The sequence below is a fragment of the Streptomyces sp. NPDC002734 genome (assembly GCF_040295685.1).
GTDB lineage: Bacteria > Actinomycetota > Actinomycetes > Streptomycetales > Streptomycetaceae > Streptomyces.
The window spans coordinates 1-56,428 of sequence record NZ_JBEOVU010000038.1; the positions used below are offsets into that span (position 1 = coordinate 1).

A 56,428-nucleotide genomic window follows, 5' to 3' on the forward strand; every position below is an offset into this window, starting at 1 on the left:
GGTGCCGTCGGCGTCGCGACGCCGACGGCACCCACCCCCCGCTTCACTTCACCTGGTCGGCGGGGCCTGCCTCCAGCCAGGTGTAGCGGTCGGCGGGCGCCTGCTTGCCGGGGGACCCGTGCGTCGCTTCCAGCAGGAACCCCGTGTCCGGGTCGACGATGTAGCGGTCCCTCATCACGCTCCTGCTCCGGGGGGCGGTCGTGCCGGCCGCGTACCGGTTCGGTGCCGTGATCTCGACCGCGACGCCTTCCCGTCCTCGGCTGTCCCGCACCTCGCCGACGAGCTTCGTTCCGGGCGTGGAGGCCAGGATCCGGAACAGCGCGGAGCGCAGTTCGGGGCTGGCGGGGGATTCCTCCAGCAGGGACGCCACCTGGCGGAACCGGGTGACGGCGTCGTCCGCGAAGAGAGGCTCGAGCGCCGTGCGGTCGGCGGGCAGCGCGTCCAGCTGGGACCACGTCAGCCAGGTGTCGCCGACGCGCCACTTCCGCGTCTTGCCCTCCGCCCGGTCGACGCCGCCGTCCGGCGCCACCGTCCAGATGTTGCCGTCACGGTCGAAGTACGTGGTGCTCAGCGCCTTGCCGTCGTCCTGGTTCACCGTCGTGTAGCGGATCTTCCAGTACGGGGAGTCCTCGGCGGCAGGGGCTTCGGCCGCGACCACCGACATCTCGGTGAGAAAGTCCGTCGCCGCCGCGGTGGCGGCCGGCCTGCTGTCCCCGACGCCGATCACGGGGTAGACCACCGCTCCCGCGGCGATGGCGGCCACCGCGGCAGCGGCCACGAGCAGACGCCGTGAGCGGGCAGGGCGACGAGCTGCCATGACGGGCGACATCCCCCCGCGCGGTGCGGCCGATGCCACGGCCGATGCGACGGCCTGCTGTGCCGCCCGTACGGTGCCGGCCGAGGGCGGTGCCACCCGGCCGGCCGCCACCAGCTGCTCCGCGCCGGGGAAGTCCAGTACGTCGGTTCTCTCGTTGGTGCCGTTCATGCCGGTTCTCCTGTCAGTTCTGTCCGTGCGCGCAGGTGGTCCCTCAGTCGCGTGCGAGCGCGATGAAGACGGGAGCGGGCAGTGCCCGCCGGAACTCCGACGGCGGCTGCGGCCTCCGTCGGGGAAAGCTGCTCCCAGGCCACGAGCAGCAGCAGCTCCCGCTCGTCGGCCGGAAGATCGGCCAGGCGCCGTCGCAGCTCGGGCGCGAGAGCCGCCGCGTCCAGGCGTGCGTCCACCGCCTCCCAGCAATCGCCGCCCGCTCCGTCGCCGGGCGACCCGACGCTCCGGTGCACCGCGCGGCGCCAGTGCGTGGACAGCACGTTCCTGGCCACTCCGAAGAGCCATGCCCGGGCCGATCCACGTCCGGCGTCGAAGCCGCGCCGGGTCGTGTAGGCCTGAAGCCAGCACTCGGACAGCAGATCGTCCGCCGCTTCCGGTGCTCGGCGCGCGAAGTAGCCGTGCAGAGCGGTCGAGTGGCGTCGCACCAGCGTCTCGAAGGCCGAGCCGTCCCGCGCGGCGCGGGTGAGCAGCGCCTCGTCCGCCTCGCCGTCGTCGGGCGGACCGCCGGGTTCTTCCCGTCTGTCAGGTGTCACCGACTTCTCCTCTCCGACCGCCGCAGGGCGGTCCCACCCAGTACTTGGCATCGGCGACCCACAGCGTTCGCGGGGCAGGGAGAGGGAGGAGCAGCGAGCCCCGGTGGTGCGCACCGGAGCCTCGGTGGCGGCCGCCGGGCCGCGGCAGGGCCGTGCGGGCACGGAGAGGTCCGGGGAACGGCGCAGGGCGCCCGGCGGGGGTGCCGGGCGCCCTGTGGCGTTCGTGGGTGGGTGCGGTGCGGGTGGGGGTCAGCGGCCCTTGCTGCCGCGGGGGAGCTTCATGCCCTTGGGCATCGGGCCCTTGGGAAGCGGCATGTTCTTCATCAGGTCGCCCATCGCCCGCAGTCGGTCGTTGGTGGTGGTGACCTGCGGCCCCGTGAGCACCCGCGGCAGCTTCATCATCGTGACGCGGAGCTTCTTCAGCGGGACCTGGCCCTCGCCGTTGCCGACCAGGATGTCGTGGACCGGCACGTCGGCGACGATGCGGCTCATCTTCCGCTTCTCGGCCGCGAGCAGGGACTTCACCCGGTTCGGGTTGCCCTCCGCGACCAGCACGATGCCGGCCTTGCCGACCGCGCGGTGCACCACGTCCTGGCTGCGGTTCATCGCGACCGCCGGTGTCGTCGACCAGCCCCGGCCGATGTTCTCCAGCACCGCCGCGGCGGCACCCGGCTGGCCCTCCATCTGCCCGAAGGCGGCACGCTCGGCCCGTCGCCCGAACACGATCGCGGTCACCAGGAAGGCGACCAGCAGACCGAGGATGCCCAGGTAGATCGGGTGACCGATCAAGAAGCCGATCGCGAGGAAGACACCGAGGGTGACAATTCCGACCGCCGCGAGCACAAGACCGATCTTCTTGTCGGCCTTGCGGGTCATCTTGTACGTCAGGGCGATCTGCTTGAGTCGCCCGGCATTCGCAGACTCCGCTGCGGTTTCCTTCCTCGCCATGTCTCGAAGTCTACGTGCACCGGCCCGCCCCCACGAAGGCGGTGCCCGCTCCGTGGCCGGGCGGTCACCAGGGCGTGACCGGTCAGGAGCGCAGCGCGGGTGCCGCGGGCACGGCGTCGAGGACCCGCTGGACCTCGATCCGGTCACGGGCGCGGCGCCGGTCCTCAAGGACGGAGGTCCAGGCGTTGCGGCGCGCGGTGCGCTGGCCGCCGCCCAGCAGCAGCGACTCGACCGCCAGCAGCGCGCCGCTCAGCGAAGGCAGCGAGGGCGACGACGGCGGCGCGGGCAGGGGCTCGAGCTCGCCGCCTCGCACGCGCGCCGCCGGCTCGACGGTCGTCTCGATGGTCTCCGTGGTCACGGTCCCCCCTGGGAGTCGTGGGTTGCGCATCGGGTCCAAGAGTCCCCCACCGGTGTTACCGGAGGGTGACGCATCGGTCAAAGCCGGATGAAAGGCGGGGTGGAAAACCGGCCGGGAAGCGTGCCCGCGGCCGTCCGCCCGGGGACCGACGCGGGCACAGGGCCTGCACGGTGGCACGGGCGCGGGGAGCAGGGGACGAGTCCCGCTGGAGAGCGGGACCCGCCCCGCCGTGCTCGAGGGGTGAGGGCCGTCAGACCGCGGCCGGGGCCGCGTCCGCGGCCTCGGAGGCGCGCTGCTCGATCGCCATGCCGTAGAGCCGCCCGGCGCGGTACGAGGAGCGGACCAGCGGGCCGGACATGACGCCGGCGAAGCCGATCTCCTCGGCCTCCTTCTGGAGCTCGACGAACTCCTGCGGCTTGACCCAGCGCTCCACCGGGTGGTGGCGCACGGAGGGCCGCAGGTACTGCGTGATGGTGATCAGCTCGCAGCCGGCGCCGTGCAGGTCGCGCAGGGCCTCGCTGATCTCCTCGCGGGTCTCGCCCATGCCCAGGATCAGGTTGGACTTGGTGACCAGACCGAACTCGCGGGCCGCGGTGATCACCTCGAGGGAGCGCTCGTAGCGGAAGCCCGGGCGGATCCGGCGGAAGATCCGCGGGACCGTCTCGACGTTGTGCGCGAAGACCTCGGGCCGGGACTCGAAGACCTGCTGGAGCAGCTCGGGCACCGCGTTGAAGTCGGGGGCGAGGAGTTCGACCTTGGTCCGGCCCTCGGCGCGTTCGGCGGTCTGCTGGTGGATCTGGCGGACGGTCTCCGCGTAGAGCCAGGCGCCGCCGTCCTCGAGGTCGTCGCGGGCGACGCCGGTGATGGTGGCGTAGTTCAGGTCCATGGTGACCACGGACTCGCCGACGCGTCGCGGCTCGTCACGGTCGAGCGCCTCGGGCCTGCCCGTGTCGATCTGGCAGAAGTCGCAGCGCCGGGTGCACTGGTCGCCGCCGATGAGGAAGGTGGCCTCGCGGTCCTCCCAGCACTCGTAGATGTTGGGGCAGCCTGCTTCCTGGCACACCGTGTGCAGGCCCTCGCTCTTCACGAGGTTCTGCATCTTGGTGTACTCGGGACCCATCTTCGCCCGGGTCTTGATCCACTCGGGCTTGCGCTCGATGGGGGTCTGGCTGTTCCGGACCTCCAGGCGCAACATCTTGCGTCCGTCGGGTGCGACTGCGGACACATCGGCTCCCTGTGACTTCGGTTCGTAGGCGTAACCAGCGTACGCCGCCTCATTCGGGTGCCCGTCCGGAGGCCGGGCTTTCGGACGTGGGGTGCGTCTCACTCCCGGCGCGCTCGCCGCGCACGCTCCCCGCACGTCCCGCGGGACTCAGGCGCTCGCCGCGAACTCCCGTTCCAGCGCGTGGAGTAGAGCGGTGTTGTACGCGAAGGCGCGGCGGCACTCGTCGACCACGCGGCGCTTCTCGAGGTCGTCCACGGGGAGGGCGTCGAGCCGCGCGCGGTACTCGCGCTTGAAGGCGGCCGGGTTCGGGATCGCGTCGAAGACGTAGAACCGGACGCCGTCGCCCTTGCGGTCGAAGCCCCAGGTCCGCTCGGCGGCGTCGCGGATGATCTGGCCGCCGGAGAGGTCGCCGAGGTAGCGGGTGTAGTGGTGGGCCACGTATCCGGCCGGCCAGTCGCGGGCGCACTCGGCGACGCGGGCCGCGTACTCCTCGGTGGCGGGCAGCGGGGCGCCCTCCGCCTGGCGGCCGGGGCCGCGCAGGTGGGCCAGGTCGCGGTCCAGGGCGGACAGGCGCAGCAGCTCGGGCCGCACGAACGGTCCGGCGACCGGGTCCTCGCGCAGGAGGCCGGCCCGCTCCTCCAGGGCGCGGTACACGAACCGGAGCTGCTCGGTGTAGCGGGCGTACGCCTCGACGCCGTGCCCGCCGCCGAGCATGGCCCCCAGGAAGCCGCTGCTCTCGGCCTCCTCGTGCTGCGCACGGGAGGCCGTGCGTATGAGCTGCGAGAACGGCTGCGCGGTGTCCATGTCCCCAGTGTGCCTGCTCGTGGCGACGCGTCCAGCGGGCCGGGGGCCGCGACCGGACGTGAGGGGTGGGCCGCGACCGGACGTGGGGGATGACCCCTGGGCCCGAGAGGTGGCCGCCCCGTGCCGGGTCAGGCGGAGGCGGCGGCCTCGGTCTCGCGGGGGCGGAGGTCGGCGCCCTCCAGGACCTCGCGGAGGTGCTTCTCGATCACCGGGAGCACGTCCGCGACGGGCACGTCGCGCCCCAGCTCCGCGGCGAGCGAGGTGACGCCGGCGTCCCGGATGCCGCAGGGGATGATCCGGTCGAACCAGGTGGTGTCCGGGTTGATGTTCATCGCGAACCCGTGCATGGTCACGCCCTTGGAGACCCGCACGCCGATCTGGGCGAGCTTGCGGTCCTCCCGGCGCTGACCGGCGTTGGACGGCGCGTACTCGGGACCGTTGAGCCGGGGGTCGAACTCGTCGTCCGTCATCCGCGGGTCGAGGTCCAGGGAGAGCCCGCCGAGCGAGGGCCGCTGCTCCACCGGGTCGCCGAGGACCCAGACGCCGCTGCGTCCCTCGATCCGGGTGGTCTCCAGGCCGAACTCCGCGCAGGTGCGGATCATGGCCTCCTCCAGGCGCCGGACGTGGGCCACCACGTCGACGGGGCGGGGGAGCTTCTGGATGGGGTAGCCGACCAGCTGGCCCGGGCCGTGCCAGGTGATCTTGCCGCCGCGGTCGACGTCGATCACCGGCGTCCCGTCCAGCGGGCGCTCGCTGTCCGCGGTGCGGCGGCCGGCCGTGTAGACCGGCGGGTGCTCCAGCAGCAGCACGGTGTCGGGGATCTCGTCGGCGAACCGCGCCGCGTGCACCTGGCGCTGCTCCTCCCACGCCTGCAGGTACTCGACGGCCTCGGCGCCGAACCCCATGCGTACGAACCGCACCTCACCCACGGAAACCTCCAGGCGTATCCGGACCGGGCCGCGGCGGGCGGCCCCCGGCCACTGTAGGTGGTCCGCGGCGAAGGCACGCCACGCGCCCGACGGCACCCGGCTTGTCCTGGCATGGACACACTCGACACCGGTCGTTCCCAGTCGGCCGAAGTCGTCCCGAGTGGGCCCGAAGCGTCACTTCCGGATAGGAAACTCACCCGATCCAGTGAACGGAAGGTGAAGTGTGCGATGAGCTGCCTACTCTCCGCTACATTCACGCCGTTCACTGGCCATAACGGCTGCTCATAGGCAATCCGGGCGCCCGAGGGGGCTCGCCACGGAAGGCAGGAGACCGCACCGCAGATGACGGAACGACCCGCGCAGCGCACTCCCAACCGCCAGCTCGCCGCGCTCATCGCAGAGGCGGGATTCTCCAACGCGGGACTGGCCCGGCGCGTGGACCAGCTGGGACTCGAGCACGGACTCGACCTGCGGTACGACAAGACGTCCGTCACCCGCTGGCTGCGGGGCCAGCAGCCCCGGGGGACCACGCCGGCGCTGATCGCCGAGGTGTTCACCCGCCGCCTCGGCCGACGGCTGACCGCCCAGGACCTCGGCCTCGACGCCTGCGCCCCGGTGTACGCCGGGCTGGAGTTCGCGGCGACCCCGGAGGAGGCCGTGGACATCGTCAGCGGCCTCTGGCGCAAGGACTCGGGCAGCCACGCCGAGCTCCGCAAGATCGCGTTCACCCCGGCCGGGCTGGTGGTCCCCAGCCGCGACTGGTTGATCGGCCGCCCCGACGAGCGGGTCGGCCGGGGCGAGCCGCCCGCGGGCGCGCTACGGGTGCCGGCGCAGGGCCGGCCCGTCCGTGAGCCCGGGCAGGCGCTCGCCTCGGTGCCCCGGCAGCGCGGCGGCCGTGGCGGCGCCGAACGGACCGCCGAGCGCGGCCCGGGGCAGCGGGTCACCGGCGGGGACGTCGCCGCGCTGCGGTCGGTGGGCGAGCTGTTCCGCTCCCTCGACCACGCCTACGGCGGCGGGCACGCCCGGCAGGCGCTGGTCCGCTACCTCGAGCACGAGGCGGAGCCGATGCTCCGCGGCGTGTACGGCGAGAAGCTGGGCCGCCGCCTGTTCGGCGCGGTGGCCGACCTGACCCGGCTGGCCGGCTGGACCTCGTACGACATCGGGGCGCACGGGCTGGCCCAGCGGTACTTCGTGCAGGCGCTGCGGCTGAGCCAGGCGGCGAGCGACCGGATGTACGGGGCGTACGTGCTGGTCTCGATGAGCCGGCAGGCCGTGTACCTGGGCCACGGGCGGGAGGCGGTGCAGCTCGCCCGGGTCGCCCAGCAGGGCGCCGGCGGCTCCGCTCCCCCGGTGGTGCAGGCCCTGCTGCACGCGGTGGAGGCCCGGGCGCACGGCGTGCTGGGCGAGGTGCGGGCGTCCACGGCGGCGCTGGTGCGGGCGGAGCGGGCGCTGGAGGCGGCGCGGCCGGGGGACGAGGTCCCGCCGTGGGCGCGCTTCTTCGACGAGGCCCAGCTGGCGGACGAGTTCGGCCACTGCCACCGCGACCTCCAGCAGTACCGCGCGGCCGCCCAGTACGCGGAGCGCTCGCTTCAGCTGCGGGCCCCCGCGTACGCGCGCAGCCGGCTCTTCTGCCGCCTGGTGCTGGCGTCGGCGCGGCTGGGCCTGGGCGAGCTCGACCAGGCCTGCCAGCTGGGCGCGGAGGCCGCGGGCCAGGCGGCGGAGATGCGGTCGCTGCGGGCGGTGGAATACGTGCGGGACTTCGAGCGGCGGCTCGAGCCGTACAAGGACGCGGCGCCGGTCCGCACGTACCGGGACCGGGTGGCGGCGCTCCTCTAGACGCCCGGACGCCGCCCGCGCCTGAGCGCCTCCCGCGCCCGGACCGGCTCCGAGCGGACGGGGTCTCCCGCGGGCGGCGCCTCCGCCGGGCGGACACCCCGGGCCACGTGTGCCGGACGGTCCCTTCAACGGACCGTCCGGCACACGTGCGCGTGGGCCCGCCCGTGCCTCCCCGGGGCCGGGACCATGGCCGGATCCCGTCACCGCTCAGCCGTGCCTTACGCTGCCCCCACCCAGATGGTTGGCTTATGAACACAAGAGGGGGCGGGGGCACCGCATGGACCGGACGAACGACACCCCGGCGTTCTTCACCGCGGACGGGGACGCCCTGGTCCCCGGGGAGCACGCCACGAGCTGGTGGACGCCCGGCGCCCTGCACGGCCGGCTCCTCGGCGGGCTGCTCGCCCGCTCCCTGGAGCGCGAGCAGCACGACGAGGGGCTGCACTTCGCCCGCCTCACCGTCGACCTGTTCCGCGCCTGCCCGTTCGCCCCGGTCCGGGTGACCACCGAGCGGATCCGCGACGGCCGCCGCATCCGGGTGGCCGACGCCGTGCTGCACGGCGCGAACGGTGTGGCCGCCCGGGCCAGCGCCGTGCTGCTGCGCCGGGGGGAGCAGCCCCCGGGCCCGGTCCCGGCCACCCCGGACTGGGACGCACCGCCGCCCGAGGAGATCGCGCCCGCACGGCACGACATGCCGTGGAACTTCTGGCAGTTCGACGGCGACAACCGCCCCGTGAGCAGCTGGCGGGACGCCGCGGTGCGCCGGGCCTGGCTGCGCGACGAGGCCGACCTGGTCGCGGGCGAGGCGCTCTCCCCGTTCGTCCGGGTCGCCCTGGCCGCGGACACCTCCAGCCCGATGTCCCACCGCTCCGACGAGGAGCTGGAGTTCATCAACGCGGACTACACGCTCTCGCTCTCTCGTCTCCCGCTCAGCGACGCCATAGGGTTCCAGGCCACGGCGCACAGCAGCGAGGACGGCGTCGCGGTCGGTCACTGCACCGTGTACGACACGGCCGGCCCGATCGGTTACTCGACGACCAGCGCCCTCGCCAACGTCCGCCGCGGCTGAGGCTCCGGTCCCCGCCGCACCCCGCTCGTCCGCACCCCGCTCGTCCGCACCCCGCTCGTCCGCACCCTTCGTCCGCTCCCTCGTCGTCCAAGGAGACCCCGGTGCCCAACCACGGTGACTGGCAGCTCGGCATCTACTTCGACGGGCTGGTCGGCAAGGTGCCCGAACTCCCCATGTCGTACGCCGAACTGGAGCGCCGCGCGGAGCAGGTGATGCCGCCCGAGCTGTGGTCGTACGTGGCCGGCGGGGCGGGCGACGAACGCACCCAGAGCGCCAACGTGTCGGCCTTCGAGCGGTGGGGCCTGATGCCGCGGATGCTCGCCGGAGCCGCCGAACGCGACCTGTCCACCGAGCTGTTCGGCCGCCGGCTGCCGACGCCGCTGATGCTGGCCCCGGTCGGCGTGATCGGCCTGTGCGACCTGGCCGAGGGCCGGGGCGACCTGGTCACCGCCCGCGCGGCCGCCGCGACCGGCGTCCCGATGATCGCCTCCACGCTCTCCCAGGACCCGATGGAGGACGTGGCGCGCGAACTCGGCGACACCCCGGGCTGGTTCCAGCTGTACCCGCCCAACGACCCGGAGCTGACCGAGTCCCTGGTGCGCCGCGCGGAGGCGGCCGGCTACTCCGCGATCGTGGTCACGCTGGACACCCTCACCCTCGGCTGGCGTCCCCGCGACCTGTCCCTCGCGAGCTTCCCGCAGCTCAAGGGGCAGTGCCTGGCCAACTACTTCAGCGACCCGGTGTTCCGCTCCCGGCTGGCCGTCCCGCCGGAGGAGGACCCGGAGGCCGCCACCGGCCACTGGGCGATGATCTTCGGCAACCAGCGCCTGACCTGGGACGACCTGGCGTGGCTGCGCTCCCTGACCTCCCTGCCCGTGCTGCTCAAGGGCATCTGCTCCCCCGAGGACGCCCGCCGGGCCGTGGACAGCGGTGTCGACGGCCTCTACTGCTCCAACCACGGCGGTCGCCAGGCCAACGGCGGTCTGCCCGCCCTGGACTGCCTGCCCGAGGTGGTCGACGCGGCGGGCGAGGTGCCGGTGATCTTCGACTCCGGTGTCCGCAGCGCCCCCGACGTGGTGAAGGCCCTCGCCCTCGGCGCCCGCGCCGTGGCCGTCGGCCGGCCCTACAGCTACGGCCTCGCCGTGGGCGGCCAGGCCGGCGTCGAGCACGTCCTGCGCTGCCTGCTCGCCGAACTGGACCTCACCCTCGCCATCGACGGCTACGCCTCCACCGCCGCCCTCACCCGCGGCGACCTGCGCCCGGTGCGGTGACGGCGTGATCCGGTCCTGGTACGGCGTGACCGGGGACGAGTACGGCGTGATGGGGGCGGGAACGGCGTGACCGGGGACGAGTACGGCGGGACGGCGGACGAGTACGGCGGCGCGCTGCGGCTGGCGGCGGGCGAGAGCGTCGAACGGGTGGTGGGCGGCCTGGACGCCGACCCCGAGGCGTGGCTCGCGCTGGACGCCGGGTTCCGTGAGGCCTTCCGCGACTCCAGTTGGCGGCCCGGCGCCGAGCGGTGGCGCTTCCTGCGGAACCTGGGACTGCGACGCGAGCAGGTGTACTCGCCGTCGGCCCTCGTACTCGCCCTCTGCCACGGGGACGGCCGGATCCGCGAGAAGGCGCTGCGACAGGCCGAGGCCCACCCCCAGGCACTGCCGCTGGTGGTCGTCCGCTGCGCCGACTGGGCGGGGCCGGTGCGGCTGCCGGCCCGTGACGTGCTGGCGCGGATGCTGACCGTCGAGCGCGCGGTGGCGCTCACTCCGCTGGTGCTGCGTGTGGGCCGCCGGGACCGGGGCGACGTCGCGGTGGGTCTGGTGCGTGACGTCCTGCGGCAGGCCTCCGCCGCGGAGCTTCGCCCCCTGCTGGACCACCCGGACCGCCGTCCACGTCGTTTCGGCGTCGAACTCGCGCTGCTCGGCGGGCTGTTCACCCCCGTCGAACTCGCCCGCACGGCCGCCGCCGACCCGGACGTGGTCGTCCAGGACCTGTGCGCGGACGCGGCCCTGGCCGCACTGCCCGAAAAGGGCGCGGCACGCGAGGCGGTGCTGGAGCCGCTGCTCACCGCGCGCAACTCCCGCGCCCGCTCCACCGGTGTCACCGCGCTGCGCCGGGCCGGCCGCCCGGACCTGGCCGAGGCGTACCTGTCCGACCGCTCCACGGTGGTGCGGGCCTGCGCACGGTGGGTGCTGCGGGAGCACGGCGTCGACCCGCTGCCCCGCTACCGGGCGCTGTGCGCGGACCCCGCCGACTCGGCGGTCCCGCCCGGCGCCGTGCTGGGCCTCGCCGAGTGCGGCACCCGGCAGGACACCGCGCTGCTGCGTCCGCTGCTGGCCCACCCGGTGGCCGCCGTCCGGGCCAGGGCGGTGGCCGCGCTGCGGATGCTCGACGCCGTGGACCGCGCCGAACTCACGCCGCTGCTGGACGACCCGGCGCCCGCCGTGGTCCGGGAGACCGCGAAGGCGCTGCTGCCGGACGCCCGGAGCCTGGACACCGCTGCGCTGGTCGGGATGCTGGCCTCCGGCGGCCCCGCGCATCGTCGCCGATGGGGGCTCACGCTGCTCGCCGCGCAGGGCGGTCTCCCCGCGCTCCGCGCGACGGCGGACCTGCTGGACGACGAGGACGAGAAGATGCGCGTCCAGGCGTCGCTGCGCCTGCGGACCTGGGAGCCCGGCGACCGGACGAAGGGCGACCCGGAGGTGGCGGCCCTCCTCGAGCACACCCGCGACCACATTCCCCGCTCGCGGCTCCACTTCCTCACCTGGGCCACCGGCGCCACCCTCGCCCCGCGCCGGGACGCGTGACGCCCCGGCCGGAGGACCGGCCGGGGCGCGATGGCGCGCGTGCGGTGGGCGGCGTCAGTACGCCTGGAGCAGCGCCCTGACCATCCGGCAGGTCGCCGGGGACGGCGGGTGGACGCCGATCAGCTGGGCCGCCATGTGGACGACCTCGTCGGGGGCCTGCCGCGCGGTGTGGAAGCCCAGGTCGAGCAGGGTGATCGCCAGCCGCATCGCCTTCAGGCGGCGGTTGTGGTCGACGTACCACTCGCGCGGCCGGCCCGCGGGCAGCGGACGCTTCTGGACGGGGACGTAGGGACGGTCGAGCGGGACGGGACGCTTGCTGGTGGACTGGGTGGGACGGGCCTTGGGCCGGGTCGTGGAAGCGGCGGGCACAGGCATCCTCCTGTCGCGGACGGGTCGCCCGAGGGACCGGCGGAGGACCCCCGCCGCATCCCTTCGAACATACATTCATTCTACCGCCCGGCACCGACAAAGTCCCTGGCCAGAACGGGTGTTGGGACTCCGGTGGCGGATGAGGGCAACGAGTTCCGGGCGGGGCCGGCCGCGTATCGTGGGCCCATGGAGATCTGGATCAACCCGGCCTGTTCGAAGTGCCGCAGCGCCCTGACGCTGCTCGACGCGGAGGGCGCCGACTACACCGTGCGCCGCTACCTGGAGGACGTTCCCGGCGAGGACGAGATCCGCGCCGTGCTGGAGCGGCTGGACCTGGAGCCGTGGGAGATCACCCGCACCCAGGAGGCCGCCGCCAAGGAACTGGGGCTGAAGGACTGGCCCAGGGACGCCGCCTCCCGCGACCGGTGGATCGCCGCGCTGGCCGCCCACCCCAAGCTGATCCAGCGTCCGATCATCACCGCCGACGACGGCACGGCCCTGGTGGCCCGCTCCGACGACGCGGTGCGCGAGGCCATGGCGCGCGACGCCACGTCCTGACGGCCCCCGCACCGGCCTCGACCGGCCGCCCGCCGACCACGGCCACCGCCGCCGCGCAGGGCGCCGCACGCCCCTGGAGGCCCCGGCCGGGCCGCTGCTAGCGTCCGCGGGCGTGAAGAGCGACGACCACGACAGACCCTCGGGCCCGGGTTCCTTCACCGGACCGCTGCCCGAGTACCACTCCCCCGCGCAGGACGCCTGGGTCGCCGAGCAGCGGCGGGTGCGCGCCGGGGAGCGCGGGCGACGCCTGAGGCGCGGTACCGGCGTCGGGGCCGTGGTGGTGGCCGGGGCGGCGGTGCTCGGCGTCGCCCTGTGGCCGGCGGAGGGCGACGACGCCGAGGCGGTGCCTCCCGGCCCCGCGCACTCCCGCTCCGCCTCGGCCGCGCCCGCTCCCCACTCCGCCCCGCCCGACCCGAACCGCACGGTCGCGGTGCCCCCGCTGCACGTGGCGACACCCGACGAGACGCCGCCCGCCCTCGCCGAGGCGCTGCGGCGGCCGCTCGTCGACATGGAGCACTCCTTCCCCGAGAAGCTGGTGCGGACCGAACACGCGACGTACCGCAGAGTCGACTGGCAGGTCTACGACGCCGGGACCCCGCTGCAGCGCTCCGTCCTGATGACACCGGAGCTGTCCGCCGTGGTCGCGCAGGGCGGACCGTGCGACCACCAGTCGGACGCGCTCTACATCGACACCGCCGGCCGGACGCAGATCCAGGTCAGCGTGCTCACCTTCGAACGCCCCGAGGACGCCGTCCGGGTGAGGGAGGCGGCCGCGGCGGACCCGCTGACCTACTGGGCCCTCCCCATGCCCAGCGGCAGGATGCTCGACGTCCCCGATCCCCGGGAGGGCGCTCACGAGCAGGTGACGACCGTGCGCTCGGTGATCCTCGCCAAGGGGCAGTGGACCGACGGCTCGCGCGCGGACGCCGCGCTCGCCGCCCGCACCCGGGCCGTGCTCGCGCACGTCGAGGACGCGGTCACGGCCTTCGAGGATCCCTCCGGCCGGCTGTGACGGCGCCGCGCAGGCGGGGCCCGGCCGGAGCCCGCCGGGCGGGCCCTACCCCCTCGTCAAGGGGGTCAAGCCCATCGCATACGAGCCGCCGTCCCTGCGCGCCGGCCCCGTGGACGGGCGCGCCGGATCGCCCCGTGCGCGGTGGCCGGGTCGCCTCACACGCCCGTACGGGGGACCCGGAAGGCCGGTAACACGGGGTTCACACGAGGGCAACGGTCGGGAAATCGCCCCTTGGCAGTCTGCGGGACATACCGGCGCACCGATGCCGCAGCGCCTCGCCCCGCGACGACCGTCCCGCACGGTCGAGACCACCGAAGGATGTGGCCCGTGACCTTCAAGGCTGAGTACATCTGGATCGACGGCACCGAGCCGACGGCCAAGCTCCGTTCCAAGACGAAGATCCTCTCCGACGACGCCAAGGGTGCCGAGCTGCCGATCTGGGGCTTCGACGGCTCCAGCACCAACCAGGCCGAGGGCCACGCCTCCGACTGCGTGCTCAAGCCGGTCTTCTCCTGCCCGGACCCGGTCCGCGGCGGCGAGGACATCCTGGTCCTGTGCGAGGTGCTGAACATCGACCTCACCCCGCACCCGAGCAACACGCGGGCCGCGCTGGTCGAGGTCGCCGGCCGCTACGGCTCCCAGGAGCCGATCTTCGGCATCGAGCAGGAGTACACGTTCTTCAAGGACAACTACCCGCTCGGCTTCCCGCGCGGCGGCTTCCCGGCCCCGCAGGGCGGCTACTACTGCGGCGTCGGCGCGGACGAGATCTTCGGCCGCGACATCGTCGAGGCGCACCTGGACAACTGCCTCAAGGCGGGTCTGGGCATCTCCGGCATCAACGCCGAGGTCATGCCGGGCCAGTGGGAGTTCCAGGTCGGCCCGCTCGCCCCGCTCGAGGTCTCGGACCAGCTGTGGATCGCCCGCTGGCTGCTGTACCGCACCGCCGAGGACTTCGGCGTGGCCGCCACCCTCGACCCCAAGCCGGTCAAGGGCGACTGGAACGGCGCCGGCGCGCACACCAACTTCTCCACCAAGGCGATGCGTGAGGGCTACGACGCCATCATCACCGCCTGCGAGTCCCTCGGCGAGGGCTCCAAGCCGCTGGACCACGTGAAGAACTACGGCGCCGGCATCGACGACCGCCTGACCGGTCTGCACGAGACCGCCCCGTGGGACAAGTACTCCTACGGCGTCTCCAACCGCGGCGCCTCGGTCCGCATCCCGTGGCAGGTCGAGAAGGACGGCAAGGGCTACATCGAGGACCGCCGCCCGAACGCCAACGTCGACCCGTACGTGGTGACCCGCCTGATCGTGGACACCTGCTGCGAGGCGCTGGAGAAGGCCGGCCAGGTCTGATCCGGCCGCGGGCCCGGCCCGCGCCAGGGTCCCGGAGCAGGGGGCGTCCGCCAACTGGTGGACGCCCCCTTCCACTTGGCCGCGACTCTGGTCTAATGGGAGCACAGCAACGGCATGGGGAGGTGTGGCATGACAGGTCGCTTCGACCTCGAGCCCTTCTGGCCGTCCCGTCAGCACCACGACTTCGACCGTGTGTGTCGTCGCGCGATCTGCGCGCCGGCCCGCTGACACCTTCTCCTCGCAGCCTCGCCGCCGCGCGCGAACCACGTCCCTTCCGACGACCTTCCGCGCGAAAGAAGCTGATTCCCATGGCGACCACGCACGCCTCGCACGCCTCCGACCTGCACTCCCCCACGCCGCACCCCTCCGCCCCGCGCACCGGCGAGGCCGCCGCGCGCCGCCGTCTGCGGGCGGTGGGCTCCCCGGCCGCGGCGGCTCCCGCCGCCGTCGAGCAGCTGCTGCCGCCGGGCGCCACCTGGCTGCCCGTTCCGCCGCAGTCGGTGCCCTCGCTGCCGGGTCAGCCGCCGATGGTCGGCTACCTGGTGCTGGTGCCCGCCGACCGGCAGCCGCCGTTCCTGCGGGAGGCCGCCGCGCCCGCCGCCCCGGCCCTCGCCTCCGCCCTCGCCCCGCACGCCTTCAAGGACGCCCGGACCGACGCCGGGACCGACGCCGCGACGGGCGGGAACGCCGAGGACGTCCCTGACGCCCGGGACGTCCAGGACGCCGGGCACCCCGCGAACGCGGAGCTGATCCGTGTCGACGTGGTGCGCCGCACCGCCGAGGTCGACGGGCAGCCGCTGGACCTCACCTACCTGGAGTTCGAACTCCTCGCCCACCTGGTCGCCCACCCCCACCGGGTCCACACCCGCGACCAGCTGGTGGCGACCGTCTGGGGCTACGGCCACATCGGCGACGGCCGCACCGTCGACGTCCACGTCGCCCGGCTGCGCCGCAAGCTGGGCGGGCACCGCCAGGCGATCGCCACCGTGCGCAGGGTCGGCTACAAGTACACGCCTCCGCTGGCCGATTGACCGTCGACGCCGTCGCCCGCCTGTGACAGGGTGACCGCCATGGAACCGATCATGGTGGAGCGGGACTGGGAAGAGCGGGTCACGGCCGCCTGGGCGACCCTGGACGACTTCCCGCAGGACGAGCAGGGCGCGGAGGCCTTCCGCGCCCGGATCGGCGCGCTGGCGGACGAGCTCCCGGACGGTCATCCGTTCGCCCTGTTCGAGCGGGCGTGCGCCTGGGACTCGACCGGGCGTTCCGATCGGGCGGAGCCGCTCTACCGGCGGGCGCTGGAGGGCGGGCTGGACGGCTACAAGGGCCGCCGGGCCCGCATCCAGCTCGCCAGCTCGCTGCGCAACATCGGCCGGGCCGAGGAGGCCGTCGCCCTGCTCGAGCCCGAACTGACGGCTCCGTCGGACGAGTTGGACGACGCGGTGCGCTGCGTCCTGGCGCTGTGCCTGTCCTCGCTCGGGCGCGACCGGGAGGGCCTGTCCCTGGTGGTCGAGGCGCTGGCCGCCCATCTGCCGCGCTACCAGCGGTCGATGGCGAACTACGCGCGGCTGCTGCGTGACCCGTCCGGGGGGAACCCTCCCACCAACGGGTGACCAACGCTCGATTCGCTCGTTCTGCTGAACGTGCAGCCACAGCATGTCGCCTCCCCTCCGCCCGCCCGCAGGTCCCGCCCCCACCGTCCCGGCGAGGGGCTCGACGTGGAGCAGGCCGAGGCCGCGCTCGTCGAGCACTACCCGCGGCTGGTCCGGCTCGCGTACCTGCTTCTGCCGTCCGGCCAGGACCGCGGCAGGCGGGTGCTCACCGCGCACGCCGTCACCCAGCGGGCCCTGCCCAAGGGGAGAACGCCGTCCTCGGTGATCCCCGCCCAGGCGCAGGGCCTGGACGGCGACCCGGGGTACGCGGTCGTGCGGATGCGGATCGTGCGGGCCGCCCTGGACGCGGGCGGCGGGCGGCTGGCCCGCTTCTCGCGGCTGCCCCCGCTGCTCCCCCAGGTGTGGGGCATCCGGCTGTTCCCGCGCTCCGGAGGCGCGGGGGAACTGGCGCTGGAACAGCGCCTGTCCGCCCTCTCCCCGGCCGGGCGGGCGGCGTACGTGCTGCGCGGCCTCGAGCGGCTGCCGGACGACGAGGTCCGTGAGGTCCTGGAGTCGGCGGGTGTGGAGAACCCGTACACGGCGGTCCGCGAGGCGGACAAGGTGCCGGTCCAGTACACCCTGCTGGACTCCCCCGAGTTCGACCCGTGCGCCCTTCAGGCCCGGCCGACGGACCTGATGCGCCGCCGTCAGCACACCAAGGCGGCCCTGGCCGCGGCGGCTGCCGCGGTGGTCTGCGCGGCGCTGGTGCTGGCGCCGGGCGACGGCTGGGGGCCGGACGGCGCCGCGGCCCCGCCGTACGCCAGCAACCCCGCGATGCGCGCCGCGCTGGACCCGGCCGAGCTCGTCCGGGCCGATCCCGACGCCTGGCGGACCTCGGCCCGCCTGGACTTCTCCGTCTGGCCCGCCCGCGGCACGCTGGCCGGCGACGAGCGGCTGCTGCGGCGCGCGCTGGCCGTCTGGGCGCGCCCCGGCCGCACCGTGCAGGTCTCCGCGACCACCGGCACGCCCTCCGGCGGCCCGGCGGGCCCGCCCCGGCTGCTGTACGCGGGCGAGGTCGACGGCGCCCGGGTGGTGCTGCTGCACGACGGGCTGCGGATCGTCCGGTACGCGGAGCCCGCCACCGGCGCGGCCGGAGCCGCGCTGGACTTCGCCCGCGCCGACGGCGCCGCGGACGTCACCGCGAGCGCCGTGGTGGTGGGCCGCGCCGACGGCAACGTCCGCTACCTGCTGGCGCCCTGGGTGAAGGAGGCGGCCGGCCGGGACCTGCTGGGCGGCGGCAGGAGCGGTTCCCGCCGCGAGCTGCTGGACATCGGCCCGGACGGGGTGACCTCCCCGCTGGCCGGGCCGGTCCAGCAGCAGCCCGGCGCCTGTACGTCGTGGAACGCCCTGGAGCTCACCGGGGACGACGGGCGGCGCATGGTCACCGACCTGGGCGAGCTCACCCCGGCCGCGCTCACGGTCGGCGAGCCGGGCGCCGGCCCCGCCGACTTCGGCCCCCGCTCCCGGCAGGCGTGGAAGCCGCTGGCCTGCACGCTGGCGACGATGCGCGGGCAGGGCGTGCGGTCGGTGAACGCCTGGCGGTTCGCCGAGCAGCCGCTGCCGGACGGCACGGGCTCCGCGGCCTGGGTGTGCACCCGCTCCGAGACCTGGCGCGGCGAGGGCGCGCAGGTGCTGGCCCAGTTCCGTCCGCCGGGCGTGGAGGCGGCGGCGGTCACCGCCAAGGGCACCGACGTCACGGCCTGCGGGGCGCGGGACCCGCAGGCGGTCGCGGGCGTCCTGTGGAAGGCGGGCAGCGGCGCCTGGTACCTGCTGGCGGCGGGCGGCCCGCACACGGCGTCGATCACCGCCTCCGGCGGGGTGCGCGCCGAGGCGGACGGGCGGTTCCTCAGCGCCCCGGCCGAACAGGGCGCGCGGGCCGACCTGAGGGCGACGCTGACCGACGGGAGCAAGGTCACCGGCCTCGGCTGAGGCCGGGCGGGGCCGGGTCCCGCGTCGGCCGCGAGGGCTCGCGGGCCGCGCCGGATCCGCCCCGCGGGAGGCCGCGGGCCGTGCCGACCACGGGCGGACACCCGCCGCTAAGGTGTTCGTATGACTACCGGGGTACGCCGCAGGATGGGGGTCGAGGAGCGGCGGCAGCAGTTGATCGACGTCGCACTCGACCTGTTCAGCCACCGCTCGCCCGACGAGGTCTCCATCGACGAGATCGCCGCGGCCGCCGGCATCTCGCGCCCCTTGGTGTACCACTACTTCCCGGGCAAGCTCAGCCTGTACGAGGCGGCGCTGAAGCTGGCCTCGCAGGACCTCGCGGGGCGGTTCACCGAGCCGCGGGAGGGCCCGCTGGGCGCCCGGCTGCTGCGGGTGACGCGCCGTTTCTTCGACTTCGTCGACGATCACGGCCCCGGGTTCTCGGCGCTGATGCGCGGCGGCCCGGCGGTGGGTTCGTCGACCACCAACGCGCTGGTCGACGGGGTCCGGCAGGTGGCCTTCGAGCAGATGCTGAAGCACATGGCGCTGGACGGGCCGGTCTCCCCGCGGCTGGAGCTGCTGCTGCGCTCGTGGATCTCGCACGCCGAGTCGACGGCACTGCTCTGGCTGTCCGGGCGGGTGATCCCGCGCGAGGAGCTGGAGGTGCAGCTGGTGCACGACTTCGCCGCGCTCGCCGCCGTCGCCGCCACCTCCGACCCGCTGCTGGCCGGCCTGCTGCGCCGGGTGCTGGCCGAGGAGCCGCAGGACAGTCCCTTCGTCGAACTGATCGGCAGGCTCGCGGCACTGGCCGCCTGAGAGTTTCGGCCGGGGCCGCCTGAGGACCGGCTCGAGGGCCGCGCGACGGCCGTCCGCGCGACGGCCGCCACGGCGGTCGACAGGAATCCGGCAACGCTCCCGGGGAACACGGCTGTTCGTATCCAGTCGGCCCCTCCCCAGAGATGAGTGTGACGTGATGTCCTCCTACGACCGGCCGCAGCCGAGGAACGGCCTCGCCGTACCCGCCCTGGTGCTCGGCATCCTGGCGGTGGTCTTCTTCTGGACCGTGGTCGGCGGCATCCTGCTCGGGGTCCTCGCGCTGGTCTTCGGCATCCTCGGCATACGCCGGGCCCGCCGCGACGGGGCGCCGCACCGCAAGCTGTCGGTGACCGGCGCGGTGCTGGGCGCGCTGGCGCTGGCCGGCTCCCTGCTGCTGGTCGTGGTGGGCGCGTCGCTGCTGGGCACCGACGAGGTGAAGGACCTGCGGGAGTGCGTGAAGCAGGCGGACACCCAGGCCGAGATGGACGCCTGCGAGCGGGACTACGGCGACCAGGTCAACGACTGACCGCGCGGCCGCGGCGAGCGGCCTGCGTACCCGCGTACCCCGCTCCGGAACGGCGAACGGCGTCCCCCACAGGCTGTGGGGGACGCCGTTCGGTGTTTCTCGGGACCGGGTCAGGAGGCGGTGAACACCGCCACCGTCCGGCCCGGCACGCTGAACGTGCCGTCCTCGTAGGAGGCCGACCTCACCACCGGGTCGGAGCCGGAGGCCTGCGCCGGGTGGAGACGCCACCCGCCGTCACCGAGCCCGCCCACGTGCTGCTCCGCGGCCGCGGGGGTGGCGTTGAAGACCACCACCAGGTCGTCGAGGCGCATGGTGATGACACCGGGCGTCTCCTTCTCGCCGGAGAGCGGGAAGGACAGCTTCTGCTGCACCTTCGCCGTGCTGTCCAGGGAGAACGCCTTCTCCGTGGAGCGGATCCGCAGCAGGTCACGGTAGGCGGCGGAGGCGCCCTGGATCTCCTCGCAGCCCACCGACACCTTGGTCAGCAGCGGCTTGGCGTAGCCCCACTTGGGCTCGTTGTCAGCCGCAGGGGGAAGCCCGCGGCCGAAGCCGTTGCCCGCCTCGCAGTTCCAGTGGATGGCGTTGAACCAGTCGCCGCTGTCGTAGGAGTTGCGGTCCAGCGACTTCGAGCGCAGCAGGTCGGTGCCCGCCTGGGAGAGCGCCGGACCCTGCGAGAGGGCGGCGGTCGCCATGGCGAGGACCTGCATCCGGGCCCGGTCGCCGGCCGGGGTGCCGGCCGGCAGCTTGAAGGCGAGGGCGTCGAACAGCGACTCGTTGTCGTGCGCGTCGGCGTAGGCGAGGGCGTCGCCCGGGGCCTCGGCGTAGCCGGCGGGCGAGCCGTTGTAGTCGACCTGCGCGCCGGTCACCTCCTTGCCGGAGGTGTCGGTGAAGCGGTAGCCGGCCAGGTTGCCGGTCAGACCGACCTTGATCAGGTCGTGGTAGTGCAGCAGGCGCGCCTTCTGCTCGGCCTCGCTGCCGTTGGCGTTCGACGTGTTGGGGTCGGTGTAGAGACCGGAGGCGAAGCCCTGGACGCCCGGGTCCTCGTCGAAGGGGCCGCCGCCGCGGACGGCGTCACGGGCCCGGTCGGAGAAGGTGGCGATGCCGGTGCCGGCCATGTGCTTCTGGGTGGCCTGCGTGAAGCGGGCGTCGTCGGCGATCTCGCCGAAGTTCCAGCCCTCGCCGTACAGCAGGATGTTCTTGCCGTCGACGCCGTCCTTCTCGAGGGTGAGGGCGTCCAGCGCCTTGCGGACGGCGACCATGTTGGCCTTGGGGTGGTGGCCCATCAGGTCGAAGCGGAAGCCGTCGACCTTGTACTCCTTGGCCCAGGTGACCACGGAGTCGACGACCAGCTTGCCCATCATGGCGTTCTCGGGGGCGGTGTTGGCGCAGCAGGTGGAGGTGGCCACCTTTCCGTCCGCGAGGAGCCGGTGGTAGTAGCCGGGCACGATCCGGTCGAGGACCGAGGTCTTGGCCTGGCCGCTGGCGGCGGTGTGGTTGTAGACCACGTCCATCACGACGCGCAGGCCGTCGTCGTTGAGCGACTTGACCATCTGCCGGAACTCGGTGGTGCGCTTCGTGCCGTCCGGGTCGGAGGCGTAGGAGCCCTCCGGCACGGTGTAGTGGTACGGGTCGTAGCCCCAGTTGTAGGCGTCCTTGGCCGCGGTGGCGGTGACGCACTCCTGCTGGGCGGGCGAGTCCGCGGGCAGCGACGCGAGGTCGCAGTCCGGGGTGGCCTGGTCCGCCGTGCGCTCGCCGATGGTGGCGATGTCGAACACGGGCAGCAGGTGCACGTGCGAGGTGCCCGCCTCGGCGAGCTCCTTCAGGTGCTTGGAGCCGTCGCTGCCGGTGTCGGCGAAGGCGCGGTAGGTGCCGCGGTCGCCGGCCGGGACGGTCGGGTCGGCCACGGAGAAGTCCCGCACGTGCAGTTCCTGGATCTGCGCGTCGCGCAGCGGAACGGCCTCGGGCTTGGTGAGCTTCGCCCAGCCCTCGGGGGCGAGGGAGCGGTCGTCGAGGTCGACGGCCAGGCTGTGCGTGGAGTCGGCGGTCAGGGCGACCGAGTAGGGGTCGGTGACCTTGTTGACGACGACCTTCTGCTCGGTGGGCGCGAAGACCTTCACCGCGTAGCGGTAGGGCTTGTTCTTCCAGGAGGCGGGGCCGGTGACCGACCAGACGCCGGTGGTGGCGTCCCGCTTCATGTCCGCGGTGACGGAGCCGATCTGGAGGTCGACGTCCTGCGCGGTGGGGGCCCACACGGAGAGGGTGGGGCGCCCGTGGGAGAAGACCGGGCCGAGGTCGGCCTGGGCGGCCTTCGGGTACAGGTCGTCGAGGACGCCCGCGGTCTGCACGCCGGTGGCGGCGAGGACCGCCCCGTTGGCGGCGTGCTGGGCGGCGACGACCTGGCCGCGCAGGGCGGTGCGGACGCGGTCGGCGTCGCGCGGGTCGACGGTCCAGGCGGTGCCCTTGGCCAGGTGCGGGAAGCGGGCCTTCTGCTCGTCGGTGAGCTTGCCCGCCGTCAGCCGCAACCAGGTGGCGTCGCCGGTGAGCGCGCCGTCCTTCACCGCGAGGGAGCCGTCGCCGGAGGCGAGCAACTGGGTGGAGGCGGCGGCCGGGGAGCCGTCCCAGACGACGGTGGTGCGGTCGATCCAGACGGCCTTGGAGCTCGTCAGGTCGAGGGCGCCGGAGCTGCCCGCGGGCTGCGGGAGCAGGTACTTCTCCTGGCCGGCCAGCAGCCAGACCTCGTTGCCGTTGGCCTTGAGGTCGAGGGCCTGGTCGGTGGGCAGGTCCTTCTGGTCGCCCTTGTGGAGGATGTAGCTGAGGCTGGTCGCGCCGTCGGCGAGGGGCACCTCGTAGACCGCGCCGAAGGAGTCGACCTTGCTGGGCTGCACGGGGCGGGCCCAGTCGGTCGGGTTCGCGGCGCCGGACCAGACGTGCAGGCCCCAGCCGTCGTAGTCGCCGTCCGCGCGGTGGTAGTGCAGGACGGCCTTGGAGCGGTCGGGCTCGGGGTACTCGGCGGCCGGCTTCTCGGTGACGACGGCCTCCTTGCCCTGCTCGATCCAGACCTCGCCGGTGCGGGTGACGTCGACGGTGCGGTCGGCGGCGACGTCCTTGTTCCCGTCCTTGTCGATGACCAGGAAGCCGACGTCGGAGGCGCCGGGCTTGAGCTTGACCCAGGCGAAGGCGCCGTAGGCGTCGCGTCCGACGAAGGGGTGGCTCTTGGGCCACTCGGTGGCCTCGCCCTCGGCGATGTCGCCCCAGGCGTACAGGCCCCAGTCGTCGTAGTCGCCGTCGGTGCGCTTGTAGTGGACGAGCACGTGGTCGCGGGAGACGGCGGTCGGCACCTCGGGCGCCGGCGGGGTGCCGGTCGTGCTCTGCGCGAGGTCGCTCGCGGTGCGGCCGGCGCGGTCGACGACCACGGCCTTGTAGCGCAGGGCGGTGCCGGCGGGGACGTCCTCACCGATGGTCTGGGTGACCCGGTAGGGGGCGTGGTCGGCGGAGCCGAGCACCTTCCACGGGCCGTTGCCGACCTGGGCGGCGAAGACGACGCGGTTGAGCTGACCCCCGTCCACATCGGCGTTCACGGTGACGGTGCCGGTGGCGCCGGCGTCCGGGGCGGTGAGGGTGACGGAGGGCGCGGCGGCCGGCTTGGGCAGCGGGGCCTTGGCCTGGAACACGACGGCGGAGCCGGCCGGGACGGTGACCGTCACCTTGCGGTCGGCGTCGCTGCGCACGGTGGCGTCGGTGCCGTGGATGCCGCGGAAGGAGGCGTCGGCGGAGCCGGTGGCGAAGGTGGCCGACTTCTCCTCACCCGCGTTGTTGAACGCGACCAGGTACTCGACGCCCGACTTCACGTCGGTGCGGGAGAAGGCGTAGACGCCCGCCCCGTCGGCCGCGTAGCGCTCGGTCTGGACACCGTCGGCGAGGGCCGGGTGGGCCTTGCGCAGCTTGGCGAGGGCGCTGATCTGCTCGTAGAGCGGCGCCTTGGTGTCGAAGGCGTCCTCGGCGTGGGTGCGGTCGGTGCCGAGCTGGTCGTCGTCGAGGTAGTCGGCGGTCTTCGAGGCGAACATGGTCTGGCGGGCGTCCTTGTCACCGCCGTTGCCGGTGAAGCCCTGCTCGTCGCCGTAGTAGATCACCGGGTTGCCGCGGCCCAGGAACATCAGCTCGTTGGCGAGCTTCGCCCGGCGCAGCAGCGCGGCGTCCGAGGCGCCGGAGCCGTCGGCCTTCAGGAAGTGGCCGATGCGCCCCATGTCGTGGTTGCCGAGGAAGGTGACCTGCTCGTAGGCGTTCGCCTTGTCGGTGGCGTACTTGTAGTCGTCGCCGAAGACCGAGGAGAGCTTCTTCGCGCTGCCGCCCTGGGAGGCGTACTGGCGCGCGGCCTCCTGGAAGGGGAAGTCGAGCGTCGAGTCGAGGCGGCCCTCGGTGACGTACGGGGCGGTGACGGAGGTGTCGCTGGAGTACACCTCGCCGAACATGAAGAAGTCGTCCCGGCCCCGCTTCGCGGCGTACGCGTCGAGGGCGGTGGCCCACTGGCTCCAGAACTCCATGTTGACGTGCTTCACGGTGTCGATCCGGAAGCCGTCGATGCCGAAGTCCCTGACCCAGCGCTGGTAGATCTTCTCCATGCCGGAGACGACCTCGGGACGCTCGGTCCACAGGTCGTCCAGGCCGGAGAAGTCGCCGTAGGTGGTGGACTCGCCGGCGTAGGTGGAGTCGCCGCGGTTGTGGTACATCGCCGGGTCGTTGAGCCAGGCGGGGACCTTGACGTCCTTCTTCGCCTCCGGCACCACGGGGGTGCGCGGGAAGGAGGAGGAGTCCACGGCGGGGAAGCGGTCGCGGCCCTCGGCGTGGTCGGCGTCGTCGAAGGGCTCGCCGTCCTTCGTCAGGTACGGGAAGGCGCCCTTGGAGAGGTAGGAGTAGGACTTCTCCTGGTAGTCGACGACGTCGGCGGTGTGGTTGGTGATGACGTCGAAGAAGACCTTCATGCCCTTGGCGTGGGCGGCGTCGATCAGCTTCTCCAGGTCGGCGTTGGTGCCGAAGTGCGGGTCGACCTGGGTGAAGTCGGTGATCCAGTAGCCGTGGTAGCCGGCCGACGCCTGGTCGCCGGTCCCCTGGACGGGCTGGTTCTTGAAGATGGGCGCCATCCAGATGGCGGTGGTGCCCAGGCCCTTGATGTAGTCGAGCTTCTTCGTGAGGCCCTTGAGGTCGCCGCCCTGGTAGAAGCCCTTGTCGGCGGGGTCGAAGCCGGTGACCGTGCGGGAGCCGGTGAGGCCGCCGCGGTCGTTGGAGGTGTCGCCGTTGGCGAAACGATCCGGCAGGACGAAGTAGAACTGGTCGCGCGTCAGGTCGTGGCGGGCCGGCTGGGCGGCGAGCTTCGCGTCCGACGGGGGCGCCGGGGGCTCGGCGGCCTGGGCGGCGAGCGGCGGCAGCAGGGTGGCCGCGAGGGCGGCGGCGACGGCGGTGGCGGCGATCCGCGCCCCGCCCGCGAGGCCTCGGCGCGGCGTGACGCCGGCCGGGCCGGGGAGCGGCGATGCCGCTCCGGTTCTCCTGGTACTCACCACGAAGGTCCTCCTTGACGTCCGGTGAGCTGCGATGGGCCTACGGCCGGCGGAGCGTGGGGGATGGCCGCGGCGGGGGGTGAGTTCACCCGTGGCCTGCCGCGGAAGAGCGGCAGGCCACGGGGAGACGTGCGGTGGTGCGGGGGTCGTCCGGTCCTGGAAGGACCGTGGGTCCTGGAGGGACCGTGGGTCCGGGAAGGACCGTGAGGAGCCGGTGGGTCACGGGGCGGTCGAGCGGGCGGAACGCCGCCCCGTGACCCACCGGTCGTCTGTGCCGGCCGTGGGTCAGGCCGTGGTGAACCAGGCCGTCGTGTCGGCCGGGACGAGGGCCTTGCCGTCGGTGACGGTGACCTCGCCGCTGGCCGTCAGCAGGCGGCCGGGCGCGGCGAACGGCACGGCCTCGCCGGTGGTGTTGGCGACGCAGACGAACGCGCCGCGGCGGAAGGCCAGCACGCCCTCGGGGGCGGGCAGCCACTCCACCGCCTCGCCGGCGCCCAGGTCGGGCGCCTCGCGGCGGACGGCGAGAGCGGTGCGGTACATCTCCAGCGTGGAGCCGGACACCCCCTGCTGCGCCTCGACGCTCAGCTCGCCCCAGCCCGCGGGCTGCGGGAGCCAGCTGCCGCCGTCGCCGAAGCCGTGACTGGAGCCCTCACGGGTCCACGGGATCGGCACCCGGCAGCCGTCGCGGAAGCCGTCCTGGCCCGCGCCGCGGAAGTACGCCGGGTCCTGGCGCGCCTCGTCGGGCAGGTCGACGACGTCCGGCAGGCCGAGCTCCTCGCCCTGGTACAGGTACGCGGAGCCGGGCAGCGCCAGCATCAGCAGGGTGGCGGCACGGGCGCGGCGCAGGCCGAGCTCGCGGTCGCCGGCCTCACGGATCTGGGTGCCCAGGCCCGCCGGGTTGGCGAAGCGGGTGGCGTGCCGGGTCACGTCGTGGTTGGAGAGCACCCAGGTGGCGGGCGCGCCCACCGGGCGCATCGCCTCCAGGGTGCGGTCGATGACCTCGCGCAGCTCGGCGGCGTCCCAGTGGGTGCTCAGGTACTGGAAGTTGAACGCCTGGTGCAGCTCGTCGGGGCGCACGTAGTGGGCGGTGCGCTCGACGGTCGGGGTCCAGGCCTCGGCGACGAAGACGCGGTCGCCGCTGTACTCGTCGAGGATCAGGCGCCACTGGCGGTAGATCTCGTGGACGCCGTCCTGGTCGAAGAACGGGACGACGCCGTCGCCGAGCAGCTTGACCTGCTCGTTGCCGCCGATGTCGGGCAGACCGGGCGCCTTGACCATGCCGTGGGCGACGTCGATCCGGAAGCCGTCGACGCCCATGTCCAGCCAGAAGCGCAGGATGGAGCGGAACTCGTCGTTGACCGCCGGGTGGTCCCAGTTGAAGTCGGGCTGCTCGGGGGCGAACAGGTGCAGGTACCACTCGCCCGGCGTGCCGTCGGGCTCGGTGACCCGGGTCCAGGCCGGGCCGCCGAAGATGGACTCCCAGTCGTTGGGCGGGAGTTCGCCGTTCGCGCCCTTGCCGGGGCGGAAGTGGTAGCGGTCGCGCAGCGGCGAGCCGGGGCCCTCGGCGAGGGCCCGCTTGAACCACTCGTGCTGGTCGGAGGAGTGGTTGGGCACCAGGTCGACGATGATCCGCAGGCCCAGGTCGTGGGCGTCGCGGATCAGGCCGTCGGCGTCCAGCAGGTTGCCGAACATCGGGTCGACGGCGCGGTAGTCGGCGACGTCGTAGCCGGCGTCGGCCTGCGGGGAGGCGTAGAAGGGGCTCAGCCACACCGCGTCCACGCCCAGGTCGCGCAGGTAGGGCAGCCGGGTGCGGATGCCCGGCAGGTCGCCCATGCCGTCGCCGTCGCTGTCGGCGAAGCTGCGCGGGTACACCTGGTAGATGACCGCGTCCCGCCACCAGTCGCGGCGGTCGGCGACGGCGTGGCCGGCGGTGCGGGGTGCCGTGCGGTGCGTGGGAGAAACCGGTTCGGCGGTCTGGTGACTCATGACGTCCTTGCTGTGTGCCGAGGGTCGCTGTCGGTGGGGGGAGGTGCGGGGCGCGGTCAGCCCTTGGTGCCGCCGGCGGTGAGGCCGGTGACCAGGTTCTTCTGGACCAGGTAGAAGAAGGCCGAGACCGGTATCGCCACCAGGACCGCGGTGGCGGCCATCAGGTGCCGCTGGGCGTCGTGCTCGCTGACGAAGCTCTGCATGCCCACCGCGAGGGTGTACTTGGTGTCGTCGAGCATGAAGGTCGAGGCGAAGGCCACCTCGCCGAAGGCGGTGATGAAGTTGTAGAACGCGGCGACCGCCAGGCCCGGGCGGGCCAGCGGCAGGATCAGCCGCAGGAAGGTCCCGAAGGGGCTCAGGCCGTCGACGCGGCCCGCCTCGTCGATCTCGAAGGGGATCGTGTCGAAGTAGCCCTTGAGCAGCCACGCCGAGTAGGGGACGGCGGTGGAGCAGTAGACCAGGATGAGGCCGCCGAAGGTGTCGATCAGCCGCAGGCTCGTCAGCAGCTGGTACATCGGCACGATCAGCACGGCGATCGGGAACATCTGGGTGCACAGCAGCACCCACATCAGCTTCTTCTGGCCGGGGAAGCGCATCCGGGAGACCGCGTAGCCGGTGGTGGCCGCGATCAGCACGCCGAGCACGGTGGTGCCCAGCGAGACGATCAGGGAGCTCTTGAGCCAGTACAGGAAGTTGCTGTCGGACAGGACCGTGACGTAGTTGTCCAGGGTGGCCTTGCCGAAGATGCCGCCGGGCCGCAGGTAGTCGTCCTTGTCCGGGCCGAGCGACAGCAGGAAGATCCAGGCGACCGGGAGGACGGCGATCAGGCTCGCGACGATCAGCACGACGTGCGAGACGGCCCGGACCAGCGGGCGGGTCTCGCCGCGGCGGCGCACCGCCTTCCGCGCGGTCCGTGCGGGTGCCGCCTCGACGGGGGTCTCGAGGGTGTGGGTAGTCATGGCTCCTGCCTCAGGACTGCTGCTCGCCGCGGGCCAGCCAGCGGCGGTAGAAGGAGGTGAAGACGACCAGGATCGCGAGCAGCAGCATGCCGTAGGCCGCCGACTGGGCGAAGTCCCGCGGCTGCTGGCCGAAGCCCAGGAAGTAGGCCCAGGTGACCAGGATCTGAGCGTCCGGCGCCTTGGTGCCGAACAGCAGGAAGATCACCGCGAACTGGTTGAAGGTCCAGATGATGCCCAGCAGGACGACGGTGGAGCTCACCGAGCGCAGGCCGGGCAGGGTGACGTAGCGGAACCGCTGCCAGGGGGACGCTCCGTCGAGCTCGGCGGCCTCGTAGAGGTTGCCGTCGATCGACTGGAGGCCGCCCAGCAGGGAGACCATCATGAACGGCACGCCGCACCAGGTGTTCACCATGATCGCGGCGATCCGCTGCCAGAGGGTGTCCTCCAGCCACAGGGGCGTCGGCAGGTGCAGCAGTTCCAGGCCGGCGTTGATGATGCCCTCGTCGGCGAGCATGAAGCGCCAGCCGAAGACGGTGACGAAGGTGGGCACCGCCCACGGCAGGACCAGCATCAGCCGGTAGAAGGTGCGCCCGCGCAGCTTCTGGTTGAGCAGCAGGGCCAGGCCCAGACCGAGCGTGTAGTGCAGCGTCACACAGGCGACGGTCCACACGATGGTCCAGATGAAGTGCGACCAGAACCGGTCGTACGCGGTCTCCCCGAAGAGGATGTCCGCGTAGTTGTCCAGCCCGACGAACTTGTACGTCGCCTCGATCTCGTTCACGCCGATGGTGCGCGCGGAGTTCAGCGAGTTCGCGTCGGTCAGGGTGAGCCAGAAGCCGTAGACCAGTGGGTACAGGACGAGCACGCCCAGCACGAGGACCACCGGCGCGATCATCGCGTAGGCGTACCAGTGCCGGCGCCATCCGTGGCGGATCGCAGCGATCATGGAAACGACACCTTCGAGGCCGGAGAGCGGCCGTTCGTCGGGGAGGGGAGGGAGGGGGGCGACCGTGGCGGGGGCGACCGCCGGACCCGTGTCAGGTCGGGTCCGGCGGTCACCCCGGTCGAGGCTGCCGGTCTTACTTGGTGAAGCCCGGCAGGAGCTTGGCCATCTCCGTCTCGATCGCGGTCAGACCCTTGTCGAGGGTCTTCTTGCCGCTGGCGACGGCGGGCAGCTCGGCGTCGAGCTTGCCGAACAGCGAGCCGTACTCGGGCAGCTCGGGACGGGGCTGGGCGGCGGGCAGGACACCCTGGTAGCCGGCGATGCCCGGGTCGGCCTTGACCTTGTCGGTGTAGGCGTCGTCACGGGTGGGCAGCGTGGAGTTCTTGAGGGCCACGGACTCCTGCGACTTCGCGGAGGTCATGAACTTCACGAACTTCAGCGCGGCTTCCTGGTGGGCCTTGTCCGAGCCGGCGTAGACCGACAGGTTGTGGCCGCCGGTCGGCGCGCCGGCCTTGCCGGTGGAACCGGCCGGGACGGTGGCGATGCCCAGGTTGTTCTTGTCCTGGAACGCCGAGCCCTTGTAGAAGTTGGTGATCTCCCACGGGCCCTGGATGATCGAGGCGACCTCGCCGTTGACGAAGGCGTCCTGGATGTGGGCGTAGGCGTCGGCGGTGCCGTCGGCCTTGTGCAGGCCCTTGCCGTCGAACAGGCCGTTCCAGGCCTTGAACGCCTTCTGGGCCTCGGCCGAGTTGACCGTGACCTTCTTGCCCGCCACGTCGACCATGTCGGTGCCCTCGCCGAAGAGGAACGGCATGGCGTAGTAGCCGGCGGTGGAGCCCCAGTAGCCGTCCTTGCCGGTCTTCGACTTGATCGTCGCGGCGGCCTTCTTCAGCTCGTCCCAGGTGGCGGGGGCCTTGTCGATGCCCGCGTCGGCGAAGAGCTTCTTGTTGTAGACGAGCGCGAGGGTGTCGGTGACGATCGGGACACCGTAGGTCTTGCCCTCGAACTGGGCCTGCTTGATCAGGTTCGGCTGGAAGGCGTCCTTCTCGGCGAGCGCCTCGGTGCCGTCCAGCGGCAGGAGGTACTGCTTCTTCGCGAAGGCGGGGGTCCAGCCGACCTCGGCACGGATCACGTCCGGGGCGCCGGAGGAACCGGCGGCCGTGTCGAACTTGTTCTGGGCCTGGTCGAAGGGCACGTTGACGTACTTGACCTTGACGCCCTTGTTGGCGGCCTCGAACTCCTTGACCAGAGCCTTGTAGGTCGGCGCCTCGTTCGTCGCGTTGGTGGTGTCCCACCACGTGATGGTGACGGGGCCGTCCGCCTTCGAGTCGTCGCCTTCCCCGCCGCACGCCGTCGCCGTCAGAGCGAGGGACGCCGCCAGCGCGGTGGCCGCTATGCCACGCCGCATGAGTTCTCCTTGAGGGTGAGTGCCCGGTGCACTGGCCGGCTGCGTCCTTGCAACCGGCGGGCGACCGGAAACGTAACAGCGCTGCAACCTGTGCGAAAGACCTTGCAGAAAAAAAGCTGCCGAACCGTGTCCTAGTCGCGTCCGAGCCGTCGCCCAGCGAGCCGATCTGGCCGGTCCCGCCTAGGTCAAATCGGGGCATACTCACGCGAACTTCGCCCGGTGTGGCGTGAGTCGCACTTCCGGGACGACTCCTCGTACGCCTGTGCAAGACTTTGCAAGTTCTTGCGGGTCCGTCTCTGAGGGCCCATCATCGAAGGCCACGAGGAGACGGGGAGCGCATGACGCAGCAGCCCGCGTACAGGTCACGCGCGCGAAGGCCGGTACAGTCCCGTCCCGTGACCGCACGGCTTGCCGACATCGCCGCGCAGGCGGGAGTGAGCGAAGCGACTGTCAGCCGGGTCCTCAACGGGAAACCCGGAGTCGCCGCCGCGACCCGCCAGGCCGTGCTGGCCGCGCTGGACGTCCTCGGATACGAACGCCCCGTCCGCCTGCGCCAGCGCAGCGAGGGCCTGGTGGGGCTCATCACGCCCGAACTCGAGAACCCGATCTTCCCGGCGCTGGCCCAGGTGATCGGCCAGGCGCTGACCCGCCAGGGCTACACCCCGGTGCTCGCCACCCAGACCCCGGGCGGCTCCACCGAGGACGAGCTCACCGAGATGCTGGTCGACCGGGGCGTCGACGGGATCATCTTCGTCTCCGGCCTGCACGCCGACACCTCCGCCGACATGGGCCGCTACGAGCGGCTGCGCGCGCAGGGCGTGCCGTTCGTGCTGGTCGACGGTTTCTCGCCGCAGGTGCGCGCGCCGTTCATCTCCCCCGACGACCGGGCGGCGATGTCGCTCGCGGTGACCCACCTGGCGTCGCTGGGCCACACCCGCATCGGGCTGGCTCTCGGCCCGCAGCGCTTCGTGCCGGTCCAGCGCAAGATCGAGGGCTTCACCTCGGCGATGCGCGAGCGCCTCGGCATGTCCGAGCGGGAGACCACCACGCTGGTCGAGCACTCGCTCTACACCCTCGAGGGCGGCCAGGCGGCCGCCGCCGCCCTGATCGACCGCGGCTGCACGGCGGTGGTCTGCGCGAGCGACATGATGGCGCTGGGCGCGATACGCGCGGCCCGTGGTCTGGGCCTGCAGGTGCCGGAGGACGTCTCGGTGGTCGGCTTCGACGACTCCCCGCTGATCGCCTTCACCGACCCTCCGCTGACCACCGTCCGCAAGCCGGTGCCCGCCATGGGGCAGGCCGCGGTGCGCACGCTGCTGGAGGAGATCGCCGGGACGCCCGCCCCGCAGAGCGAGTTCGTCTTCATGCCGGAGCTGGTGGTGCGCGGCTCCACCGCCTCCGCGCCGGCCGCCGGCCCGGGGGCCGGACCGGGCGCCGCGCGCTGAACGGACGGATGTCCGCCGGGAGGTTCGTCCCCCGAAGTATTCGGACCCCTAAGGGTTCCGGTGAACGAAATGCGACCAGGATCCTTCCGGAGGATGATCGGTCGGGTAAGGCATTTCTGGCAGACTGACGTGCCATGGGTGAGGGACCGTGACCGCTTTGGAAGGCCGCCCGCGGCAGGCCGTTCCCGGCACAGACGCGGGCGCGGACGAACGACCGGGTCTGCTGCGGCGTGTGCGCACGCCGCGCCGGCCGAGGATCTGGTTCGAGATCCTGCTGATCGGGGCGAGTTACTGGACGTACTCGTTGATCCGCAACGCCGTGCCCGAGCAACGGGCCGTCGCGCTGCGCAACGCCGACTGGCTCTGGGACGTCGAGAACCGGCTCGGCATCGCCGTCGAGGAAACGGTCAACCAGGGGATCAACTCGGTCACCTGGCTGATCGTCGGCATGAACTACTACTACGCCACCTTGCACTTCGTGGTGACGATCGGCGTCCTGGTATGGCTGTTCCGCTGCCGGCCGCTGCTCTACTCCGGGGCGCGCACGGTGCTGTTCGCGACCACCGCGGTCGCGCTGGTGGGCTACTACCTGTTCCCGCTGGCGCCGCCCCGGCTGATGAACGGCTCGATGTTCGTCGACACGGTGCTGGTCCACGGGACCTGGGGGTCGATGGCCTCCGGCGACCTCAAGCACATGTCCAACCAGTACGCGGCGATGCCGTCCATGCACATAGGGTGGTCGCTCTGGGCCGGCCTGACGGTCTTCGCGCTGGCCCGGGTGCCGTGGGTGCGGGTGCTGGCGCTGCTGTACCCGACGGCCACGCTGGTGGTCATCGTCGCCACCGCCAACCACTTCTGGCTGGACGCCGTCGGGGGCCTGATGTGCCTCGCCTTCGGCTTCACCGTCGCCCGCCTGATGTACGGCGCGGCGTCGGTCCCCGGCCCCTTCCACCGCAAGGCGGCGACGCCGGCCCTGCCGGAGCCGCCCGGTGCGCCGGCGCCGCCCGGCGCCGAACCGGGTGCCACGGCCGCGACCGGGCCCGCGGAAGCACCGGGGGCGGCGGGACCGGTGCCCCCGGGCGGACGATCCGGTGCGTCGGACTCTCCCGGTTCCGCGAGACCCGGCGCCGCCGCGGACCCCTCCGCCCCGCCACCGCGCCACCCCAGCCGCACCTGAGCGGCGCCCCCGGGGCGCGAGCCCCGGGGGGGGTGCGTTGCCTCGGGGGTCCCGGAGGGCGGCGCTCAGGCCTCGCTGTCGTAGAACAGCCGCTCCACGACCGTCCGGGCCCTGCGTGTGGTGCGCCGGTAGTCGTCGATCATGTCGCCCGCGCGGCCGGGCCCGTACCCCAGGTACCGCCCGACCGCGGCCATCTCCCGTACGTCCGTCGGGAAGGTGTCCCCCGCGCGGCCGCGCACCAGCATCACCGCGTTGCGGACCCGGGTCGCCAGCACCCACGCCTCGTCGAGGACCGCCGCGTCGTCCGCGCCGATCAGGTCCGCGTCCCGCGCCGCCGCGAGCGCCTCCCGGGTCCGCGTGGTGCGCAGCTCCGGGATCCGCGCCGCGTGCCGCAGCTGCATGAGCTGCACCGTCCACTCCACGTCGGTGAGCCCGCCGCGCCCCAGCTTGGTGTGGAGCGTCGGGTCGGCCCCGCGCGGCAGCCGCTCGGACTCCATCCGCGCCTTCAGCCGCCGCACCTCGCGGACCGCGTCCTCCTCCAGCCCGCCGGCCCGGTACCGCAGCGGGTCGACCAGCTCGACGAACCGCCGCCCCAGCTCCTCGTCGCCGGCCACCGGCTCGGCCCGCAGCAGCGCGTGCGACTCCCAGGCCAGGGACCAGCGCCGGTAGTACGCCGCGTAGGAGGCGAGCGTGCGCACCAGCGGCCCGCTGCGCCCCTCCGGCCGCAGGTCCGTGTCGACGATCAGCGGCGGGTCGGTGCTGGGCAGCTGGAGCAGCCGCCGCATCTCGGAGACCACGGTGTTGGCGGCCTTCGCCGCCTCCGCCTCGTCGACGCCCTCGCGCGGCTCGTGCACGAAGAGCACGTCCGCGTCGGAGCCGTAGCCCAGTTCGTGTCCGCCGAAGCGGCCCATGCCGATGACCGCGAACCGGGTGGGCAGCTCGTCGCCCCAGCGCTCGCGGACCACCGCCCGCAGCGTGCCGGCCAGGGTGACGGCGGTCAGGTCGGAGACGGCGCCGCCGACCCGGTCGACCAGTGCGCCCGGGTCGGCCTCGGCGGGCTGCGTCTCGGTGCCGTACGAGCCCACGATGTCGGCCGCGGCGGTGCGGAACAGCTCGCGCCGCCGCACGCCGCGCGCCACGTAGACGCCCTGTTCGGCCGTCCCCGCGCGGCTCACCGCGGCGAGGACCTCCTGCTCCAGCCGCTCGCGGGACCGCGGCTCCAGGCCGCCGCCGACGCCCCGGCCGCCGCGTTCGCCCTCCCCGCCGTCGCCGAGCAGCGCGACCGCCTCGGGCGCGCGCAGCAGCAGGTCGGGGGCGAGCCGTCCGGCGGACAGCACCCGGGCCAGGTTCTCCGCGGCCGCGCCCTCGTCGCGCAGCAGCCGCAGGTACCAGGGGGTGGCGCCCAGCGCGTCGGAGACCTTGCGGAAGTTGAGCAGCCCGGCGTCCGGGTCGGCGGAGTCCGCGAACCAGCCGAGCAGCACCGGCAGCAGCGTGCGCTGGATGGACGCCTTGCGGGAGACGCCCGCGGACAGCGCCTCCAGGTGGCGCAGCGCCGCCGCCGGGTCGGCGTAGCCGAGGGCGACCAGCCGCTCCCGGGCCGCGTCCGGCCGCAGCCGCGCCTCGCCGGGGGCGAGCTGGGCGACGGCGTTGAGCAGCGGGCGGTAGAACAGCTTCTCGTGCAGCCGCCGCACCACCGAGGAGTGCCTGCGCCATTCCTTGCGCAGTTCGGTGACGGGTTCGGAGCGCAGTCCCAGCGAGCGGCCGAGGCGGCGCAGGTCGTCCTCGTCCTCGGGCATCAGGTGGGTGCGGCGCAGCCGGTACAGCTGGATGCGGTGCTCGGTCTCGCGCAGGAACCGGTAGGCGGCGTCCAGCCCGGCGGCGTCCTCCCGGCCGACGTAGCCGCCGGTGGCGAGCGCCTTGAGCGCGTCCAGGGTGGTGCCGCTGCGCAGCGAGGTGTCGGCGCGGCCGTGCACCAGCTGGAGCAGCTGCACGGCGAACTCGACGTCCCGCAGGCCGCCCGGCCCGAGCTTCAGCTCCCGCTCCAGCTCGGCGGCGGGGATGCCGGCCACCACCCGGCGGCGCATCTGCTGCACGTCGGCGACGAAGTTGTCCCGCTCGGCGGCCTGCCACACCATCGGGTGCAGCGCCGCCAGGTAGGCGGCGCCGAGCTCCCGGTCGCCGGCCACCGGGCGGGCCTTGAGCAGCGCCTGGAACTCCCAGGTCTTCGCCCACCGCTGGTAGTAGGCCACATGGCTGGCCAGGGTGCGCACCAGCGGGCCGTTGCGCCCTTCGGGGCGGAGGTTGGCGTCGACCGGCCAGATCGAGCCCTCGACGGTGGTCTCCGAGCAGATCCGCATCAGGTGCGAGGCGAGCCGGGTGGCCGCCTGGAGCGCCGCCCGCTCGTCGGCGTCCCGGGCGGGCTCGGCCACGAAGATGACGTCGACGTCGGAGACGTAGTTGAGCTCGTGCCCGCCGCACTTGCCCATCGCGATCACGGCGAGCCGGCACAGCGCGGCGTCCTCCGGAGCGGCCGCCTCGGCCATGGCGAGGGCGGCGCGCAGGGTGGCGGTGGCCAGGTCGGCCAGCTCCCCCGCCGTCTCGGCGACGTCTATCGTCCCGCGGACGTCGCGGGCGGCGATGGACAGCAGACAGCGGCGATAGGCCACCCGCAGCGCCACCGGGTCCTGCGCGTCGGCGAGGCCCTCCTCGAACTCCGGGACGCCCTGATGGAGGTCGCGGGGCTCGTAGGTGACCAGCGCCTGCCAGTCGTCCGGGTGCCGGGCCAGGTGGTCCCCCAGCGCCTCGGAGGCACCGAGCACTCCCAGCAGCCGGTCGCGCAGCGGCTTGGCGGACAGCAGCGTGTCCAGCAGCCGGGAGCGGTGGGTGCGGTCGGGCTGCGCCTCGAGGATGCGGACCAGGCCGCGCAGCGCGAGGTCCGGGTCGGCGGTGGCGGCCAGCGCCTCCAGCAGGAGCGGGTCGCCGCGGACCGCGCTCAGCTCCGGGCTCTCCAGCAGCCGGCCTGCCGCCGAGGGGTCCGTGAACCCGTGCCGCAGCAGCAGGGTGAAGGTGCTGCTCCGCCGCCCCGGAGTCGCCATCGGCGCCGCCCTCTCCACGATCGTGATCGTCCGGCCCCGAGCCTAGCCCCCGCCCCCGGGCGAGGTGCCCTCGCGGGGCGGACGGGGGCGTGTGGCCCCCGCCCGGGCGACAGCCTTCACCGGGGGCCGACCGCCGCGGGCACCCGGGCCGCACCCGCCTGCCCCCTGCGGGCGGCTATGCCGCCCCCCTGCCCCTGCCCAGGGCGAACGCTGGGCCGCACTAGCCGACCCCCTTGCGGGCGGCTGGGCCGCCCAGGGGGCGGCACGGGCGGGCGCAGGGCGGCGCCCCCGCGGCGAGCGGTTCGCTCCGCGCCGCGCAAGCGGGCCCCAGCAGAGCCTGGCGGAGCCGTACCCAGGAACGTGGCCGTCACGCGACGCGACCGAGCCCAGGCCCCAGGCACCCCACGCGGCGGCAGCGAGGCAACGCGACCCCGGCCCCCCACCCGGCCGCCCCCCACTGGCGACCGAACCCCCCGTCCGCTTCGGTGGAACCCATGACCAACATGGAGATGACCCTCGAGGTGGTCCCGGTCCCCGTCTCCGACGTGGACCGCGCCAAGGAGTTCTACGCGGAGAAGGTCGGCTTCCACGTAGACCTCGACGGCGAGGTCGCCCCCGGCCTCCGCATCGTCCAGCTCACCCCGCCCGGCTCCGGCTGCTCCATCGCCCTCGCCGAGGGCATGGAGATCCCCACCGGCACTCCCCGTCCCGGCACATACCACGGCCTCCAGCTCTGCGTGCCCGACATCCACCGCGCCTACGAGGAGCTCACCGCCCGCGGCCTCGAGGTCAGTGAACCGGTCTCCTTCGTCGAGGGCCAGGACGGCGGCACGTTCATGTACTTCAGCGACCCGGACGGCAACGGCTGGGCGGTCCAGGAGTTCCGCCGCCGGGCCACGGAACCGCTGCACCAGCTCCTCTCCGACCAGGCGGCGAAGCGGCGCGACTAGGACGTGTCCGGGCGATCTCTGAGGCAACGGCGCACAGTACCCGTGAATCTCGTTATCGAAGGTCTCGTCGAGTGAGGTAGAAGAGCGGCATGGACACCGCCGCGCTTGAGCAGATGCTGGACGAGACCTTCGATAACGCTGTCGTGCACCACGGATACACCAACTACATGCGCGACTACGAGGTCATCGTCTACGCGACGGCTGATCCCAGTACCGGCATCGCGCCGTCCCACCTGCGGTATCTCTTCCGGTACTGCGTTGAGGCCCGGTGTGAGACATCAGTACCCGCGGAGACCTGGCGGGTCTCCTTGGACGACCAGCTCATCGACCACGAATCCGGTGTCGACCTCGACGGATACGTCTGGGGCGTGAAGTGGCACGCCCTGTACCCGGGAGCCAAACTCCTTCCTGAGTCCGAGACGACCCGCCGCTGGTCGGAGGCCCTCAGCATCGACTTTCACGAGGTGCGCATTGAAACCAACGCGCACAACGTGACCTTGCTCTTCTCGGACCTTCAGGTGAGTGAGGTCCCGGTCGGATACGCACCATTCATCACGGAATAAGGGGCAGGATTCGTGTGATCCTGCCATGGGGCGGGGTGATTTGAGTGATGCTGAGTGGGAACGGCTGCGGCCCTTCCTGCCTGTCAGCAACGGGCGTTGTGGCCGGTGGCGGGACCACCGGCAGGTGATCGACGGGATTCTGCACCGCGTGCGGACCGGCGTGCAGTGGCGTGACCTGCCCGAACGGTTCGGGCCTTGGAAGACTGTTTATGAACGGCACCGGCTGTGGTCGGCCGACGGGACGTGGGAGCGTCTGCTCCAGCAGGTCCAGGCCGCGGCCTACGCCGCAGGCGAGATCGACTGGGATGTTTCCGTCGACTCCACCATCGTGCGGGCGCATCAGCATGCCGCGGGTGCGCGCACCGACCCACCGCCTGCCCCCACCTCAAGGGGCCGCAGGGTCAGAACTTCAGGACGAAACGCCGTGGCAGAACCTGCACGCCCGCCTGGTGGAGGTGGTGCAGGAGGTGAGGGCCTGGGCCGCTCACGCGGCGGCTTCACCACCAAGCTCCACCTGAGCGCAGATGGCCGCTGCCGCCCACTGTCCCTGATCGTCACGCCAGGTCAGCGGGCTGACTGCACGCAGTTCAACCCAGTTCTGGAGAAGATCCGTGTTCTGAAGATGGGGCCGGGCCGGGCCCGCAAGAAGCCCGACAGCGTCGCTGCCGACAAGGCCTACAGCAACCGGCCCTGCCGCGAGTACCTGAGACGCCGGGGCATCAGGCACACCATCCCGGAGAAGACCGATAGCCAGGCCGCCCGGCTCCGCAAAGGCTCATATGGCGGCCGGCCACCCGGCTTCGACGAAGAGCGGTACAAGAAACGCAACACCGTCGAACGGGCCATCAACCGGCTCAAGCAGCACCGAGCCGTGGCCACCCGGTACCGACAAGCGCCGGTACGTCTACCTCGGCACCGCAACCGTCGCAGCCCTCACGATCTGGCTCCGCACGTGATCGGCCGGACAAGTCCTAGCCCCCGGCCGGCCTCACCGCACGACCGACACCAGCACCCCCCACTTGCCTTACCTATCGTTTTTCGATAACTTCCCATCGTTCTTCGATTGACAGTACAAGGGAAGAGGGAGGGGCGATGGGCAAACTGGCCGTGCTCGCACTGCGAGCCGTCATCGCTGCGTTGCTCACGGGGTCGCTGTTCGTCCAGGCGGTGCTGCTGCCGCTGATCTACTTCGACACCCGGGACGAGGCGGGGGACGTCGCCCCGCTGCCGTTCGTGATGATCGTGTTCCTGGGGGTCGTCGCGGCCCAGGTGGTGCTGGTCTGCGTCTGGAGGCTGGTGACGATGGCGCGCCGCGGGACGGTGTTCTCGCACGCCGCGTTCCGCTTCGTCGACGTCATCACCGGGGCGTTCGCCTCGGCGGCGGTGCTGATCTGGGTGTTCGGCGTGCTGCTGGCGTCGCTGAACCCGGGCGCGCCGGAGGAGGACCAGGTAGCGCCGGGGGTCGTGCTGATCGTCGGCGGCGTCGGCCTGGCCGTGTTCGGCGTCGCGCTCGTCGTCCTGGTCCTGCGGACGCTGCTCGCGCAGGCGGTGGACCGTGACGTCGAGGCGTCGCGGATGCGGGCCGAGCTGGACGAGGTGATCTGATGCCGATCGCCGTCGACATCGACGTGATGCTGGCCCGCCGCAAGATGTCCGTGGGCGAGCTGGCCGAGCGGGTGGGGATCACGCCCGCCAACCTGGCCGTCCTCAAGAACGGCCGCGCCAAGGCGGTCCGTTTCACCACCCTGGCCGCCCTGTGCGAGGTCCTCGACTGCCAGCCGGGCGACCTGCTGCGCTGGGAGCCCGACGAACCCGCCGAGGCCGAGGCCCCCGAGGGCCCCGACGCGGCCGGGTCCGCCTCCCCCGCCGCCGTGAACCGGACGTAGCGCGGGCCGCACGGCTGGTTCGGCGGGAAACGGGGAACACGGGTGGGACCGCTCCCGCCCGGGCCCTCAGCTGGAGGACGCCATGCCCGCCGAACCCGTCGAATCCCACCTCGACCCCCGCTACAGCGACCCGGACGCGATCCCTCCCCAGTGGCCCGAGGCGGAGCGCCTGCTGGCCGCGGCGGAACTGTTCTGGATCTCCACCGTCCGCCCCGACGGCCGCCCGCACGTCACCCCGCTGCCGGCCGTCTGGGCGGACGGCGCCCTGCATTTCTGCACCGGCCCGGACGAACGCAAGGCCCGCAACCTCGCCGCCAACCCGCACGTCACGCTGACCACCGGCACCAACCTGTGGGACACCGGCTACGACCTGGTCGTCGAGGGCGAGGCGGCCCGCGTCACGGACGACGCCCGGCTGCGTGACCTGGCCGCCCGGTGGGAGGACAAGTACGGCGACTTCTGGCGCTTCGAGGTCCGCGACGGCCACTTCCACCACGGCCCCGGCGCGGCCCTCGTCTTCGCCGTCGCCCCCCGCACCGTCTTCGGCTTCGGCAAGGGCCGCCCCTTCAGCCAGACCCGCTGGCGCTTCGCCTGAGTCCAGCCACTCGGGCGTCCGTGAGGCCAGGCCGCAGCGGGACGCACGTACCGTCTGCGCCATGGAAGCCACCGCGCAGCAGCCGCCGTCGGAGCGGATCCTTCCTGTCGTGGAAGTGATCGCCGCCCTGTCCACCCCCGACGGTGGCCGCCCCGTGCTCGTCGCCGTCGACGGTCCCGGCGGCTCCGGCAAGACCACCCTGGCCGCTGCGGTGGCAGAGAGCCTCCGGGACTGCGTCGTCGTCCACGTCGACGACTTCTACCGCCCCTTGCCGGACGAGGAACGTGCACGCCTCGGCCCCGAACAGGGCTACCACCGTTACTTCGACTGGCAGCGGCTCCGGGACGAGGTCCTGCTGCCCCTGCGGGCCGGCCGCCCCGCCCGCCACCGGCCGTACGACTGGGCCACCGGGCAGCTCGCCCCCCGCCACGAGACCGTCACCGGCAGCGGCGTCGCGATCGTCGAGGGCGTCTACTCCGCCCGCCCCGAACTGTCCGGCCTGTACGACCTCACCGTCTACGTCGACACCCCCCGCGACACCTGCCTGCGCCGCGTACGGGACCGCGCCGAGAACCCGGAGGAGTGGATCACCCGCTGGCGCGCGGCCGAGGACCACTACATCGCGACGACGCGGCCGCGAAGCCGGTGCACCCTCACGATCTCCGGAGAATGATCTTCCGGTCGCACCCCGCCTGTGCCACACTCCGCCGACGACTCGGCTCGGAAGGAGTGCAGGACATTGCGCGGGGTGGGGAGATTTGTGGCGGCGTGCGTCGCGGTACCGGTGCTGGCCTCGTGCGGCGGCACCGACGGGGACGAGGCCCGGACGAAGCCGAGTGGAGACGCCGGGAAGGCGACGCCGGCCGCCGAGGAGACCGCGCCGGTGACGCGCGCCTCGGCCGAGCGAGAGGTACGTGCGGCCGTCGACGCCGGGGGCTTCGGGCAGCCCCGTTTCGTGGACCTTCCGAAGTCGGACATCACGGCCTCCTGCGTGGTGTACGGCCACGTGCGCACACCGGAGGATCCGGACGAGAAGTCCGTCAGATCGGTCGTCGCCGCACTGGAGAAGAACGGCTGGCGCAGGACAGGCGGCTTCTACAAGACCTACGGATCGCTCTTCTCCCTTGAGCGGGAGGAATGGACGCTCGACGTGATGACGGGCTCCCTCACGGCGGACCAGATGGCGGCGGCCGCCCCCGACGCTTCGGCGGAGGAAACCCAGGAGTTCACCGGCATGACCGTCACCGTCATCGACCGGGAGTGCGCCCACGCCGCGATCGCCTCCGCCAAGGCCTCACCTCGGTAGAGTCCCGTCGGCGGCGACGTCCGGCCCAGTGCTGGTCATCGACCTGGACGACCTGGGCGGTCGAGGTCGGCGGACCGGTCCGCGCGGCGGATCTCCCCCGCCGTCAGGGCCGCGCAGGCGCCGGTCAGCAGCATCAGCCCTGCCGGGCCGAGCGCGAGGCGCCGGCGTCCTTCCAGGAGTTCGAGGTACCGCTCCCGGGAGATCTCGACCGGGGTGCGCGCGTCGAGAGCGAAGTACCGGCCGGCCTCGGCGCGCGGGGCACGCAGGTCTCCGTCGGCAGCCATGACGAGGCCCACCTGCGCGACGCTCACCACGAGCAGCGCCCCCAGCACCGTGCGCAGCCCGAGGGGCAGGCAGCGGAAGCCGGTCCACGCCTCCCGCAGGTCGGCCAGCCGCATCTGGAGGCGTACCAGGGCGGGAGCCGCCACGAGGAGCAGCAGCGCGCAGTCCGTCCACAGCAGCACGTGCGGCCCCGGCCAGTGCACCGTCACCGGAAGCCAGGTGAGCGCGGTCAGCGCCACGAACGCCGCCCCGAGGATCGCCGCCACCCCGCCGTGCACCCGGTAACTCCACCCCATGCGGCGCAATCTCGCACGGGCCGTCCGTCGGCCGCAGTGCCGTGACCGGGCAGACTTCGCCCACCGTCCGCTGCCGGGGAGGGCACTGTCGGTACCGCCCCGTAGTTTGGCCCGATGGACGCGACGAGGCGGGGCGTGGTCGGGAGAAGGGCCGTCGAGGCAGCGGTCGTTGACGCCGGACAGGCGCTGGACGAGTACGACGAGGCACGCGCGTGGCTGGCCGCCGCCGCGCGGACACCCGCCACGATGGCGCCTCTCGGCGCCGAGGTGTGGGTGTTCGACGAGACGCTGGCCCAGGTGCTGCTGGTGCGGCACCCCCGCCGCGGCTGGGTCCCGCCCGGCGGGGTGGTCGAGCCGGGCGAGACCCCGCGCGAGGGGGCGGTCCGGGAGGTGTTCGAGGAGACGGGCCTGCGGGTGGAGCCGCTGCCCGAGCCGACGGCGGTGGCGGTCCGCTCCTACGCTCCGCACCACGCGGTCACGCTCGGCCTGTCGTACGCCGCGTTCGCCGACGTCACCACTCCTCTCACCCCGGAGCCGGGGCAGCCCGCGGCCTGGTGGCGACTGGACGAGCCGTGGGACAGCTGCTTCCCCGACGACCTCCCCCGTATCCGCCGCCACGCGGCGCGGCTGGCCGCCGACCGGGACGCCCACCGCTGAGGGGGCCACGAGGCCGTGACCCGAACTCCCCTCCGGCTGCCGTCCGTGTCGGATTTCCGCCAGACCCCCGCCCGCCCCGCTGGTTGTCTGAGCCCATGACCGAAACGGCCCGCAGCCTCAACGCGCCCTCCCCCGCAGCCCTGTTCCGTGCTCTCCACACCCCCGCCCGCCCCCTCGCCCTGGCCAACGTCTGGGACGTCGCCAGCGCCCGGGTCGTCGAGGCGGCGGGGGCCTCCGCGATCGCCACCACCAGCGCCGGGGTGGCCTGGTCGCTCGGCGCGCCGGACGGGGACCGCGTCTCCCGTGACCTGGTGCTCGCCGTCCTCGCCCGCATCGCCTCGGCCGTCGCCGTCCCGGTCACCGCCGACATCGAGGGCGGCTACGGGCAGAGCCCGGCGGAGGTCGCGGAGACCGTCGCCCGCGTGCTGGACGCCGGGGTGGTGGGCGTCAACATCGAGGACGGCACACGGCCGCCCCGCGCCCTCGCCGACCGGATCGAGGCGTCCCGGGAGGCGGCACGGAAGGCGGGCGTCGACCTGTTCGTCAACGCCCGCACCGACACGTACCTGCTGGGCCTGGGGGATCCCGGGACCCGGCTCCGCGAGACCCGCGCCCGCGCCCGCACCTACGTCGACGCCGGAGCGGACGGTGTCTTCGTGCCCGGCGTCACCGACCCGGCCGTCGTCGCCGAACTGGCCGCCGGCCTGACCGTCCCGCTCAACGTCATGGCCGGACCGGGCGCCCCGACGGTGGCCGAGTTCGGCGCCCTGGGTGTGTCCCGCGTCAGCCTCGGCTCGGGCGTCGCCCAGGCCGCCTACGCCGCCGCGCGCCGGGCCGCCCTCGACCTGCTCGGCACGGGCGGTTACGACTCGCTCGGCCACGCCATCCCGTACCCGGACCTCGACGCCCTCTTCCACGCGCCCGCCGACACGCCCCGCTGAGGTGACCCGTCCCGTTAAGGTGGCCCGGTGATCAGCGACGTGGATCTGCGGCACCTGCGCCGCTGTGTGGAACTGGCGGCCCAGGCCCTGGAGTCCGGCGACGAGCCCTTCGGGTCCGTCCTCGTGGCGGGTGACGGGACCGTCCGGGGCGAGGACCACAACCGCGTCGCCTCCGGCGACCACACCCGGCACCCCGAGTTCGCCCTGGCCCGCTGGGCCACGGAGCACATGACGCCCGCGGAGCGCGCCGCGGCCACCGTCTACACCTCCGGCGAGCACTGCCCGATGTGCGCCGCCGCGCACGGGTGGGTGGGGCTCGGCCGCATCGTGTACGTGGCCTCCGGCGCCCAGTTGGCGAGCTGGCTCACCGGGTGGGGTGTGCCCGCCGCCCCGGTGGCCGCCCTGCCGGTCACCACCGTCGTCCCGGACGCGGTGGTGGAGGGGCCGGTCCCGGAACTGGTCGACGAGGTGCGCGCCCTGCACCACCGCCTGCACCACCGGGCCGGCCCCGACGCACCGTCCTAGCCCAGGGCCGCGAGGCCCCGCTGAAGGTCGTCGAGGTTCATGACCGGCTGCAACGTCACATGCGCGCCCAGCTCCTGGAAGAAGGGGTCTGCGGCGGCGGGAATCTCCGAGCTGTCCTGCATGTCGAAGAAGAGGATCATGGTGCGCCCGCCCTCCGGGGTGAAGTAGGCGGCCTCGGGCCGGAGTCGCTCCATGGCCGCCCGCACCAGGTCGGGCATGCCGCCCTCCTGCGTCACCCTGTTCGACGCCTGGGTGTCCAAGCGGGCCTTCATCATCATCCGCATCGCGCACGCTCCTCGCCCACCGGCCTCCGCGCGGTCGCGTCCGCACTCGTCGAGATCCGGCATCGTCCTCTCAGCGTCGGGCCGCCGGTCACCGCCCGCAACATCTCCTCCGCCCCCTGTGCGACGTGAGGGCGCGGCCCCGAACGCGCGGTGGGCCGCCGCACCGCGCGGAGCGGTACGACGGCCCACCGCCCGGACGGGGCGGAGCGACTGCTCTCCATGGAGGCGACTGCCCCACAGGCAGGCGCTGCGTCAGGCGGACGCCCCCTCCGCGGCCGCGGCGGTCCCGGCGGCCGTCGTTCCGGCCTCCGGCTCCGCCGCCGACCCCTTCGGCAGTGTCAGCACCGCCACCACCGCGAGCACGGCGACCAGCGCGAAGGAGTAGAAGCCCCACGGGTGTCCGATCCCCGCGGTGACCAGCGCGCCGGTGATCGACGGGCCGACGATGGACCCCAGCCGGCCGATCCCGGACGCCGATCCGAGCGCCGTGCCACGGATGGCCGCCGGGAAGAAGTTCGTCACGTACGCGTAGACCAGCACCTGCGCGGAGAACACGAACACGCCGGTGAAGAAGACGACCACGTTGAGCAGCAGGTCGTTCTCCATCTTCACGGACAGGCAGGCCAGCATGACCGCCGCGGCGCCGAACCAGCCCAGCGTGGTGCCCTTGATGCCCTTCTGGTCGGCGACCCAGCCGCCGACGAGCAGACCGGCGACGCCGCCCAGGTTGAGGATCAGCAGCTGGGTGACGGCCGTCGGCACCGGGTAACCGGCGTCGTTCATCAGCTTGGGCAGCCAGGTGTTGAGGCCGTAGACGAGCAGCAGACCCATGAACGAGGCGACCCAGACGCCGATGCAGGCCCGCAGGTAGAGCGGCTTCAGCAACTCGGTGAACGGCACCCGCTCCGCCGTGCCCGACTCCTTGGCCTTCACGAAGGCCTCGGACTCCGGCAGGAAGAACCACTGGATCGCCGCGACGACGAGGCCGACCGCGCCGAGGGCGTAGAAGAGGATCTGCCAGTCGTCGGCGAACTGCAGGGCCAGCAGCGAGGTCACGACGGCACCGGTGTGGTAGCCGGTCATGGTGAGGGTGCTGGCCCGGGCCCGCCGGCTGGCGGGCATGCTCTCGGCCATCATCGTCAGCGACACCGGCATGCAGGCGCCGAGGCCGAGGCCGGCGATCAGGCGCAGCGCGGCGAACATCGTCACCGAGCCGGCCAGCGGCACCAGGACGGTGAACACCGAGAAGACCACCACCGAGGCGATGAGCAGCCGGCGCCGGCCGATCCGGTCGGCGAGCGGGCCGACCGATATCGCGCCGATGGCCACGCCGACGAGCGAGAGCGTGGCGACGGTGGTCGCGTCGACCGCCGTCATGCCCAGGTGCTGCGTCTTCAGCAGGGTCGGGATGATGGCGCCGAGGACGACGAGGTCGTAGCCCTCGAGCATGACGGTGATCCAGCACAGGAGCACGGTCCAGGTGGTGCGCCTGCCGGTGGCGGCCTGCGCCGGGCCGGACGACGTTGTCGCGGAGGTCATGGCGGTTCCCAGGGATGAGGGGACGGGGGATGTGGGGTGGGGGGTGGGGGGTGGGGGGTGGGGGCGTGGGGTTCAGGGGGGCGTAGGGGCTCGGGCGCGGGGTGGTCAGTGAGGGGTGGTGAGCGCCGTGTCGACCTGGACGAGACGCGGGCCGTCGGGCCTCTCCGCGAGGACGGCGCGCAGTTCCTCCGCGCCGGTGACGTGCCGGGCCGGCACCCCGTAGCCCTCGGCGATGCGGGTGAAGTCCAGCCCGGGAATGTCCAGACCGGGCGCGTCCGGCACCCCGAGCAGTCCGCCGAACCAGCGCAGCGCGCCGTACGTACCGTTGCGCAGCAGCACGACGGTGAGCGGGACGCGCAGCTGGGCCGCGGTCCACAGGGCGGTGATGCCGTAGTTGGCGGACCCGTCGCCGATCACCGCGGCCACCGGCCGGTCCGGCTGCGCGAGGGCGACGCCGACCGCGCCGGGCAGGCCGAAGCCGAGCCCGCCGGCCGCGGGGAAGTAGTAGGAGCCCGGGCGGCGCAGGTCCATCTGCCGCCACCAGGCCGCGCTGGTCGACGTGGACTCCACCACGTAGGACGTGTCCCGCGGCTGCTCGTCGCGCAGCGCCGCGAACACCTCCTCCGGGTGGAACCGGCCCCCCTCGCCCGCGGCGGGGGCGGGCGCGGGCCGGTACTCCTCGCCGGGCACGGGAGCGCCCTCGCCCAGGGTGTTCAGCAGCAGGCGGATCACGGCCCCGGGGTCGGCGACCACCGCCTCGCCCATCGGCGCGCGCGCGGCGGCCGAGGCGTCCTCCGTCACCTGGACCAGCCGGGTCCCCTCGGGCAGGTACCGGCCCGGCAGGTACTCGTGGTAGCGGAACACCGGCGCGCCGAGCACCAGCACCAGGTCGTGTCCCTCGAAGGCGTCCGAGATCGGCTTGATGCCCGCGGGCAGCACGCCGCGGAAGAGCGGGTGGCGGTTGGGGAACGGCAGCCGGAACTGCGACGGCGCCGCCCACACCGGGCCGCCGAGCCGCTCCGCGAGGCGGACGGCGTCGTCGAAGAGCCCCGCCGTGTCGATGTCGCCGCCGAGCACCAGCGCCGGACGCTCGGCCGCCGTGACCCGCTCCACCAGGTCGCGGCCCAGCTCCGCACCGGGCGCGGAACCCCGCCGCACGGACCGGTCGAGGACGGCGAGGCCGTTCTCGCCCGCGTCGGCGGCCCAGTCGTCGTAGGGCACGGAGAGATACGTCGGCCTGCGCTGGAGCTCCGCCTCGAAGACCGCCTGGGCGAGGGCGCGGGGCACGTCCTGCGCGCAGGCAGGCTCGGCGGCCCAGCCCACCAGGGGCTTCATCAGCGAGGGCGCGTCCACGTTGGCCAGGTTCGCCTCGGGGCCCACGGCGGGCCGCACCTGCTGTCCCGCCACGATCACCAACGGGGTCCGCGAGGACACCGCGTTGGTGAGCGCGCCCATCCCGTTGCCGGAGCCGGACGCCGCGTGCAGGTTCACCAGCACCGGCCGCCCGGTCGCCTGGGCGTAGCCGTCCGCCATGCCGACCACGGCGCCCTCGTGCAGGCCGAGCACGTAGCGGAAGCCGTCCGGGAGGTCGGCGAGGAAGGGCAGCTCGTTGGACCCGGGGTTGCCGAAGACGGTGGTCAGGCCCTGGCGGGCCAGGAACTGGTGCGAGACATGACGTACGGAGGGCACGGACGTTTCACGTTCCTTTCGTGTGATGGCCGACACGCTAAGCAGCGGCTCTCACCCGAGACCAATAAATGTTTCCGGCCCGCGATATAGATCTCCTCGATACGGACGCGTAGGCTCCGGCCGCATGCGGGAGTTCGACCTCAACCTGGCCCGGCTGTTCGTGCTGCTCTACGAGACCGGCAGCGTCACGGCGACGGCCGACGCGTTGCACGTCACGCAGCCCACCGTCAGCTACAGCCTGGCCAAGCTGCGCCGGCACTTCGACGACGACCTGTTCCGCCGCAGCGGGCGCGGCCTGACCCCGACGGCGGGCGCGCGCCGCCTGTACGAGCCGCTGCAACGGGCGCTGTCCCAGATCGACGAGGCGACGCGGCAGGCCGACGAGTTCGACCCGGCGACGATGTCCGCCAACTTCACCCTCGCCCTGTCCGACCTGGGCGAGACCACCCTGCTCCCCCGCCTGGTGGCGGCCGCCCGGGCCTCGGCCCCCGGCGTCTCCTTCACCGTCCGGCCGCTGGACGTCGACGACGCCGAACGCCGCCTGAGCCGCGGTGAACTGGACGCCTTCGTGGCCACCCCCGTCATGGCCTCCCACCGCACCGTCCGCGTGCCGCTCTTCCGCGAGCGTTACGTCGGCGTGGTGGCCTCGTCCCACCCCCGGCTGACGGGCGACGCGGTCACCCTGGAGCAACTGGCGGCCGAGCACCACGCCACCGTCTTCGGCCCCAGCGGCCACGCCACGCCCCGCTCACTGCTGGCCGCGCACGGTCTCCTCGATCGGGTCGCCGTGGAGGTCACCCGCTTCACGATCCTCCCCTACCTGCTGGAGCAGACCGACCTGATCGCCGTGGTCCCGGAGTACGTCGCCGAGGTCTTCGCCGCCTCCCACGACATCCGCCTCGTCCGCCTCCCCTTCGCGGCCGAGCCCATCGAGGTCGCCCTCTACGCCCGCCACGACGCCTCCCGCACCCCCGCGCAACGGTGGCTGATCCGCTTCATGACCACCGTCCTCGGCGAACAGATCAGCCCGTCCCAACTCCCGCCGCTGGAGGGGCGGTCGGTGGTGCCGGGGGCGGGGGCGGGGGCCCGGGGCGCAGACTGACGCCCGCCGAACGCATGCCCCCGTGACCAGTAGGTGAGCCCAAAATTCGCCCCCCAGCACCAAATCCCGGACTCACCTTCGCCCTACACCTTCTCCGCCCTCACCGCGAGGGGGCCGTCGGGGGCCGTCGGGGGGGCAGAGGTAGAACAGCTCGGGGTCGCCCTCGTCGAGGCCGTGGAGCAGGCCGGCGGGGGTCCAGCCGGCCCGCTGGAGCAGCCGCTGCATGGGCTGGTTGGACACATTGGTCGAGGTGAAGAGCTTCGGCGTCCTACACGACACGGCCGCGGCGTCCAGCAACCGCCGGCCGACGCCCCTGCCACGGGCCGACGGGGCCACCATCAGCATCGTCACGAAGCCCTGGTCGAAGAACGTGTACTCCAGCACGCAGTAACCGACCAGCCCGCCCGCGCCCTCCGCCACCAGCACCGCCCCCTGCCCGCACCACTTCCGGATGGCCTCCCGCCGCCCGACATCACCCCCGCCCGCCACCACGTCGACCCCGACCAGCGCGTCCGCGTCCGCCTTCAGCGCCCGGCGCACAACGACCCCGCGGCCGCCCGTCACGTCATCCATGAGCCCATGCTGTCGCAGACCGGGCGGCGGGCGACCGGCGCCGAGCGAAGGGCTGAACACCCAGCAAGCCACCCGCGACATGCAGGCGCTCGTCAAGGGGGGGGCCTCCTCGCCGCCGTCGGCCAGACCAAGGGCCGCCACTACGTAGCCGGTAATCGCATCCCCAGGACGTGCTCGACGCCGCCCGACGCCCTCACCGGATCCGCAACCCCTACGACGCCTGACGCACAGGGCACCCCGCGCCACGCGGCCTTCGGCACCGCCGGAGAGCACCCCGCCCCGACAACGGCAGCGGTCCGGAGCACTAGACGACATCGAACTCGTTGCCCTCCGGGTCGCGCATCTGCACCGCGTACTGGCCCGCGTCCGGCTCGTCCGACACCCGGAGCACGGCGGCCCCGGCCGCGACCAGCTTCTCCACCGTGGCGTCGACCCGCCGCCTGCGGACCTCCAGCGGCACGTCGCGGCCGCCGCCGACCTTCAGGTCGAAGTGGATGCGGTTCTTGGCGACCTTCGCCTCCGGAACCTGCTGGAACCACACCCGCGGCCCGCGTCCGGTGGGGTCGACGATCGACTCCGGGCAGTCCCCCGCACCATCAGGCAGCTCCTCCTCGGGCACCCCCATCGCCGCCCAGTACGCACGCCACGTGCTGTGACCGGCCGGCGGCGGTTCGGGGACGTAGCCCAGCGCCTCGCTCCAGAACGCCACCATCCTCTGCGGATCGGCACAGTCGATCGTCAGCTGCAGCGTGGTCTCCATGGCCGGAGTCTCGCAGGCACCTCGGACATCCACCGGGCGGCTCGGGCCCCGTCCGGCCGTACCCGGACATCAGCCGGCCGAGGCCACCCTCGGCGCCCCCAACGGGCACCCGGTGCCGACGCGCGCCTCCAGCTCGGCCCGCAACTCCGCGAGCTCGGCCATCCGCGCATCGACGACCGCGATCTTCTCCTCGAACAGCGCGGACAACGCCTCGGCGGTGTCGGGGGCGTCGCGCAACTCCTCGCCGGTCCGGGCGATCTCGGCCAGCGAGAAGCCGAGCGTCTGCGCCGTCCGCACGTACTGCAGCCAGGGCACCGTCTCCGGCGGGAAGTCCCGGTACCCGTTGGCCAGGCGCTGCCCGGAGACGAGCCCGATCTTCTCGTAGAACCGGATGGCGTCCCTACTGAGACCCGATCGCGCGGCCAGCTCCCCGATACGCACAACCCCCCCCCGCCCTTGCCGACTTGACCTTGGACCGTACTCCACTGTCTAGCGTCGTGACGTCCCTCCAGGAGCCCGGCAGGAGCCTCGCCATGACACGACGTCCCACCCCGCCCCACCCCGCGTACCCGCGCGTCGTCCGCGCGAGTGCCTGGTACGACCTCGCGGTCACCGCCGGCTTCGCCACGCCGTGGACCTACTCCCTGCTCCACGCGGCGCTGTCGAAGCTGGGCGACACGTTCGACCTGGGCACCCTGCCCGCTCTCGACCCCGTACAGGTCCTCTTCGCCAACCTGATGGGTTCGGTCGTGGTCGTCTGGGCCCTCCTCCGGATCGTCGACCCGGCACCCCTCTTCGGCCTCTTCGACGCCCTCGCACGCACCCTCTTCGCCACCTGGCAGGCGTACGCACTGGCCGACGGCGCCCCACCTTGGCTGTGGCTGTTCCTCGTCGTCGAGGTGGCATTCGGCATCGCCCAACTCGCGCCTTGGCTACTGCCACGAACCACCCGAGTGCCCGGAGACCAAAAGGCGCTGTGAGAGTGACGAGGCCACCGGCGGAACCGGCCCGGTCACCAGTCTCGCCACCGGTCGGTGATCTCGTAGCGCCCCAGCCCGTGCCGGCAAGCGAGGGCCGGCACATCGATGCCGCGCTCCGAGAGCGTCTCGTCGATGTAGCCGCAGAGGTCCTCCCGCTCGCCGGTCTCGTACGCCGCCCCGCCGAAGCGTTCGTTGACCGCGTTCAGCGCGAGCACGACCTTCTCGACGCACGCGAACACCTGAGCATCCGTCGGCTGGTCGAGCGCGACCACGTCGGTCTCGAAATCCGTCAGCACCTCTTCCGTCGCCTCGATCAACGGCTCCGGGAAGAGCTCCGTCATGCACGCGCACTCGGGGTCCAAGGTGCCGGCCGCCAGCTCCCGGATCTCCTGCGCCACTCCGTCACGCCAACTCTGCGATGGTCTCTCTGTCACGTCGGAACCGTAGACCTCGGGGCTGCCAACAGAGCCGGGACTGACAACAGAGCCTTACAGCGCCGCAACGCAATTCCAGACTGCAGGCGTGGAACCGACCCCCACAACCACGAGGTACCCCCCTCCACGCCCGAACTGCCGCTCAGTGCGGCACAACTCAGACCACGTAGGGGGCTCCATGTAGACGTGGACTCCGCGGAAGCCCCTCCATCCCGGAGCCTGCCCCCGCCGGAGGCATGTCCTTCACGGCGGCCCCGGTGGTGCGGCGCTCCCCTTGCAGTCTGGAAGCGCACCCGGTGGAGCGGAGCGCACCGGGCTTGATGGGCTGGCGAAAGTCTGTCCCGCGTCTTGCCGTGGTGTCAGAACGGTGGTTCTTCGCAGTGGCCGTCGGACTTCTTGTGCGTCCACACGCCGTCGAACCGTGCCCGGGCCCGTGCGAACCGTTCACGGGCCAAGACGTCGGCCACGGTTTCAAGATGGCGGGAGGGCTGCCGCCACGCCTTCATCGCGTCAAAGGCCCGGATCCGATGCCGAGGCTCGGTGCTGCTGGCCAGCAGGCGGCGTGCGTGGATCGCTAGTTCTGCTCGGTGCTGTCTCAGGGCGGGGTGCTCGGAGAGGGGTACCGCGGCGACCAGGGCGGCGTCGCGTACGTATGCATTCTCATGGCTGAGAAGTGGTCGGACAGCAGAGAAGAGAGCAGGGCGCACATCTCGGAACTGGCACATCTCGGCGTACTCATCGATGGCAACGCTTGCGTCGTCGGCGTCATAGGCGGTGTCGCCGAGCCATGCGAGCAGCCTCACGAGAGCTGAAGTGCCCGGAGAAGAATGGGCGTCGTCGGCCTCGATCGCAGGGTGCTGGAGGATGGCCGCGACAAAAAGCGCGACGGGCACGGTTGCCCCGTAGATCGTGTTCTGGTGGGTCACTCCCCCAAGCGCCGTGCCGATGGCCGCTGAGCGTACGGCCTGGTCGGGGCTGAGAATTTGTACCAGCCCGCCCGGCAAGGCTTCGCCCATCCCCCACGGCGTCCTGAGAGAAGCCCAGTTGGTTCCGGCCAAGACGTCTTGGTACTGGGGCAAGGCGTGGATGCCTGAATCCTCGGCTCGGCCATGGCGATCGGTCACAGGCGGAGATTACCTACGTCCCAACCTCACCTTGTCAGGCGAGGGCGTCTGCTCTGTCGGCGAGGGACCGCAGCCCCTGGGTCGCGGAGCGGCCGGGATGCGCGCGATGCGGCACTTCTACGCCTCGGTGCTCCCAGACGCGGGCGAGGACGTCAAGGCGCTCAGCCACTGCCTGGGGCACACCGGTCCGGGGTTCACGCTGAGGGTCTACACGCACCTGATGCCGAGCAGCGACGACGGCCGGGCGCGCAGAGGGCAGTGGACGCCCTTCACGGGACGGCCCGGCAGCGAGCGGGCTCCACCGCGATTTTCCCGGCCCATAGACGGCCCAAGCCCGCTGAAAAGGCTCCGCGCATGGGCGAGGGCCGGCAGTCGTCCGACCACCGGCCCTCGCCCATGCGTCACGCAAACGGGTCCTGACCTGCCCCTACAGCACCGGCAGGTGCTTGCGCAGCTCGAAGGCCGTGACCTCGGAGCGGTACTCGATCCACTCCTGCCGCTTGTTGCGGAGGAAGAAGTCGAAGACGTGCTCCCCCAGCGTCTCGGCGACCAGGTCGCTGCGCTCCATGAGGGTGAGGGCCTCGCCGAGGTTCTGGGGGAGGGGTTCGATGCCGAGGGCGCGGCGTTCGGCGTCGGAGAGGGCCCAGACGTCGTCCTCGGCGCCCGGGGGGAGCTCGTAGCCCTGCTCGATGCCGCGCAGGCCCGCGGCGAGGAGGACGGCGTAGGTGAGGTACGGGTTGGCGCCGGAGTCGATGGAGCGGACCTCGACGCGGGCGGAGCCGGTCTTGCCGGGCTTGTACATGGGGACGCGGACCAGCGCGGAGCGGTTGTTGTGGCCCCAGCAGATGTAGGAGGGGGCCTCGCCGCCCGCGCCGGCGGTGCGCTCGGAGCCGCCCCAGATGCGCTTGTAGGAGTTGACCCACTGGTTGGTGACCGCGGAGATCTCGGCGGCGTGGCGCAGCAGGCCGGCGATGAAGGAGCGGCCGACCTTGGAGAGCTGGTACTCGGCGCCGGACTCGTAGAAGGCGTTGCGGTCGCCCTCGAAGAGGGAGAGGTGGGTGTGCATGCCGGAGCCGGGGAACTCCGAGAACGGCTTGGGCATGAAGGTGGCCTGGAGGCCCTGTTCGAGGGCGACCTGCTTCATGACGAGGCGGAAGGTCATGATGTTGTCGGCCGTGGAGAGGGCGTCGGCGTAGCGGAGGTCGATCTCCTGCTGGCCGGGGCCGCCCTCGTGGTGGGAGAACTCGACGGAGATGCCCATCGACTCCAGCATGGTGATCGCCTGGCGGCGGAAGTCCATGCCCACGTTCTGCGGGGTGTGGTCGAAGTAGCCGGAGTAGTCCGCCGGGGTGGGCGGGGTGCCGTCGGTGGGCTTGTTCTTCAGGAGGAAGAACTCGATCTCGGGGTGGGTGTAGAAGGTGAACCCCTGGTCGGACGCCTTGGCGAGGGCCCGCTTGAGCACGTAGCGCGGGTCGGCGAAGGACGGGGAGCCGTCCGGCATGAGGATGTCGCAGAACATCCGGGCCGTGCCAGGGGCCTCGGCGCGCCAGGGGATCACCTGGAAGGTCGACGGGTCCGGCTTGGCGATCATGTCGGACTCGTACACCCGGGCGAAGCCCTCGATGGCGGAGCCGTCGAAGCCGATGCCCTCGTCGAAGGCCTGCTCCAGCTCGGCCGGGGCCACGGCGACGGACTTGAGGAAGCCCAGCACGTCCGTGAACCACAGGCGTACGAAGCGGATGTCGCGCTCCTCGAGCGTGCGGAGCACGAACTCCTGCTGCTTGTCCATTGTGAGCTTCCCCATCTTCTTGATCCGGCCCGCCTGGCCCATACCACCACACGTGGGTTTCGCCTGCGTTGCGGGCGGACCGCGTGCGGGCGGGCGCCGCGTGTCCGGCACCAGCCTGACATCTTGCCCCGGGGCTCGCCATACCCGATCTCCGGGCCCTCCGGAAGGGCTCTGCGGGGGCCGATGAAGGGCTGCTCGGTGGTGGCCGCGAGCACGGTACGCACGGCACATTACAGATTGCTCACACACCCGCACCGTTAATTTGCATCCCAGATGCAAGTTTCACTAACGTCTCGCATGCCAGATCAAGGCATCCAGGAGGCCTCCCATGCTGTCCGAGCAGTCCGCCGCCACCGTGCGCGCCACCCTTCCCGCCGTCGGGGCGGCCATCAACGAGATCACCACGCGGTTCTACGACGGCTTGTTCACGGCCCACCCGGTGCTGCTGCGCGACCTGTTCAACCGCGGCAACCAGGCGGCCAAGAGCCAGCAGCAGGCGCTGGCGGGCTCCATCGCGGCGTTCGCCACCTACCTGGTGGACCGCCCCGACGAGCGGCCCGACGCGATGCTGGCCCGCATAGCCCACAAGCACGCCTCCCTGGGCGTGCAGCCGGACCAGTACGACATCGTGCACGAGCACCTGTTCGCGGCGATCGTGGAGGTGCTCGGCGAGGCCGTCACGCCCGAGGTGGCGGCGGCCTGGGACGAGGTCTACTGGCTGATGGCCAACGCGCTGATCGCGATCGAGAAGCGGCTCTACGAGGAGCAGGGCGCGCACGAGTGGCGTGAGTGGGAGGTCGTGGAGCGGGTCGAGGAGACGGCGGACGTCGCCACGTTCCGGATCCGCCCGGCCGACGAGCGCCCGGCGCCCGCCTTCAAGGCCGGCCAGTACGTGTCAGTTCAGGTGGAGCTGGCGGACGGGGCGCACCAGATCCGTCAGTACAGCCTGTCCTCGGCCCCGGGCACCGGGGTACGGCAGTTCACCGTCAAGCGGGTCGCGGAGGACGGGAGCGCGCCGGAGGGCGAGGTCTCCAACCACCTGTACGCCCACGTGCGCGCGGGCGACGTGCTGCGGGTCTCGGCGCCCTTCGGCGACCTGGTGATCGAGGACGCGGACGCCCCGCTGCTGCTGGCCTCGGCGGGCATCGGCGTCACGCCGGTCGCGGCGATGCTGGGGTACCTGGCGGAGTCCGGGCACAAGGGCGCGGTGACGGTCGTGCACGCCGACCGCTCCCCCGCGACGCACGCGCTGCGCGCCGGCCAGGAGGCCGCGGTGGCGGAGCTCGCCGACGCGTCGCTGCACCTCTGGTACGAGGCGGACGCGCCGGAGGGCGCGCACGCCGGGCTGGTGGACCTCGACGAGGTGACGGTGGCTCCGGGGACGCACGCGTACCTGTGCGGGCCGCTGCCGTTCATGCGGGCGGTGCGGGCGCAGCTGCTGGCCAAGGGCCTGCCGGCCGCGGACATCCACTACGAGGTGTTCGGGCCCGACCTCTGGCTCGGCCAGGGCTGACGGACGACATGGCGGCGTGACGAGGGAGGGCCCCCGCTCCGGTGGAGCGGGGGCCCTCCCTCGTCGTGTCCTGTCACATCCGGGCCGGGGGTGGGGCCAGGGTCAGCAGCAGGGGGCCCGCCGGGGTGGTGACCATGTCGGAGACGATCAGGGGGTCCAGGGAGGCGAAGAACGCCTCCTGGGCCTCACGCAGGGCGCCGCGCAGGCGGCAGGCGGGGAGGACGGGGCAGGGCGTCGCGCCGCCCTCGCAGTCGACGACCTCGCCGTCGCCCTCGAAGGCGCGCACCACCGCGCCGACGGACGCGGTGC

53 protein-coding genes and 1 pseudogene (1 of these 54 cut by a window edge) are annotated in these 56,428 nt (G+C 72.8%); 29 read left to right on the top strand and 25 right to left on the bottom strand.

Translation table 11 applies throughout. The features are described from left to right. Window positions 1-43: 43 nt before the first annotated feature. From ABT026_RS27185 to lipB, 7 genes are all read right to left on the bottom strand, one after another. The gene (locus ABT026_RS27185; protein WP_351117794.1) at window positions 44-985 is read right to left on the bottom strand and encodes a hypothetical protein; all 942 of its coding nucleotides are present in this window, start codon (window positions 983-985) and stop codon (window positions 44-46) included. After that, complete coding sequence (locus ABT026_RS27190; RefSeq protein WP_351117795.1) at window positions 982-1,578, bottom strand: RNA polymerase sigma factor; 597 nt, start codon at window positions 1,576-1,578, stop codon at window positions 982-984. Before ABT026_RS27190 ends, ABT026_RS27185 begins: the two co-directional genes overlap by 4 nt. A gap of 249 nt (window positions 1,579-1,827) precedes the next feature. Beyond that, complete coding sequence (locus tag ABT026_RS27195; RefSeq protein WP_351117796.1) at window positions 1,828-2,526, bottom strand: DUF4191 domain-containing protein; 699 nt, start codon at window positions 2,524-2,526, stop codon at window positions 1,828-1,830. A gap of 82 nt (window positions 2,527-2,608) precedes the next feature. Next, window positions 2,609-2,815, bottom strand: a complete 207-nt coding sequence (locus ABT026_RS27200) for an SCO2195 family GlnR-regulated protein (RefSeq protein ID WP_351117859.1) — start codon at window positions 2,813-2,815, stop codon at window positions 2,609-2,611. Between the two features lie 319 nt (window positions 2,816-3,134). Further along, a complete protein-coding gene (gene lipA, locus ABT026_RS27205) occupies window positions 3,135-4,109 on the bottom strand; it encodes a lipoyl synthase (RefSeq protein WP_351117797.1) in 975 nt (324 codons plus the stop codon). A gap of 147 nt (window positions 4,110-4,256) precedes the next feature. Then, a complete protein-coding gene (locus ABT026_RS27210; protein WP_351117798.1) occupies window positions 4,257-4,913 on the bottom strand; it encodes a biliverdin-producing heme oxygenase in 657 nt (218 codons plus the stop codon). Window positions 4,914-5,041: 128 nt separating this feature from the next. Beyond that, entirely contained in the window at window positions 5,042-5,842 is an 801-nt protein-coding gene (gene lipB / locus ABT026_RS27215) for a lipoyl(octanoyl) transferase LipB (protein ID WP_351117799.1), read from the bottom strand. 342 nt (window positions 5,843-6,184) lie between these two features. Here lipB and ABT026_RS27220 point away from each other — a divergent pair, with 342 nt between their 5' ends. The 4 genes from ABT026_RS27220 to ABT026_RS27235 all read left to right on the top strand — a co-directional run bounded on the left by ABT026_RS27220 (window position 6,185) and on the right by ABT026_RS27235 (window position 11,551). Further along, window positions 6,185-7,678, top strand: a complete 1,494-nt coding sequence (locus ABT026_RS27220) for an NsdA family TPR-like regulatory protein (protein ID WP_351117800.1) — start codon at window positions 6,185-6,187, stop codon at window positions 7,676-7,678. 277 nt (window positions 7,679-7,955) lie between these two features. Next, entirely contained in the window at window positions 7,956-8,747 is a 792-nt protein-coding gene (locus ABT026_RS27225; RefSeq protein WP_351117801.1) for a thioesterase family protein, read from the top strand. Between the two features lie 101 nt (window positions 8,748-8,848). After that, window positions 8,849-10,018: a lactate 2-monooxygenase gene (locus tag ABT026_RS27230; RefSeq protein ID WP_351117802.1), complete on the top strand. Its 1,170-nt coding sequence runs from the start codon at window positions 8,849-8,851 to the stop codon at window positions 10,016-10,018. 66 nt (window positions 10,019-10,084) lie between these two features. Next, the gene (locus tag ABT026_RS27235) at window positions 10,085-11,551 is read left to right on the top strand and encodes a hypothetical protein (RefSeq protein ID WP_351117803.1); all 1,467 of its coding nucleotides are present in this window, start codon (window positions 10,085-10,087) and stop codon (window positions 11,549-11,551) included. A gap of 54 nt (window positions 11,552-11,605) precedes the next feature. On the opposite strand, the gene ABT026_RS27240 is transcribed toward ABT026_RS27235, so the two are convergent. Beyond that, window positions 11,606-11,920 (bottom strand): hypothetical protein, encoded by a 315-nt coding sequence (locus ABT026_RS27240; RefSeq protein WP_351117804.1) that lies wholly within the window; start codon window positions 11,918-11,920, stop codon window positions 11,606-11,608. Window positions 11,921-12,106: 186 nt separating this feature from the next. On the opposite strand from ABT026_RS27240, the gene ABT026_RS27245 reads away from it, so the two are divergent. From ABT026_RS27245 to ABT026_RS27280, 8 genes are all read left to right on the top strand, one after another. Further along, window positions 12,107-12,478, top strand: a complete 372-nt coding sequence (locus tag ABT026_RS27245) for an arsenate reductase family protein (RefSeq protein WP_351117805.1) — start codon at window positions 12,107-12,109, stop codon at window positions 12,476-12,478. Between the two features lie 112 nt (window positions 12,479-12,590). Beyond that, window positions 12,591-13,490, top strand: coding sequence for a hypothetical protein (locus ABT026_RS27250; protein WP_351117806.1), 900 nt, complete (start codon window positions 12,591-12,593; stop codon window positions 13,488-13,490). 327 nt (window positions 13,491-13,817) lie between these two features. Beyond that, window positions 13,818-14,846, top strand: coding sequence for a glutamine synthetase (gene glnII, locus ABT026_RS27255; protein ID WP_351117807.1), 1,029 nt, complete (start codon window positions 13,818-13,820; stop codon window positions 14,844-14,846). A 308-nt stretch (window positions 14,847-15,154) separates the two neighbouring features. Then, the gene (locus tag ABT026_RS27260) at window positions 15,155-15,877 is read left to right on the top strand and encodes a winged helix-turn-helix domain-containing protein (RefSeq protein ID WP_351117808.1); all 723 of its coding nucleotides are present in this window, start codon (window positions 15,155-15,157) and stop codon (window positions 15,875-15,877) included. A 39-nt stretch (window positions 15,878-15,916) separates the two neighbouring features. Then, window positions 15,917-16,459 (top strand): tetratricopeptide repeat protein, encoded by a 543-nt coding sequence (locus ABT026_RS27265; RefSeq protein ID WP_351117809.1) that lies wholly within the window; start codon window positions 15,917-15,919, stop codon window positions 16,457-16,459. A 30-nt stretch (window positions 16,460-16,489) separates the two neighbouring features. Beyond that, the gene (locus tag ABT026_RS27270; RefSeq protein ID WP_502968062.1) at window positions 16,490-18,427 is read left to right on the top strand and encodes a hypothetical protein; all 1,938 of its coding nucleotides are present in this window, start codon (window positions 16,490-16,492) and stop codon (window positions 18,425-18,427) included. 120 nt (window positions 18,428-18,547) lie between these two features. After that, window positions 18,548-19,240 carry a TetR/AcrR family transcriptional regulator gene (locus ABT026_RS27275; RefSeq protein WP_351117811.1) on the top strand — a complete coding sequence of 231 codons (693 nt, stop codon included), beginning with the start codon at window positions 18,548-18,550 and terminating at the stop codon, window positions 19,238-19,240. A 157-nt stretch (window positions 19,241-19,397) separates the two neighbouring features. Then, entirely contained in the window at window positions 19,398-19,766 is a 369-nt protein-coding gene (locus tag ABT026_RS27280; protein ID WP_351117812.1) for a DUF4190 domain-containing protein, read from the top strand. Window positions 19,767-19,876: 110 nt separating this feature from the next. Here the strand turns inward: ABT026_RS27280 and pulA are convergent, their stop codons facing one another. The 5 genes from pulA to ABT026_RS27305 all read right to left on the bottom strand — a co-directional run bounded on the left by pulA (window position 19,877) and on the right by ABT026_RS27305 (window position 30,614). Further along, window positions 19,877-25,231: a pullulanase-type alpha-1,6-glucosidase gene (gene pulA, locus ABT026_RS27285; RefSeq protein ID WP_351117860.1), complete on the bottom strand. Its 5,355-nt coding sequence runs from the start codon at window positions 25,229-25,231 to the stop codon at window positions 19,877-19,879. Between the two features lie 372 nt (window positions 25,232-25,603). Beyond that, window positions 25,604-27,304, bottom strand: coding sequence for a glycoside hydrolase family 13 protein (locus ABT026_RS27290; RefSeq protein WP_351117813.1), 1,701 nt, complete (start codon window positions 27,302-27,304; stop codon window positions 25,604-25,606). A 56-nt stretch (window positions 27,305-27,360) separates the two neighbouring features. Then, a complete protein-coding gene (locus ABT026_RS27295) occupies window positions 27,361-28,263 on the bottom strand; it encodes a sugar ABC transporter permease (RefSeq protein WP_351117814.1) in 903 nt (300 codons plus the stop codon). Between the two features lie 10 nt (window positions 28,264-28,273). After that, window positions 28,274-29,209 (bottom strand): carbohydrate ABC transporter permease, encoded by a 936-nt coding sequence (locus ABT026_RS27300; RefSeq protein WP_351117815.1) that lies wholly within the window; start codon window positions 29,207-29,209, stop codon window positions 28,274-28,276. Between the two features lie 133 nt (window positions 29,210-29,342). Continuing rightward, complete coding sequence (locus ABT026_RS27305) at window positions 29,343-30,614, bottom strand: extracellular solute-binding protein (protein WP_351117816.1); 1,272 nt, start codon at window positions 30,612-30,614, stop codon at window positions 29,343-29,345. A gap of 395 nt (window positions 30,615-31,009) precedes the next feature. Here ABT026_RS27305 and ABT026_RS27310 point away from each other — a divergent pair, with 395 nt between their 5' ends. Together ABT026_RS27310 and ABT026_RS27315 are read left to right on the top strand one after the other, a co-directional pair. Then, window positions 31,010-32,059: a LacI family DNA-binding transcriptional regulator gene (locus tag ABT026_RS27310; protein ID WP_351117817.1), complete on the top strand. Its 1,050-nt coding sequence runs from the start codon at window positions 31,010-31,012 to the stop codon at window positions 32,057-32,059. 148 nt (window positions 32,060-32,207) lie between these two features. Continuing rightward, complete coding sequence (locus ABT026_RS27315) at window positions 32,208-33,236, top strand: phosphatase PAP2 family protein (RefSeq protein WP_502968063.1); 1,029 nt, start codon at window positions 32,208-32,210, stop codon at window positions 33,234-33,236. Window positions 33,237-33,301: 65 nt separating this feature from the next. On the opposite strand, the gene ABT026_RS27320 is transcribed toward ABT026_RS27315, so the two are convergent. Continuing rightward, window positions 33,302-36,331, bottom strand: coding sequence for a bifunctional [glutamine synthetase] adenylyltransferase/[glutamine synthetase]-adenylyl-L-tyrosine phosphorylase (locus tag ABT026_RS27320; RefSeq protein ID WP_351117862.1), 3,030 nt, complete (start codon window positions 36,329-36,331; stop codon window positions 33,302-33,304). 503 nt (window positions 36,332-36,834) lie between these two features. Here ABT026_RS27320 and ABT026_RS27325 point away from each other — a divergent pair. The 8 genes from ABT026_RS27325 to ABT026_RS27360 all read left to right on the top strand — a co-directional run bounded on the left by ABT026_RS27325 (window position 36,835) and on the right by ABT026_RS27360 (window position 41,631). Then, complete coding sequence (locus tag ABT026_RS27325) at window positions 36,835-37,281, top strand: VOC family protein (protein WP_351117863.1); 447 nt, start codon at window positions 36,835-36,837, stop codon at window positions 37,279-37,281. An 89-nt stretch (window positions 37,282-37,370) separates the two neighbouring features. Further along, on the top strand, window positions 37,371-37,844 hold the full coding sequence (locus ABT026_RS27330; RefSeq protein ID WP_351117818.1) for a YxiG-like protein: 474 nt from the start codon (window positions 37,371-37,373) through the stop codon (window positions 37,842-37,844). 25 nt (window positions 37,845-37,869) lie between these two features. Beyond that, a protein-coding gene (locus ABT026_RS27335) for an IS5 family transposase (RefSeq protein WP_351117819.1) occupies window positions 37,870-38,800 on the top strand; the annotation gives its coding sequence in 2 pieces (ribosomal slippage) (window positions 37,870-38,730 and window positions 38,732-38,800; 930 coding nt in all). Between the two features lie 136 nt (window positions 38,801-38,936). Continuing rightward, entirely contained in the window at window positions 38,937-39,449 is a 513-nt protein-coding gene (locus ABT026_RS27340) for a DUF2975 domain-containing protein (RefSeq protein ID WP_351117820.1), read from the top strand. After that, on the top strand, window positions 39,449-39,730 hold the full coding sequence (locus tag ABT026_RS27345) for a helix-turn-helix domain-containing protein (RefSeq protein ID WP_351117821.1): 282 nt from the start codon (window positions 39,449-39,451) through the stop codon (window positions 39,728-39,730). The genes ABT026_RS27340 and ABT026_RS27345 overlap by 1 nt, the downstream gene beginning before the upstream one ends. Before the next feature lie 82 nt (window positions 39,731-39,812). Beyond that, window positions 39,813-40,325: a pyridoxamine 5'-phosphate oxidase family protein gene (locus ABT026_RS27350; protein WP_351117822.1), complete on the top strand. Its 513-nt coding sequence runs from the start codon at window positions 39,813-39,815 to the stop codon at window positions 40,323-40,325. Between the two features lie 61 nt (window positions 40,326-40,386). After that, on the top strand, window positions 40,387-40,998 hold the full coding sequence (locus ABT026_RS27355; protein ID WP_351117823.1) for a uridine kinase family protein: 612 nt from the start codon (window positions 40,387-40,389) through the stop codon (window positions 40,996-40,998). 75 nt (window positions 40,999-41,073) lie between these two features. Beyond that, window positions 41,074-41,631, top strand: coding sequence for a hypothetical protein (locus tag ABT026_RS27360; RefSeq protein ID WP_351117824.1), 558 nt, complete (start codon window positions 41,074-41,076; stop codon window positions 41,629-41,631). Window positions 41,632-41,666: 35 nt separating this feature from the next. On the opposite strand, the gene ABT026_RS27365 is transcribed toward ABT026_RS27360, so the two are convergent. Then, window positions 41,667-42,209: a hypothetical protein gene (locus ABT026_RS27365; RefSeq protein ID WP_351117825.1), complete on the bottom strand. Its 543-nt coding sequence runs from the start codon at window positions 42,207-42,209 to the stop codon at window positions 41,667-41,669. A gap of 114 nt (window positions 42,210-42,323) precedes the next feature. Between ABT026_RS27365 and ABT026_RS27370 the strand changes: the two genes are divergently transcribed. The 3 genes from ABT026_RS27370 (at window position 42,324) to ABT026_RS27380 (ending at window position 44,332) form a co-directional block, all read left to right on the top strand. After that, complete coding sequence (locus ABT026_RS27370; RefSeq protein ID WP_351117826.1) at window positions 42,324-42,866, top strand: NUDIX domain-containing protein; 543 nt, start codon at window positions 42,324-42,326, stop codon at window positions 42,864-42,866. Between the two features lie 95 nt (window positions 42,867-42,961). Beyond that, window positions 42,962-43,807, top strand: coding sequence for an isocitrate lyase/PEP mutase family protein (locus ABT026_RS27375; RefSeq protein ID WP_351117827.1), 846 nt, complete (start codon window positions 42,962-42,964; stop codon window positions 43,805-43,807). Window positions 43,808-43,834: 27 nt separating this feature from the next. Further along, window positions 43,835-44,332 carry a nucleoside deaminase gene (locus ABT026_RS27380; RefSeq protein ID WP_351117828.1) on the top strand — a complete coding sequence of 166 codons (498 nt, stop codon included), beginning with the start codon at window positions 43,835-43,837 and terminating at the stop codon, window positions 44,330-44,332. Here the strand turns inward: ABT026_RS27380 and ABT026_RS27385 are convergent. From ABT026_RS27385 to mdlC, 3 genes are all read right to left on the bottom strand, one after another. Then, the gene (locus tag ABT026_RS27385) at window positions 44,329-44,616 is read right to left on the bottom strand and encodes a DUF3303 family protein (protein WP_351117829.1); all 288 of its coding nucleotides are present in this window, start codon (window positions 44,614-44,616) and stop codon (window positions 44,329-44,331) included. The genes ABT026_RS27380 and ABT026_RS27385 overlap by 4 nt on opposite strands. Window positions 44,617-44,868: 252 nt before the next feature. Beyond that, window positions 44,869-46,155: an MFS transporter gene (locus tag ABT026_RS27390; RefSeq protein WP_351117830.1), complete on the bottom strand. Its 1,287-nt coding sequence runs from the start codon at window positions 46,153-46,155 to the stop codon at window positions 44,869-44,871. Between the two features lie 105 nt (window positions 46,156-46,260). Continuing rightward, window positions 46,261-47,844 carry a benzoylformate decarboxylase gene (gene mdlC, locus ABT026_RS27395; RefSeq protein WP_351117831.1) on the bottom strand — a complete coding sequence of 528 codons (1,584 nt, stop codon included), beginning with the start codon at window positions 47,842-47,844 and terminating at the stop codon, window positions 46,261-46,263. Between the two features lie 124 nt (window positions 47,845-47,968). On the opposite strand from mdlC, the gene ABT026_RS27400 reads away from it, so the two are divergent. Further along, window positions 47,969-48,946, top strand: coding sequence for a LysR family transcriptional regulator (locus tag ABT026_RS27400; RefSeq protein WP_351117832.1), 978 nt, complete (start codon window positions 47,969-47,971; stop codon window positions 48,944-48,946). 72 nt (window positions 48,947-49,018) lie between these two features. Here ABT026_RS27400 and ABT026_RS27405 read toward each other — a convergent pair whose 3' ends face one another. The 3 genes from ABT026_RS27405 to ABT026_RS27415 form a co-directional block, all read right to left on the bottom strand. Continuing rightward, complete coding sequence (locus tag ABT026_RS27405; protein ID WP_351117833.1) at window positions 49,019-49,519, bottom strand: GNAT family N-acetyltransferase; 501 nt, start codon at window positions 49,517-49,519, stop codon at window positions 49,019-49,021. Between the two features lie 304 nt (window positions 49,520-49,823). Further along, a complete protein-coding gene (locus ABT026_RS27410; protein ID WP_351117834.1) occupies window positions 49,824-50,279 on the bottom strand; it encodes a VOC family protein in 456 nt (151 codons plus the stop codon). A 69-nt stretch (window positions 50,280-50,348) separates the two neighbouring features. Then, window positions 50,349-50,720 (bottom strand): MerR family transcriptional regulator, encoded by a 372-nt coding sequence (locus ABT026_RS27415; RefSeq protein ID WP_351117835.1) that lies wholly within the window; start codon window positions 50,718-50,720, stop codon window positions 50,349-50,351. A gap of 92 nt (window positions 50,721-50,812) precedes the next feature. Between ABT026_RS27415 and ABT026_RS27420 the strand changes: the two genes are divergently transcribed. Then, window positions 50,813-51,259: a hypothetical protein gene (locus tag ABT026_RS27420; RefSeq protein WP_351117836.1), complete on the top strand. Its 447-nt coding sequence runs from the start codon at window positions 50,813-50,815 to the stop codon at window positions 51,257-51,259. 32 nt (window positions 51,260-51,291) lie between these two features. Here the strand turns inward: ABT026_RS27420 and ABT026_RS27425 are convergent, their stop codons facing one another. Then, entirely contained in the window at window positions 51,292-51,693 is a 402-nt protein-coding gene (locus ABT026_RS27425) for a hypothetical protein (protein ID WP_351117837.1), read from the bottom strand. Window positions 51,694-52,052: 359 nt separating this feature from the next. Beyond that, window positions 52,053-52,817, bottom strand: coding sequence for a hypothetical protein (locus ABT026_RS27430; RefSeq protein WP_351117838.1), 765 nt, complete (start codon window positions 52,815-52,817; stop codon window positions 52,053-52,055). Window positions 52,818-52,911: 94 nt separating this feature from the next. On the opposite strand from ABT026_RS27430, the pseudogene ABT026_RS32210 reads away from it, so the two are divergent. Continuing rightward, window positions 52,912-53,062: pseudogene (locus ABT026_RS32210) on the top strand (tyrosine-type recombinase/integrase); the annotation flags it as partial. A 182-nt stretch (window positions 53,063-53,244) separates the two neighbouring features. Here the strand turns inward: ABT026_RS32210 and glnA2 are convergent. Next, the gene (gene glnA2, locus ABT026_RS27435; RefSeq protein ID WP_108954063.1) at window positions 53,245-54,606 is read right to left on the bottom strand and encodes a gamma-glutamylpolyamine synthetase GlnA2; all 1,362 of its coding nucleotides are present in this window, start codon (window positions 54,604-54,606) and stop codon (window positions 53,245-53,247) included. Window positions 54,607-54,934: 328 nt separating this feature from the next. Between glnA2 and ABT026_RS27440 the strand changes: the two genes are divergently transcribed. Then, the gene (locus ABT026_RS27440) at window positions 54,935-56,119 is read left to right on the top strand and encodes a globin domain-containing protein (RefSeq protein ID WP_351117839.1); all 1,185 of its coding nucleotides are present in this window, start codon (window positions 54,935-54,937) and stop codon (window positions 56,117-56,119) included. 73 nt (window positions 56,120-56,192) lie between these two features. On the opposite strand, the gene ABT026_RS27445 is transcribed toward ABT026_RS27440, so the two are convergent. Next, window positions 56,193-56,428, bottom strand: the 3' portion of a protein-coding gene (locus ABT026_RS27445; RefSeq protein WP_351117840.1) for an RrF2 family transcriptional regulator. It continues 214 nt past the right edge of the window; 236 of the gene's 450 nt are visible here — the last part of the coding sequence; the start codon falls outside the window, past its right edge; its stop codon occupies window positions 56,193-56,195.

Coding starts and splice junctions, on each gene's coding strand:
- ABT026_RS27185 (WP_351117794.1), bottom strand. CDS start 985: ATGAACGGCACCAACGAGAGAACCGACGTACTGGACTTCCCCGGCGCG.
- ABT026_RS27195 (WP_351117796.1), bottom strand. CDS start 2,526: ATGGCGAGGAAGGAAACCGCAGCGGAGTCTGCGAATGCCGGGCGACTC.
- ABT026_RS27210 (WP_351117798.1), bottom strand. CDS start 4,913: ATGGACACCGCGCAGCCGTTCTCGCAGCTCATACGCACGGCCTCCCGT.
- ABT026_RS27220 (WP_351117800.1), top strand. CDS start 6,185: ATGACGGAACGACCCGCGCAGCGCACTCCCAACCGCCAGCTCGCCGCG.
- ABT026_RS27225 (WP_351117801.1), top strand. CDS start 7,956: ATGGACCGGACGAACGACACCCCGGCGTTCTTCACCGCGGACGGGGAC.
- ABT026_RS27245 (WP_351117805.1), top strand. CDS start 12,107: ATGGAGATCTGGATCAACCCGGCCTGTTCGAAGTGCCGCAGCGCCCTG.
- ABT026_RS27260 (WP_351117808.1), top strand. CDS start 15,155: ATGGCGACCACGCACGCCTCGCACGCCTCCGACCTGCACTCCCCCACG.
- ABT026_RS27265 (WP_351117809.1), top strand. CDS start 15,917: ATGGAACCGATCATGGTGGAGCGGGACTGGGAAGAGCGGGTCACGGCC.
- ABT026_RS27275 (WP_351117811.1), top strand. CDS start 18,548: ATGACTACCGGGGTACGCCGCAGGATGGGGGTCGAGGAGCGGCGGCAG.
- ABT026_RS27280 (WP_351117812.1), top strand. CDS start 19,398: ATGTCCTCCTACGACCGGCCGCAGCCGAGGAACGGCCTCGCCGTACCC.
- ABT026_RS27290 (WP_351117813.1), bottom strand. CDS start 27,304: ATGAGTCACCAGACCGCCGAACCGGTTTCTCCCACGCACCGCACGGCA.
- ABT026_RS27295 (WP_351117814.1), bottom strand. CDS start 28,263: ATGACTACCCACACCCTCGAGACCCCCGTCGAGGCGGCACCCGCACGG.
- ABT026_RS27300 (WP_351117815.1), bottom strand. CDS start 29,209: ATGATCGCTGCGATCCGCCACGGATGGCGCCGGCACTGGTACGCCTAC.
- ABT026_RS27305 (WP_351117816.1), bottom strand. CDS start 30,614: ATGCGGCGTGGCATAGCGGCCACCGCGCTGGCGGCGTCCCTCGCTCTG.
- ABT026_RS27320 (WP_351117862.1), bottom strand. CDS start 36,331: ATGGCGACTCCGGGGCGGCGGAGCAGCACCTTCACCCTGCTGCTGCGG.
- ABT026_RS27325 (WP_351117863.1), top strand. CDS start 36,835: ATGGAGATGACCCTCGAGGTGGTCCCGGTCCCCGTCTCCGACGTGGAC.
- ABT026_RS27330 (WP_351117818.1), top strand. CDS start 37,371: ATGGACACCGCCGCGCTTGAGCAGATGCTGGACGAGACCTTCGATAAC.
- ABT026_RS27340 (WP_351117820.1), top strand. CDS start 38,937: ATGGGCAAACTGGCCGTGCTCGCACTGCGAGCCGTCATCGCTGCGTTG.
- ABT026_RS27345 (WP_351117821.1), top strand. CDS start 39,449: ATGCCGATCGCCGTCGACATCGACGTGATGCTGGCCCGCCGCAAGATG.
- ABT026_RS27350 (WP_351117822.1), top strand. CDS start 39,813: ATGCCCGCCGAACCCGTCGAATCCCACCTCGACCCCCGCTACAGCGAC.
- ABT026_RS27355 (WP_351117823.1), top strand. CDS start 40,387: ATGGAAGCCACCGCGCAGCAGCCGCCGTCGGAGCGGATCCTTCCTGTC.
- ABT026_RS27365 (WP_351117825.1), bottom strand. CDS start 42,209: ATGGGGTGGAGTTACCGGGTGCACGGCGGGGTGGCGGCGATCCTCGGG.
- ABT026_RS27370 (WP_351117826.1), top strand. CDS start 42,324: ATGGACGCGACGAGGCGGGGCGTGGTCGGGAGAAGGGCCGTCGAGGCA.
- ABT026_RS27375 (WP_351117827.1), top strand. CDS start 42,962: ATGACCGAAACGGCCCGCAGCCTCAACGCGCCCTCCCCCGCAGCCCTG.
- ABT026_RS27385 (WP_351117829.1), bottom strand. CDS start 44,616: ATGCGGATGATGATGAAGGCCCGCTTGGACACCCAGGCGTCGAACAGG.
- ABT026_RS27390 (WP_351117830.1), bottom strand. CDS start 46,155: ATGACCTCCGCGACAACGTCGTCCGGCCCGGCGCAGGCCGCCACCGGC.
- ABT026_RS27400 (WP_351117832.1), top strand. CDS start 47,969: ATGCGGGAGTTCGACCTCAACCTGGCCCGGCTGTTCGTGCTGCTCTAC.
- ABT026_RS27405 (WP_351117833.1), bottom strand. CDS start 49,519: ATGGATGACGTGACGGGCGGCCGCGGGGTCGTTGTGCGCCGGGCGCTG.
- ABT026_RS27410 (WP_351117834.1), bottom strand. CDS start 50,279: ATGGAGACCACGCTGCAGCTGACGATCGACTGTGCCGATCCGCAGAGG.
- ABT026_RS27420 (WP_351117836.1), top strand. CDS start 50,813: ATGACACGACGTCCCACCCCGCCCCACCCCGCGTACCCGCGCGTCGTC.
- glnA2 (WP_108954063.1), bottom strand. CDS start 54,606: ATGGACAAGCAGCAGGAGTTCGTGCTCCGCACGCTCGAGGAGCGCGAC.
- ABT026_RS27440 (WP_351117839.1), top strand. CDS start 54,935: ATGCTGTCCGAGCAGTCCGCCGCCACCGTGCGCGCCACCCTTCCCGCC.